Genomic DNA, 56,255 nt, shown 5'->3' with positions numbered 1-56,255 from the left:
GTCAGCTCGGAGCTGTGAATCTGCGCTCGAAAGCTGTTGCCGCGCCGTCGTGCCCGTCGTTCGATCGAGGGTCAGCCGCACCACGTCCAACAAATCGCTAGCCTCCTTTACAGCACCTCGGTCCATGACGGACTGCAGCTTCATCGCTATAAGCGGACCTGGTTGGGCAACCTGCACGGTGACCGGGGGTAGGCCGTGTATTTGAAGCGCCATCGGGGATGCTGTGGACGCAGCCCAGTTGTGAGCGAGTACGTGCAAGCGGGCCGTTGGGTCGTCGGGAAGCCGGTCGAGCGCCCCGTCCGTGACGTCAAAGATGTCGATCTGGACGCGCCCAGCCGGCGTTTCGACAACCGCTCCAGTTGGACCACTTGGCTCCGCACCAGCGCCCAACAGCAGTTCGAGCTGCGACGATTCATCGTTACGCCTGCGGTCGACGGTATCCACGTCACTCGTGGATCGATATGGGTTGCCGAGCCGACAGATAACGGCGAGTCCTCCGATGAGAACGATCGGCCGCGACGAGTGGGCGGCCACTACAGGGATCGCATGTACGAGTCGTTCCATCGCACTACCGACAAGTTCGACTGTCGGCGCGGACGCCGGACTACCAGACACGGGCCCACGGTTCCGGCGGGTTCCACTCCTCGAGGATTTCTTGGCCACGGGCTGGGTCCTGGGCCAAGTCCAACGCCACGAACAGCGGCCGTGCAAGCGGCCATGGATTGTTAGGGATGGTGGCGTCGCGAACGCGCTCGAGGCAAGCTGCGGCGACGGGCGCTACTCGCAATGTCGCTGCGCGAGCGCTCGGATCGGCGGCTGTCCCTAGAACCTGCGTTGCACGGCGGAGCGTCGGCATGTCCGGAACGTAGAAGTCCGGGGGATGGTCCTTGCGTGCCCCGATCGGCGCACCATAAATTGCGGCCGCTGTCGTATCAGTCAAGGCCCAACCCGCGGCGGCACCGTCCTGTCTTACACGCAGCGCCTCGAGTAGGGGCCGGTCCCCCATCGAAGGCAACGAACTTGCATCAACGGATGTCGCTCGCCAGGCTGACGCAACACTCCAGAACAGGTCCGGGATCACAGGACGATGAGCCGCGTCGGTGAGATTTGCGGCGCGCAGGCGAGCGAGTACCTCGGAAACCGTGCTTGGCGCCCTGCCGATTCGAGATGCGAGTGATCGCACGCCGACGGAGTCATTGGGATTTAGCAGGAGTTCGACGGAGACTTCTAGCCCCGCTCGGCCGCCGAAGGGATCCGTAGACCCGTCACGCCCACCCAGTGGCTGAATATCTGCGTGGACGTAGACCCCGGGTGCTGCGATGTGCAGGTGGCCCCGCAGGTCCAGCCATCCCCAGTCAGCCTTCTGCAAGATTGCCCGTGCGGCTTCGGTCACCCGATCGGCGATCAGAACTCCCACCACAGGCTCGCCTTCGAGGGTTTCAAGGCGACGCAGATCGTGCGCATACCGCTCAAGTTGGCGCGGCAGCCCATCCGGCGAAGCGAGCGTCCGATACTTGGCTTCGATCAAAAACTTCCGGCCGTCGGGTGTTTTCACCTCGACGTCGGCATGACGATCGGGCGTCCCCGCGAGCCGTGCGTCGAGACCCACCGTTTGCAGCGCGTTGACCAACGCGAGCTCGGCCTCGGCCCCTGACATCCCAAATATTCTGCTTGCTGTTCGGTGTTCGGTCAATACCGAACACCGAACAGCAAGGTCATCACGGTCTTTTGTCGTCCAGCCGACCTGGGTCATCTGAGATCGCCTCGACAAAATCCATGTCGTCGCTGAGCCGGTCGGCTTCGGCCAGCGCTGTTGCCTCGCGGCGCGCCTCTGCCGCAAAGCCGGCCGAGTGGACGTCGGGCACCCACATCTGGACTGGGCGGTATCCGCGTTCACGCATGCGCCGGCCATATTCGCCGGCTCGTCGCGTCGATTCTTTGCCCATAGGAGCAATGATGCATTGGTTGCAGTTGGGTGCCCAACAGCAAATTTCGTTGGACAACGATGGCACCATAGGTACGTGAGTACTCACCAGCTGCCCGCGCACGTCACCGGCCATCATCGGCAGCGGTCCTTCGCGCAGTCGTCCAAACTGCAGGACGTCCTGTACGAGATCCGCGGCCCGGTGCATCAGCACGCCGCGCGGCTGGAGGCCGAGGGACACCGCATCCTCAAGCTCAACATCGGCAACCCGGCGCCGTTCGGCTTCGAGGCGCCCGACGTGATCATGCGCGACATGATCCAGGCCCTGCCCTACGCGCAGGGCTACTCGGACTCGCAGGGCATCCTGCCCGCCCGGCGCGCGGTGGTCACCCGCTACGAGCTGGTCGAGGGCTTTCCCCGGTTCGACGTCGACGACGTCTACCTGGGCAATGGGTGCTCCGAGCTCATCACGATGACGCTGCAGGCCCTGCTCGACAACGGCGATCAGGTGTTGATCCCGGCGCCGGACTACCCGCTGTGGACCGCGTCGACCTCGCTGGCCGGCGGCACGCCCGTGCACTACCTGTGTGACGAGACCCAGGGCTGGCAGCCGGACATCGCCGACCTGGAATCCAAGATCACCGAGCGCACCAAGGCGCTGGTCGTGATCAACCCGAACAACCCCACCGGCGCCGTCTACAGCCGCGAGATCCTCACCCAGATGGTCGACCTGGCGCGCAAGCATCAGCTGCTGCTGCTGGCCGACGAGATCTACGACAAGATCCTGTACGACGACGCCAAGCACATCAACGTCGCGTCGCTGGCGCCCGACATGCTGTGCCTGACCTTCAACGGCCTGTCGAAGGCCTACCGGGTCGCCGGCTACCGGGCCGGCTGGCTGGCGATCACCGGGCCCAAGGAGCACGCCAGCAGCTTCATCGAGGGGATCAGCCTGCTGGCCAACATGCGGCTGTGCCCCAACGTCCCGGCGCAGCACGCGATTCAGGTCGCCCTCGGCGGCCACCAGAGCATCGAGGACCTGGTGCTTCCCGGGGGTCGGCTCCTCGAGCAGCGCGACGTCGCCTGGACCAAGCTCAACGAGATTCCCGGGGTGTCCTGCGTCAAACCCGAGGGCGCCCTGTACGCGTTTCCCCGGCTGGATCCCGAGGTCTACGACATCGAGGACGACGAGCAGCTCGTCCTCGAGCTGCTGTTGTCCGAGAAGATCCTGGTCACCCAGGGCACCGGATTCAACTGGCCGGCACCGGATCACCTGCGCATCGTGACGCTGCCGTGGTCGCGCGATCTCGCCGCCGCGATCGAGCGGCTGGGCAACTTCCTGGCCGGCTACCGGCAGTAACCGGCGCCGCGAAAAAACTCGGCGAAACTCCAGCGCCGCCGCCCCACGAGCGCGACGATGAGTTCATATCGATTAGTCGGTTATGACCGACTATCCCGGGTCGACATGACGCAGTGGTCATGACGAATTGGGAGGTGTCAGATGTCGTTTGTGATCGCGGCGCCGGAGGCGCTGACAGCGGCAGCATCGGATTTGGCCAATATCGAATCGGCGCTGGCCGCGGCCCATGCGGCCGCGCGGGCTCAGACCACGGCGGTGCTGGCGGCGGGCACCGATGAGGTGTCGACGGCCATCGCGGCGCTGTTTTCCGGGCACGCCCAGGGGTATCAGGCGCTCAGCGTGCAGGCGGCGGCATTCCAGGACGAGTTCGTCCGGACCTTGGCGGCGGGCGCCGGCTCCTATGCGAGCGCCGAGGCCGCCGCCGCCACTCCCCTGCAGGAACTGCTGAACCTGATCAATACCCCCTTCCTGACGCTGGCCGGGCGCCCACTGATCGGCAACGGCGCCAGCGGGGCCCCGGGGAGCGGGGCAAACGGCGGCGCCGGCGGCATCTTGATCGGCAGCGGCGGCAATGGCGGGTCTGGCGGGGTCGGCGTGAACGGCGGCGCCGGCGGGGCCGCGGGGTTGTTCGGTATGGGCGGCGCCGGCGGAGCTGGCGGGCCCGGCACCACCACCGGTGGGGCCGGTGGGGCCGGCGGGTTGCTGTTCGGGGCCGGCGGCAGCGGCGGCGCCGGTGGATTCAACGCCGCCGGAACCGGGGGGAACGGCGGGGCCGGCGGGGCCGGCGGACTGTTCAGCGCCGGCGGCACCGGCGGCGCCGGCGGCAGCGGTAACGGCGCCGGGGGTAATGGCGGCGCCGGCGGGGCCGGCGGCACTGCGGGGCTGTTCGGCGTCGGCGGCGCCGGCGGCATCGGCGGGTTCACCGGTAACGCCGTCGCGGGTCCCGGTGGGACCGGAGGCGCCGGCGGGCTGATCGGCACCGGCGGCCCCGGTGGCTTCGGCGGCGCCGGCGGGAGTGCCGGCGCGATCAGCGGGAATGGCGGCACTGGCGGCCAGGGTGGCATCCTCGGCGGCGATGGCGGGGCTGGCGGCACCGGCGGCGGCGGCGGCGCAATCAACGGCAAGGGCGGGGCCGGCGGCGCGGCGGGCATGTTATTCGGCGGTGGCGGCGACGGGGGCGCCGGCGGTGGTGGCGGCTCGATTGCCGGGGATGGCGGAGCCGGCGGCGCGGCGAGCTTATTCGCTGGCGCCGGCGGCGCTGGCGGGGCCGGCGGCACCGCCGGCGCCATTGGCGGGAAGGGCGGCGCCGGCGGCCGGGCCGGAATGCTCTTCGGCACCGGCGGCAGCGGCGGCGGCGGCGGTGCCGCCTCGGGCGCCGCGATAGGCGGGGACGGCGGAGCCGGCGGCAATGCAGGCATGCTCTTCGGCGACGGCGGTTCCGGTGGCGCCGGCGGTATCAGCGCCATCATCGGCGGGAATGGCGGGGCCGGAGGTATGGCCGGGTTAGTCGGCAACGGCGGGCATGGTGGTGACGGCGGGATCAACACCACCAACAACGCGAGCGGCGCGGGCGGCAACGGCGGTCAAGGTGGTAACGCCGTGCTGATCGGCGACGGTGGTAACGGCGGCAACGGCGGGTTCGCCGTGACCCCGGGCAAAGGCGGAAAAGCCGGAGCTGGCGGCATAGGCGGGCTGCTGCTCGGCCTGGACGGGATACCCGGGTTGCCGTAGCAGGCGGAGGCGCTGGCCTGACCGGCACCGGGTCGGCGCCCCTCTACCCTCAACCGGGTGACCCACTCCCACTCGCACAGCCTGTCGTCAGGCGCCTCCGGGCTGGATCCGCTGCCCGCCAAGATCGTCGTCGGGCTGCTGGTCGCCATCGGGGTGGCCGTGATCGCCGGCGCGGCGCTGCTCTGGCCGAGCCGCCAGCACGTCGACATCCCGACACCGTTCCAGAACGCGGCCGGCGGCGCCGTGAGCACGCAGAAGGGCCACGTGCTGTCCAGCGCGCTGGGTGACTGCGGCAGCCCGTCGGCGGGTCAGGTGCTCACCACTACGCCGCAATCGGCGGCCCCCGGCGCCGGGCGATGCGTCCAAACGCTGGTCGCCATCGACTCGGGCCCGAACGCCGGCGCCAAGACGCTGCTGGAGTCCTCCCCCGGCCCCGGCCAGCCCCACTTCGGGGCCGGCGACCGCATCCGGCTCGTCCGGCAGGTCGACGAGCAGGGCACCACCAGCTACGCGTTTTACGACTTCGAGCGCGGCTGGCCGCTGGTCGGCCTCGCGGTCGCGTTCGCGGTGGTGATTGTCGCCGTGGCCCGCTGGCGCGGGCTGCTCGCGCTGGTCGGCATCGGCGTCGCGTTCCTGGTGCTGGTCGTGTTCCTGCTGCCGGCGCTGCGCGACGGCGCCCCTGCCGTCCCCGTCGCGCTGGTGGCGTCCGCAGTGATCCTGTATGCGGTGATCTATCTGGCCCATGGGGTGAGCCTGCGGACCAGCGCCGCCCTGCTGGGTACCCTGTCGGCGTTGCTGCTGGCCGCCGGATTATCTTGGGCGGCAGTTGATTTGGCCCACCTGACCGGCCTGTCGGACGATCAGAACGGGCAGGTCTCGGCGTATCTGGGCAACGTGTCGATCAGCGGGCTGCTGCTCGCCGGATTCATCATCGGGTCGCTGGGTGTGCTCAACGACGTGACCGTGACGCAGGCGTCGACGGTCTTCGAGCTGGCCCACCTCGGCGGCTCCAGGCGGGCCATCTTTGTGGGCGCCATCCGGGTGGGCCGCGATCACATCGCCAGCACGGTCTACACGCTGGTGCTGGCCTACGCCGGTACGTCGCTCCCGTTGCTGCTGCTGTTCAGCGTGTCCAACCGCTCGCTCGGCGACGTGCTGATCAGTGAGAGCGTGGCCATCGAACTTGCCCGCTCCGCGGTCGGTGGCATCGCGCTGGCGCTGTCGGTGCCGTTGACGACGGCGATCGCGGCCGTGCTGGCGAAACCCGAACCGGCCCCGGTCAGCGCCGTTGTTCCAGCAGCCCCAGCAGGTAGTCGCCATAACCGGACTTGACCAGGGTGCGGGCGCGCTCGGCCAGCTCCTCGTCGCTGATCCATCCCCGCAGCCACGCGATTTCCTCGGGGACGCTGACCTTCAGCCCCTGCCGCCGTTCCAGCGTGCGGACGTAGTCGCTGGCGTCCAGCAGCGAGTCGAAGGTGCCGGTGTCCAGCCATGCCGTTCCGCGGGCCATCACCTCGACCGAGAGCCGGCCGCGGTTGAGGTAGATCTGGTTGACCTCGGTGATCTCGTACTCGCCGCGCGCCGATTTCTTCAGGTTCTTGGCGATCTCGATCACGTCGTTGTCGTAGAAGTACAGGCCCGGCACCGCGTACTGGGACTTCGGGGTGGCCGGCTTCTCCTCCAGCGACAGCGCCATGCCGTCGTCGCTGAACTCGACGACACCGTAGGCCGACGGGTTGGCCACCCAGTACGCGAAAATCGCTCCGCCGCTTATGTTTTGGAAGCGGCTAAGGCTGGTGCCTAGTCCGGGGCCGTAGAAGATGTTGTCGCCCAACACCAAAGCGGCCGAGTCGTTGCCGAGGTGGTCGGCGCCGAGCACGAAAGCCTGGGCCAGGCCCTCGGGTTCGTGCTGCTGGACATAGCTGAGGTTGATGCCGAATTGCGAACCGTCACCGAGCAGCCGCTCGAAGCCGGCCGCGTCGTGCGGGGTGGTGATAACCAGGATGTCGCGGATGCCGGCCATCATCAGCGTGGACAGCGGGTAGTACACCATCGGCTTGTCATACACCGGCAACAACTGCTTGCTGATGCCGATCGTGATCGGATGAAGACGGGTGCCCGACCCGCCAGCCAGGATGATGCCGCGCATAACTGCCTCTCTGTTTGGCCCCCCTAATTTACGAAGTCGTCCTCGGTGAGCTCCGTCGCCTCCAGCGCCGCCGCCAAGTCCTCGTGCCGGAACACCGACGTGACATGGTCGCGGACCACCCGGAACGCCGACGCGGCGTTGGTGACCTCCCCGCCGGGGGCGCTGACCTTCTCTTCGACGACGACGATGCCGTCGTGCACGTACATGCGGCCGGGCTCGGCCGTGCCCTCGCGGGAACCGGCCCACCTGCGCAGCGCCGCATGACCCTGTGCGGCCCCGTGGGCGTCGCCGATTTCGATGTCGTCGCTGGACAGGGTCACCAGGGTTTCCAGGTCCGCGGCGTTGAGGGCGTCGTGCCACGCCAGGACGGTGGCGATCTCCGATGTGCTCATGGTCAGCAAGCTACCGTGTCCGCCTGAGTTATAGAGGCGTACGGTCCAGCCAGTTCTGCCACACCGTGTCGTCGCCGAACAGCTCGATACCGGTGTCGGCCAGCGCGACCCGGCGCACGATCGCCAACAACAGGTCGGTGGCACCGCCGCGCAGCGCCGCGCTGCCCTTGCCGTGTTCGTGCGACCAGGTGATCGCGCCGCCGTCGACACCGATCGTCCATTCGCCGGCCTCGCCCAGCCCGGGGTCGGTGGCGTGCAGATGCAGGGTGCTGCCGGCCTCGAGCGGCAGCTGCGCCCCGTCGCTTCCGGCCTGAATCGCCACGCGCTCAAGCCATTCCGTTATCGCGTCGGCCGCGACGTTGGCGTCGAGGGTGAATTCGGCGCCGGTGGCGAGGGCGGCGTCGGCGCGGTGCACCGCCGTCTCGTGCAGCCGGCGCCGGACCCACCAGTTCGCCGGGCGGGTCCCGAGGAACGTCCACACCGGCGTTTCCACGCCCGCCAGCTCGACGGCGTCAACCAACCGCTGCGCGCCGCCGTGCAGCCAGGAGATCGCGTCGGCCGGATCCGGTGGCGGCTTGCCGCCCTCGACGGCGCGGGGATCCAGGAATTCCTGCAGCCGGTCGCGCACGATTTGCGCCGCCCACCGATCGCCGCGCCCGACATGGCGCAACAGCTGGGTGACGTTCCAGCCCGGGCACGTCGGTACCGGCGTGGACTCGTCGACACCGCGGAAAAGCTCCGCGAAGGCTCGGTTCTCGTTGAGGAACTCAGCGGCGTAGTCCACGCGGTCAGGCTACTCGCCGGCCCCGAGACGGTTGATCCGGTGCGGCACGCGGCCGATGGCGATAACGTCCGTCGTGGCATCGACTGATGGAAGGCGGGGGCATGTCGTTTGTGATCGCGGTACCGGAGGCGCTGGGGGCGGCGGCGTCGGATCTGGCTCGCATCGGTGCGACGGTGAGTACGGCTAACGCGGTCGCGGCGGCCTCGACGACGCGGGTGGTGGCCGCGGGCGCCGACGAGGTGTCGGCGGCGATCGCGTCGCTGTTTTCGGGTCAGGCGCAGGACTTTCACGCGCTGACCACCCGGGCGGCGGCGTTGCACGACCAGTTCGTGCAGGCCCTGGGCGGGGGCGCGGCCTCCTACGCCGGCGCCGAGGCCGCCAACGTCCAGCAGACCCTGACGAACGCCATCAATGCGCCCACCGAGGCGCTGTTCGGGCGCCCGCTCGTCGGCAACGGCGCCAACGGGGCCCCGGGAACCGGGCAGAACGGCGGCGACGCCGGAATCCTGATCGGCAACGGCGGGGCGGGCGGCTCGGGTGGAGCCAGCCACCCCAACGGCGGCAACGGCGGGGCGGCCGGGCTGCTGGGAGCGGCCGGCGCGGGCGGCGCGGGCTGGTCGGGCACCCTCGGCGGAAACGGCGGCAACGGCGGGGCCGGCGCGCTCTTCGGGGCCGGCGGCGCCGGCGGTGCCGGCGGGTTCTCCACCGGTCCCGGTGTCCACGGCGGGAACGGCGGCAACGGCGGGATGGGCGGGATCTTCGGCGCCGGCGGCGCCGGTGGCGCGGGCGGGCTCTCGGCCAGCGGCGCCGGCGGAAACGGCGGCGCCGGCGGGAACGGCGGGGTGTTCAGCCTGGCCAGCAATGGCGGGATCGGCGGGCCGACCCAGCCGACCGGCGGCGCGGGAGGGGCCGGCGGCACGGGCGTAACGAGCGGGGGTAACGGCGGGGCCGGTGGGAACGGTGGCCTGCTCGGTGCCGGCGGGGTCGGCGGGGCCGGCGGGACCGGCCTCGGGGGACACGGTGGTGACGGCGGCGACGGCGGGGCCGGGGTCGTATGGGGGAACGGCGGCGCTGGGGGTGCCGGCGGCACGGGCAGCACAGGCGATGGCGGTTCCGGCGGACACGGCGGAGCCGGCGGCATGTTCGAAGGCTCGGCCGGGGCTGGCGGCGCCGGCGGAAACGGACAAACCAACGGCGGCGCCGGCGGCGACGGCGGCCACACCCGCGGCATCTCCGGAAACGGCGGCGACGGCGGCGCCGGCGGCACGGGCCTCACCGGCAACGGGGGCGCCGGCGGTAATGGCGGCAACTCCGGCCCGGTGCAGGGCACCGCCGGACGCGGCGGGAACGGCGGGGTCGGGGGCGCCGGCGCCGGCGGGGCCGGGGGCAGCGGCGGCAGCGCGGCGGGGATCTCGGGCAGCGGCGGCGCGGGCGGGGCCGGCGGTGCCGGTGCGACCACCGGCGGGAACGGCGGCCACGGCGGCAACGCGGCACTGGTCGGCTACGGGGGTGACGGCGGCCCCGGCGGCCAGGGCGTCACGGGCCGCGGCGGTGACGGCGGTAACGGCGGGGGCGCCGTGCTCGTCGGCAACGGCGGTACCGGCGGCAACGCCGGGATCGGTGTGCCGGAAGGCAACGCCGGCACCGGCGGCGCGGGCGGCGTGTTCGGCTCGGCCGGGAACAACGGCCTGACGTAGATCGCCGCTAGGTCCGCGGCGCCCCGAGCCGGAACACCCGCCATCCCGCCTGCTGCCAGCGGGCGGCGTCGAGGCAGTTGCGGCCGTCGACGACGACGCGGGCCCGCACCCGGTCGGCCAGGTCGTTCGGGTCGAGGTCGACGAACTGCCGCCACTCGGTGAGCACCAACACAGCATCCGCGCGCTCGCAGGCCTCCTCGACCGACACCGCGTAGTTCAGCGTCGGGAAGAGCCGCTGCGCGTTGTCGAGCGCCTTTGGGTCGTACACGTTGACTGCGGCGCCGTTGAGCTGCAGTTGCCCGGCCACGTTGAGCGCGGGCGAGTCGCGGACGTCGTCGGATTCGGGCTTGAACGCCGCACCCAGTACGGCGACGTTGGCGCCCAGCAGGGAGCCGCCGCACGCGGTGGTGGCCAGCTCGACCATCCGGGTGCGCCGGCGCATGTTGATGCTGTCCACCTCGCGCAGGAACGTCAGCGCCTGGTCGGCGCCCAGCTCGCCGGCGCGGGCCATGAACGCGCGGATGTCCTTGGGTAGGCACCCGCCGCCGAAACCCAAACCGGCATTGAGGAATTGGCGCCCGATCCGCGGATCGTAGCCCAGCGCGTCGGCCAGCACGCTGACGTCGGCGCCCGCCGCCTCGCACACCTCGGAAATGGCGTTGATGAACGAAATCTTGGTCGCCAGAAAGGCATTGGCGGAAACCTTGACCAGCTCGGCGGTCTGCAGATCGGTCACCAGGAAGGGCACCCCGGTGTCCAGCAGCGCACCGTACAGCTCGCGGGCCGCCACCTCAGCGCGCGTGGAGCCCTGTTGGATCCCGAGCACGATGCGATCCGGGTGCAGGGTGTCGTGCACCGCGTAGCCCTCGCGCAAAAACTCCGGGTTCCAGGCGATTTCGACGTCGGCCCCGCGCCGCGCCAGCGCGGCCGCGCGTTGGTTGAGCTCGGCCGCCGTGCCCACCGGTACCGTCGACTTGCCGATGAGCACCGACGGCCGCGTCAGCCGGGGCACCAGCGTGTCGATGACCGCGTGGACGTGGGAGAGGTCGGCGCCGTATTCGCCCTTTTTCTGCGGCGTGCCCACCCCCAGGAAATGCACGTCGGCGAACTCGGCCGCCATCTCGTAGTCGGTGGTGAACTGCAGTCGTCCGGCAGCGAGGTTGTCGGTCAACAACTTTCGCAGGCCGGGCTCGTAGAACGGGATGTCGCCGCCGGCCAGCTTGGCCACCTTGCCGGCGTCGATGTCCACGCCGACGACGTCGTGTCCCAGTTCGGCCATCCCCGCTGCGTGCGTGGCACCGAGGTAACCGGTGCCAAAGACGGTGCATCGCATACCACCGTGTGTAGGTGGCCGCGATGAGCTAACTGCATCGCGCCGCTAATCGGGAGGCAAACGGCAGATGACAGGTGGCCGTGAAACGCCTAGTGGTGACCGCCGCCGAAGCCGCCGAAGCCGCCGTGGCCGCCGCCGAAGCCGCCGTGGCCGCCGCCGCCGGGGAAGCCGGGGAATCCGCCACCGCCGCGGGGCCCGTCCTCACCGCCGCCGCGAGGCCCGAACCCGCCGCCGGGCGGGCCGAACACGCCTCCCCGCGGGCCGCCGATGCCCGGGATGGGCAGCGGGATGGGCACCGGAATGGGCGCGACCACCGGGGGCGGCGCGGGGGCGGGCGCCGGGGCCTCCGGTATCGGGACCGGGGCCGGCGCGGGCGCCTCAGGGATCGGGGCGGGCGCCGGAGCGGCCGGAACCGGGGCGGGCCCCGGAGCGGGAGCCTCGGGAACCGGCGCGGGCGCCGGAGCAGGAGCCGCCTCGGGGGCCGGCGCCGGGGCCGGGGCCGCGGGTGCCGGAGCGGGCGCGGCCGGTGCGGGCGCCGCCTGGGTGGGAGCGACGACGTTGTGGCCGGGGGCGGGCTGCACGCCGGCGGTCGGTCGGATGGCGACGGCCAGCGAGACCACGAGTGCGGTCACCCCGACGACGAAGATCGCCGCCAGCGCGCTGCCCAGCAGCCGGAACGAGCCGCGCTCGCGGCCGCCCGCACCGACCAGCTGCGTCGCGTGCTCGCCGGTGTAGGCCTCGTCGAAGTCATCGGCAACGGCGCTGTAGGCCAGCGCGTTCGCGTCGGCGGTGGCCGGTGTGTCGAAGTAGCCGGGGGCCACCGCGAACGGGTCGATCGCGCCGGTGCCCGGGTCCTGTGCGTAGGCCAGCGCCGCCGTGGACGACGCGAATAGCGGGGCATGGGCCGACGCCAGCGCCGCTCCCCGGGCCAGCGCGGTGTCCGGCTCCTCGGGCGCCGCCAGCGGCAGCGTCGTCGCGGCCTCCAGCGCCGGCTTGATCATCGGGATGTCGATGCCGGAGCCGACGACGAACACGGCGTCGGGTCGCGCCTCCAGCGCCTCGGCCCCGGCGACCATCGAGGCCAGCTGGGTCACCGCCGCGTCGTCGTCCTTGGGCAGGGCCTGCCGGTAAACGTCGGTGACCGAGCCGTCCGCGCTGTCGACGACGGCCAGGGTCGCGGTGTCGGGCTCGATGTACAGCAGCGCCGTGCGCGCATAGTTCGTCTGGTTGCCGACCGTCTGGGCCAGCGCGGCCGCGGCCAGGAAGGCCGAGACCAACATCACGTTCTCGACCTTGTGGGCGGCCAGCGCATCACGCAGCGCGGCGGCCTCGATCGGGTCGGTGAACGTGACGCCCGTCGACGCCAGTTGGTAACCGCCTTCGGCGGCGCCCTCGCGGGTTCCCAGGATCGCCGAGACTACCTGGTCGGCCGCGGTAATGGTTGCCGCATCGTCGTCGGCGGCAACATCGAAATTGTCCTCGTCGACCGTCGCACCGTCGCCGTTCTCGCCTTCGACCAGCACCATACGGACGGCCGTCGGCGCCATCGACACGCCAAGTACGGTGTCCAAAGCTCCTCCATCGTCGTTTGCTAGCCAGCGCGGGCCGAGGACATGGTCGTCGCGAGCGTCAGCAACTGCGATACGCCCAGAGTCCCCACCCTGTATTCCCCTAGTTCCCCGATTTTACGCGGTTTCGCCCCCTTGGCGACCCGGGCTAGGGGCCCAGGATTCCATTCCCCAGGTGGTGGCGGAGCCACGCCCAATGGTCGTCGTGATCGTTGTCCCTGGGCAGCGGCGGCAGCCATTGGGGAAGGGGGTTGGAGGCTGGCCCCGGGTTCGGGGCGGCCGGCGCGGGAGCGGCCGGTGCGGGAGCCGGCGGAGCCGGCGGCGGGGCCTGGGGTGGCGGGGCCGCCTGGGTCGCCGGGGCGACGACGTTCTTGCCGACATCGGGTCGCTGGTCCACGTGGGGGCGAATGCCGACGGCGAGCGCCACCGTCAGCGCCACGGCGCCGACGACGAACATCGCGGCCGCACCGAGGATCGCCAGCATCTTTCGGCTGCGGCGCTCGCCGTGTTCCCCGTCGTCGTCGGGCGCGGGCTCCGCCTCCGCGCTGTATGCCAGCTCGCGCGCGGGTTCCTGGACGTATGGCATCTCGACCGTGCTCGGCGCTCCCAATTGCTCGTTCGCCGATGCCAGTGCGGCGCCTCGCGCCAAGGCCATCTCGGGTTCCTCGGGGACCGCCACCGACAGCGACGTCGCCGCGTCCAGCGCGGGCTTGATCATCGGGATGTCGACGCCGGCGCCGACGACGAATACACCGTCGGGGCGGGCACGCATCGATTCGGCGCCCGCGACCAGCGCGGCGAGCTCTGCCCGCGCCGCACCGTCGCGGTGGGGCAGGGGCTTGCGCTGCACGTCGGCGACCGACCCGTCCGACGTGTCGACGACGGCGAGAGTCGCCGTGGCCGGCTCGACGAACAGCAGCGCGGTGCGGGCACAGTTGGTCGCGCTCCCGACCGCCTGAGCCAGCGCCGCCGCGGCCATGAACGCCGAGACCAGCACGACGTTCTCGATCTTGCGCGCCGCCAACGCGTTTCGCAGCGCGGCGGCGGCCGACTGATCGGTCCACGTCACCCCGGTGGACCTCAACCGATAGCCGCTCTCGGCCGCACTTTCGCGGGTGCTCAGGATGGCCTCGATCAGCTGATCGATTGCGGCGGCACCCGGCATTGGAAAGTCGGCCTGATCGACGGTGACGCCGCCGGCACCTTCACCTTCGACGAGCACCATGCGGACCGTCTCAGGTGCCAGAGACACCCCAAGGACGACGTCCACCAATCCCCCCATTCTCCAAACTGGTTCGCTGACAATCCGATTGCCCGCCCCTAGTCCGCCACCCTAGCCGCGGAACCCGGCAAGGGGGCGGCGCCGAACCGTTACCGGCGCCCGAAGCCACCGAAGCCGTGGCCGCCGAACGGACCATGCCCACCGAACGGACTACGCCCACCGAACGGACCGTGCCCACCGAACGGACCGTGCCCGCCGAACAGGCCATGCCCGCCGAATGGGCCGCGGCCGCCACCGAAGGGCCCGCGGGGCGCCGGCCCGCCGCCGAACGGGCCGCGGCCACCCTCCAGCCGGGGCACGGGAGGCCCGAGCACCGGCACGCGGGGCACGGGAACGAACACGGGCGGGGGCAGCGCGGGAACCGGGACCGGCGGGGCCGCGGGCACCGGGGCGGCGGCGGGCGGGGCGATGGGATGGGGCGCGGCCACCGGCGCGGGCTCCGGGATTTTCGGCCGGGCCTGGGGCACCGGCGCGGGCGCCGGCGGCCGCGTGGGGGCGACGATGTTTTCGTTCGGGCTGGGCCGCAGCGCCACCGTCGGACGGATGCTGATCGCGAGCGCAATCTCAAGCACCACAACGGCGCTGATGAAGACCACCGCCAGCATGCTGCCGACCAGCGCAATGGATTTGCGCCGCTGCGTGATCTCCTCCAGGCCGATGACAGTGCGCGCATCGGCGTCGTCGTCCGACACAGCGCTGTAGGCGACGTTGGGCTTGCCGCTGGCGTCGGGAGGCTCGGGAACGGTCCGGTATTCGGGCTGGTATCCGGGCAGCAATCCGGGAAACTGGCCGGCCAGCGCCAACGGGTCGACCTCGCCGGTGCCGGGGTCCAGCGCGTAGGCCAGCGCCGCGGTCGACGACGCGAACAACGGCGCGTGCGCCGAGGCCAGCGCCGCACCGCGCGCGAGGGCCATCTCCGGTTCGTCGGGCACCGACAGCTGAAGGGAGGTCGCGGCCTGCAACGCCGGCTTGATCAACGGGATGTCGACGCCGGACCCGACGACGACCACGCCCTCCGGGCGCGTTTCCAGCGCCTCGGCACCCGAGACCAGTTCGACGAGCTCGGCCACCGCCTCGTCTTCGTCCTCGGCCAGAACCCTGCGGTGCACGTCGCAGATCGACCCGTCCGCGCTGTCGACCACCGCCAACGTCGCGGTGTACGGCTCGACGAAGAGCAGCGCGGTGCGCGCGTAGTCGGTCGCATCGCCCACAGCCTGGGTGAGCGCGGCGGCCGCCATGAACGCCGAGACGAGCATCACGTTCTCGACCTTGTGCGCGGCCAGCGCGTCGCGTAGCCGGGTGGCCTCGACATGATCGGTCCAGGTCACTCCCGTCGAGAGCAGCCGGTAGCCGCCCTCGGCCGCGCCCTCGCGGGTTCCGAGGATGGCGGAGACCACCTGGTTGGGCGCCGTGGCCGAATCTCTTAAGCCGGGAGCATCCAGGCCCACGTCGAACTTTTCCTCGTCGACGGTGGCCCCGTCGGCGCCTTCGCCTTCGACCAGCACCATGCGGACGTTCGTCGGCGCCATCGAGACGCCAAGCACGATGCCCACCACTGTTAGAAACTCCCTAGGCTTGTTTGCTGTGCCACGACGAAAATGCACCGACGCACAATTAATGCTTAACTAGCACGGATTTACGGCCACAGCAGGGCGCGGGCTCGAACATCCGGGATTAGCTGGGCATTATGAAGTTCTGATCCAGGGGCGGCGCGGTTTTTCGGCTTGTCCCAACATCTCGACCGTACCCGCACCACCGCGGGGTGTTAAGCACAAGTCGGCTTGCGTTGACCGTTTTGCAACGCAACGTAACGCCGGCCGCCGGCTAGTGGTGCCCGCCGCCGCTGTGGCCGCCGCCACCGAAGCCGCCGCCGTGGCCTCCGCCGAAGCCGCCGCCCCCGCCGAAGCCGCCACCACCGTGGCCGCCGCCACCGAAGGGACCACCGCCGCCGCCGAACGGCCCGCCGCCGCCACCGAACGGACCACCACCGATCGGACCGCCACCGCCGTGCCCGCCGCCGAAGGGACCGCCTCCACCAAACGGCCCGCCGCCGCCGCCGAATGGACCGCCGCCACCGAAGGGACCGCCACCGCCTGGCACACCGCCACCGGCGCCTCCGCCGGGGATGTGGATGGGGCCACCGCCACCAAATGGTCCACCACCGCCGCCGAACGGCCCGGGTCCGGCGGGCTCACCGCCACCGGGGCCTCCGCCGGGGATGTGGATGGGGCCACCGCCACCGCCAAACGGTCCGCGACCGCCAAACGGTCCACCGCCCCCGAACGGCCCGCCGCCGGGGCCCGTGCCCGGCTCCGGGATGTGCCCGGTGCCGGGGCCACCCGGGATGGGTAGCGGGTTTTCCCCGGGCAGCTGGTGCGGCGGCGAGTGTGGAACCGTGCCGCTGCCCGGCACCGGCCACTGCGGCTGCGGGACGTGCACCGGCGGTTGGGGCACAACGGGCTGGAGCACGGGCAGGCGCGGCGCCTGGATCACCGGCGGACTGATAACCGGGTTGGGAATCGGCACGCGGACCGGCGGCACCGGGATCGGCGCCACGGGCGGGACCACGACCGGAACCCGTATCACCGGGTCGATCGGAGGGGCCGCGGGAAGCGGAGGAGCAACCGGCGCCGGGGCCGCGGGCAATGGCGCGGGGGCGGGCGCGTTCAACGGCCTGGGCACCGACATTGGTTGCGGCAGGTTGATCTTCGGCATCGCGGGGGCCGCCTCGACCGGCGCGGGCGCCTGTTGCGTTGGGACGATGAGGTTTTGGCCCGGGGTGGGTCGCAACGCCACGGTCCCCGTCGTGCGGATGCCGACGGCCAGCGCGATCTCCAGCGCCAGCACCGCGCTGATGCCGACCACCGCCAAGCCGCTGCCGATCAGCAGGACCGGCCTGCGGCGCGGTTGCTCTGGTTCCTGGACGAACAGCTTCTCGATGAGGACGGTCGGCGCGTCGGCGTCGTCGTCGCGCACCGCGCTGTAGGCCAGCTCGTCGCCCAGTTCGCCTCCAACGCTGAGGTATTCGGGAAGGGCGTAGTGGTCGACGGCGCCGGTGCCCGGGTCTTGGGCGTAGGCAAGCGCCACGGTCGACGACGCGAACAACGGCGCGTTCGCCGACGCCAGGGCCGCACCGCGGGCCAGCGCGGTTTCGGGCTCCTCCGGCGCGCTCACGTCAAGCGACGTCGCCGCCTCCAGCGCCGGCTTGATCGGGGCGATGTCGACGCCCGAGCCGACCACGAACAGCCCGTCCGGCGCCAGCGCCGTCTTTTCCAGCCCGGCGATCATCCCGCTGAGTTGGGTGATGGCGTCGTCGTAGGACTCGGCATAGATCGGTTGCTTGTAGACGTCGGCGATGGAACCGTCGGAGGTCTCGACGACGGCCAGAGTTGCGGTGTCGGGCTCGATGTACAGCACCGCGGTGCGCTCGTAACCGACTGCTACGCCCACACTTTGGGCCAGCGCCGCCGCGGCCAGAAACGCCGACACCAGCATGACGTTCTCGATCTTGTGGGCGACCAGCGCGTCACGCAACGCGGCCGCCTCGAGTTGGTCGGTCCACGTCACACCGATCGCCGACAGCTCCAGGCCGGCGTCGGCCGCGCCTTCGCGGGTGCCGAGGATGGCGGCGACTACCTGGTCGGACGCGCTCGTGGTGGCCGCGTCGTTGGCAGCGGTGACGTCAAACTCGTCCTCTTCGACCGTTGCGCCGTCGCCGTTTTCGCCTTCCAGGACGACCATCTGGATCGACGCCGGTGCCATTGACACGCCGAGCACGATGTCCAATACAACCCCCTCCAAAGGTATTGCTGGCGAAGCCATGGCCGAGCGGGTGGTAACCACGGACCACTACATCCTCGCGTAAATACGCTGTGGCGGAGCGCTGTCTAAGCTATGTAGACCTTATGAAGTTCTGGTACGACCGCGACGGCGTCGGTCCCCGCTGACCCTGGTACTTCGACCCTACGTGGGAGCTGCCGTAGGGATGCTCCGCCGGACTGGTCAGCCGCAGAATGCACAGCTGACCGATCTTCATGCCGGGCCACAGGGTGATGGGCAGGTTCGCGACGTTGGACAGCTCGAGCGTGATGTGCCCGCTGAAGCCCGGATCGATGAAGCCGGCGGTCGAGTGCGTCAGCAGACCCAGGCGGCCCAGCGACGACTTGCCCTCCAGGCGCCCCGCGAGGTCGTCGGGCAGGGTGAACAGCTCCAGCGTCGAGCCGAGCACGAACTCGCCGGGATGCAGCACGAATGGTTCGCCATCGACGGGTTCCACCAGGCTGGTCAGCTCGTCCTGCTGTTTCGCCGGGTCGATGTGGGTGTAGCGGGTGTTGTTGAACACCCGGAACATGCAGTCGAGGCGGACGTCGATGCTGGACGGCTGCACCAACGTGTCGTCGTACGGGTCGATGCCCAAGCGGCCCGAGGTGATTTCGGCCCGAAGATCGCGATCGGAGAGCAGCACCCGCTGAGCCTATCCGCTGCTACCGGGCCGTCGTCCCGGCTTCAGTCCGCGAGGTAGGTTTCGCCGCCCTTGGGGTAGCCGCCCCCGGTGGTCGTGACGTGGACGTGGTCGTAGTGGCCGAGCCGGCTCGCCTGCGCCCCGCCGGGCGTGTAGTAGACGCCTCGCCAGATCGCGTCCTGGATGCCGAAGCGCGACGCGTTCCTCATCACGTACGCGACGATCGCGTTGCCCAGCGCGATGCCCTCGGAGCTGCCCGGGTCGGGAATCATCACGTCGATGGCCAACCCCATGGGGTGCCAGGGCAGCGGATCCGGTCGCACGCCGCCAATCTGGTGGATCTGCGGGAACGCCACGCTGATGGCCCGTTCGACCAGGATCGTCCGGACCTGCAGGCCCTGCTCCGGCGCGATCCCGACGGGCAGGAAGCGCGACCGCGTGTGGTACCTCGACGCCGCGGCTAGCCGGGTGTCGGGGGCTTTGCCCGACGTATTCGCTGCCGCGGTGACGATTTGCAGGCAGCACAGCTCGACATCGCTGATAACGGGCTTGGCCTCTTCGCGCGTCGGTAATGGACGGACGTCACCGGCGGCGGCGAAGAAGATGGTGGCGGGGGCGAGCAGCGCAGCCAGGACTACTGGCGACTTTCGCCGCTTCTTGGCTAACCGATGCCGACCCACGCCGAGCACATTACGGGTAGATCACGGAATAATAAACATCGAATGGCTATAGAGCAGGTCAGGGCCAATTGCGGCATTCGCCACATGCTTTGTGTGGCGCATCGGGGCGGCCGACCGGTCGGGTTTGCTGCGAGTGCTCGACCCGCCCACCTGGGACAACTCCGCCGAAACGAAAGATGAACGCTTGGTTGAACTTTGGAACTGGCGAGCAGAAAGCCCCCGGCAACGGGAACTACACCACCCAGGGAAGCTCGAAGCGTCATGTGGAGCCTTGGAGGTGGTGGGGAAATGACCAAGAAGATATGCGGATGCATGCTCGGCGCCGCGATGGTCCTATTGCTGGCGCCGGCAGCCGTCGCCAACGCCGACGATAAGGACGCAGAATTTACCAACTATCTGGCGTCGAACGGCATTCACCTGGGTAACGCGTCGCAGACCGGGAGTATGGGGCGCACGATGTGCCAGGATCTGTCGGCCGGGTACAGCCAAAACGATGAGGTCGACCAGCTGAAACTGCGGATGGACCAGAATCAAGCCAGGCTGTTCGTCCTCGCTGCCACCGCGGAATACTGCCCGGAAAAGCACAAGTCCTAACTCAGCGTCCGCGCGCCGTTGAGCCCGGTGCCACAGCCGAGCCAAAGCGCGTCACGCTCGTGAGCGTCCTGCGTTCGGCTACTCCAACTGGAAGTACGTCGTGGGGTCGGCGAACCGTACTGTTCGCAGGAGCAGCAGACGCACTCAAGGCTGCTTTCGAGCCGAGTTGTGCAGCGACTTGTCACTCAGCCGCTAGACTGTCACCGCTGTAAAGCTTTGCGCAGCTCACAGCTGCCACGCCGATGTAGTTCAATGGCAGAACATCAGCTTCCCAAGCTGAATACGCGGGTTCGATTCCCGTCATCGGCTCCACGCTGACCAGGACACTCCCGCCGCTACACCGCTATGCCTAGGGGACCTATACCCCGCCCGTGCCCCGAACGACTCCCGTCGGTCGTGCTGCCGCGAGTCCGGTACGCCTCCGACTGCGCCCATCAAGGTTGTGGCAGGACCTGCCAAGAAGCGCGGCGGCGGCGCGCGCCCGGACCGGGATCATCCGTCGCCTCATCGCCGACATCCGATCGGGCCGGATCAACGCGCGCGATCGGGGGAGCCCTCTGGCCGATCGACCGGATCGAGGAGGCGATCGCGGCCCTGAAGGCGGGCGAGGTCACGCGCGCGGTTCTCGACCACGGCCGATAGATGGGGTGCGCAAAGCGTCGGGCGCTTCGATGCGAACCTATGATTGCGCAGCACGACTTGAAATGGACGAGCAGCAGGAGATCATGAGCACGACACAGCTTGCCCTGGAGGGTATCCGGGTCATCGACATGACCCGCGTCTTCGCCGGCCCGCTCAGCGCGCAGATACTGGGCGACCTGGGGGCTGACGTCATCAAGGTGGAGCGGCCGGGCAGCGGTGACGAAGGGCGCGCTTACGGTCTTGCCTCGGTCGAGGGCAAGGATGGCAAGGACCTTCGCCAGTCCGGCTTCTTTACCGCGTCGAACCGCAACAAGCGGTCGATCACGGTCGACCACTCCAAGCCGGAGGGGCAGGACATCCTGCGTGCCCTGGTCAAGACCGCGGACATCCTGATCGAGAATTACAAGGTCGGCGACCTCAAGCGGTTCGGGCTGGATTATGAGAGCCTGCAGGCGATCAATCCCCGCCTCATCTACTGCTCGATCACCGGATTTGGCCAGACGGGGCCGATGGCGGCGCGCGCGGGCTACGACGGGTTGTTCCAGGCGAGCGGCGGCATGATGGCCGTGACCGGCATCCCCGAAGGCCAGCCCGGCGCGGGGCCGGTGAAGGCTGGTCCCAGCTTGGTCGATTTCGTGACCGGCCACAACAGCGCCATCGCGATCCTCGCCGCGCTGCACCATCGCAACAGCACGGGCGAGGGTCAATATATCGACATGGCGCTACTCGACAGTTCCGTGGCGATGATCTGCCACATCATGCAGGACTATCTCATCAACGGCGTCCAGCCGGAGCGTCTGGGCAATGGCGGCAACGGCGGCGGCCCCGCCGACCTCATCCATGCGCGCGACGGCATGACGTACATTACGGCCGGCAGCGACGCCCACTGGCGGCGCATGGCGGAGTTGATGGGCCAGCCCGAGCTCTACGCCGACCCGCGCTTCGACACCAACGCGAAGCGGGCCAAGACCAATCGCGCGGAGTTGATCGACATCATCAACGAGTGGAGCCGGCAGTTCACGACGGAGGAGCTTCAGGCGAAGTTCGATAGCGTGGGGATCCCGGCCGCGCGCTATAACGATCTGGCGGAGGTCTGGGACGATCCGCAGGTGCAGCACCGGGGCTTGCGCGCGACGACGCCGCACGTGTGGGCCGCTGCCGGATCGGTCGACCTCATCGGCAGCCCGCTCGCGGGCATGGGCGCGACGCCTGCGACGATCCGCCGCGCCCCGCCGCTGATCGGCGAGCACAACGCAGAGATACTGGGCGAACTGGGCTATGACGCGGCGCGGATCGCGGGCTTGCAGGAGCAGGCGATCATCTGATCCCGGTCACAGCCCAATGTCGCAGTCGATGGTTCGATCTTTTCGGCCCATGGATGACACCATGGTCGCCAACGGCGTGGTTGGGCAGTCCGAAGCCGCCGACGCGCAGCGGGCTTTCGCTGGCCATCGCGCTGACCCCGATGAGCGCGCTGGGCGTCTTGCAGGCGCCCGCGGACGAGCCGGGATCGCTGCCCGGAATCGCCAATGCCTCCTACGGCATCGGCGGCTCGCTCGGGTTCGCCTGGGCCGGAACGGTTGTCGGGGCGGGCACCGCGGCCAGCTACCACTCCGGGTTGTGGCTCCGCGCCGCCATCGGCGCCGTCGCCGTGGTGGCGAGCCTGATCCCGAAACCGCGGCCCAGCGTTACGACGGCCGGTAGCGGCCCCGCTCGGTGACGACCGCAGTGATCAAATCGGCCGGCGTCACATCGAACGCCGGATTGAAAACGCCCGCGTCCGGTGGGGCGATCGCGGTTCCGGCGAAGGTCCTCAGTTCGTCGGGCGCGCGTTCCTCGATGGCGATCTCGGCGCCGGTGGGCAGGGAAGCGTCGATGGTGGACGACGGCGCGACGACGACGAGTGGCACGACGTGATGGTGCGCCGCGATGGCCAGGCCGTAGGTGCCGATCTTGTTGGCGACGTCGCCGTTGGCCGCGATCCGATCGGCGCCGACGAGCACGCAGTCGACGAGGCCGCGCGCCATCGCCGCCGCGGCGGCGCCGTCCGGCTGCACCCGGTAGGGCACGCCCGCCTGCGCCAGCTCCCACGCCGTGAGCCGGGCACCCTGCAGCAGCGGGCGAGTCTCGTCGACCAGCACCGACTCGACGAGCCCGCGCTCGTGCAGGTGCCAGACGACCCCGAGCGCGCTGCCCCAGGCCACGGTCGCGAGGTGCCCGGCGTTGCAGTGACTGAGCAGGCGCAACGGCCGGCGATCGCATAGTTCCAGCACGATCTCGGCGGCTTGGGCGGACGCGGCGCGGTTGAGGCGTTCGTCCTCGTCGAGGATTTCCAGCGCCTCGGCGAGCACTGCGTCGGCTCCCGCGTCGAGCTTTTCGAGAGCGCGCGCGACTCCCCAGCTAAGGTTGACGGCGGTCGGTCGCGCCTTGGCGACCCGTTCGGCAGACGCCCGAACGTCGCCTCCCTCGCGGACCGCGAGCACGACGCCGAGCGCGCCCGCCGCGCCGAGCGCCGGGGCCCCGCGGACGGCCAGGCGGCGGATCGCGTCGATCAGCTCGTCGACGGTGCGCAGGGTGAGCTCGCGATAGTCGGCCGGCAGCGCGGTCTGGTCGATGATCGTGACCGCGTCGCCGTCCCAGTCGATGGTCCTGCGCACGAGCCGACCCTAGCCCGCCCGGCCTGGGGTTCTTAAGGCCTACACAGCTTCGCCACGATCCTGATACAGCTTCCCCGGCCACGATCGGTTAGGCGGTGACCGGCCGCCAACATGCTGGGAGGCGTGCATCGTGGAAATCGTGCTCGGAGTCTCGCTGGCGCCAGACTCGGTTCAGATGGTGCTGCTGCAGGGCGAAAATGCCGATGGTGCAACGGTAGACGAGAAAGAGTTCGCGGTCACAGCCGCCGACGATTCGCCCACCGTCAGTGCGTCCGATCGGGCGATCGCCGCCATTCTGGGCACCCGCGAGGACGCGGTCGGTGCCGGCATCGGACTGTCCGCCGTCGGGGTGGCCTGTACCGACCAGCTCGAAGCGAGGGCGCTACGCGATGCGCTGGCCGCCCACAAGCTCGAGAACGTGATGCTGGTATCGACGTTTCTGGCGGCGACATCGTTGACCCAATCCGTTGGTGGCGCAATGGGTTACGAGCGCACCGCGGTGCTTTTCGTGGAGCCCGACACCGCGACGTTGGCCGTGGTCGAGACCTCCGACGGTTCCGTCGCCGATGTCCGGAAAGAATCATTGGATGACGCGTCCGGGGAGTGCGCCACCGCGAAGCTGATGGAGATGGTCGCCGGGCTCGACGAGCTGCCAGACGGCCCGGACGGCCTATTCGTGATTGGCTCCGGTGTCGATGTCGCCCCGATCAAGCCCTGGCTGGAAGAGGCGACGCCGCTCAGTGTGAGCACGCCGGAAGAGCCGGAGACGGCATTGGCCCGTGGGGCGGCCCTGGCGTCCGCGAACGCGCCGTTGTTTGCCTCCTCGACCGCCGCGCTGGCCTACGCACAGGACCCGGGCACCGGCGTGCTCGACGCGACCACCCTGCCCGACTATCTGCGCATCGCCGACGCCGGGCTTGGCGACGACGAATTCGCTTATAGCGCAGTGGAAGACGACGAAGCCAGCGCCCCGACCGTCATCATTGACGCCGGCGATCAGGATGAAAGCGAGCCCCGTTCCAGGCCGGGCCTGCTGGTCGGCAGCGCGGTGGCGGTCGCCGCCATCAGCGCGGCGATGGCGTTGGAGATCGCCCTGTCGGTTGGCGTCCACACGACCGTCGGAATGCTGCCCGCGCCGCTGCAAAATCTCCTTGCCCCGGCGGAGCACGTATTCGCGCCTGCGCCTTGGCAAGTGGCGGCCACCAAGGCGGAGGCACCCAAGCCGTTGAGTCCGCCCGCGGGTGCGCCGCCCGCGGCGCCGGTCCCGGCCGCCGCGGTTCCGGCGGCTCCTCCTCCCGCGGCCCCGGTTCCGCCGGCTCCGATTCCAGTGGCACCCGTTCCGGAGGCGGCGGTTCCCGCCGCGCCAGCCGTGCCGTTTCCCGTCGTAGTGGTCCCGCCGATAGCGCCGCGCCCGCTTCCGCCGGTTTGGTTCCCCGACCCGCCAGCGAGCCCACCCGTTATCCAGGCGCCGCCGCATCCGACGCCTCCGGCCGAGCCGCCGCCGGCCCACGTGCCGCCGCCGCACTCGCCGCCGCCCCACCAGACTCCGCCGGGGCACGGGCCGGGCAGCAATCCCGGTGGCACGGAGGGCATGCCTCCGAGCAATCCCGCCGGCGCCGGGCCTGCCAATGGCCCGGGCCCCGGCCACGGGAGCCCCGGCGGCGCACCTCCGGAAGGCGCCGGACCCGGCACCGGCGCCGGCAACCCCGGCGACACGCCTCCCGAGAGCGGCGGACCCGTCACCGGCCCCATACCAAGCCACGGGACCCCGGGCGGCACGCCCCCCGAGAGCGGCGGACCGGTCGGCGGCGCCACACCCCCTGCCGGCGGCGGACCCGTCGGCGGTGGCACGTCCCCCGCCGGCGGCGGACCGATTGGCGGCGGCGCCAGCCCGGGCAGCAGTGGGCCGGTCGGCGGTGGCGGCTCCCTTGGCGGCGGCGGCTCCCTTGGCGGCGGCGGCTCCCTCGGCGGCGGTAGCTCCATCGGTGGCGGGAGCTCAGGCGGCAGCTCGATTGGCGGCGGGAGCTCAGGCGGCAGCTCGATTGGCGGCGGCAGCTCAGGTGGCGGCGGCCACCACTAGCCGTCCTAAAGCCTGCCGGCAGCGAAGCCGGCGGCCTGATCCACCAGTCCCGAGTCGATGTACGACGGCTGCAGATGCGACGGCCAATTCAGGCCTCGCCCGCAGATGGGGTCGCCCGGTGCGGACTGGTCAATCAGCTCGCGATCAGAAATCGAACGTCATCGTCCCGACGCCGCTGGGGCTGTAACTGATGTACACCGGCCCCTGCGTGAAGGGCATGTACCCGGTATTCATTTGGCCCGACATGACCTGTGGGCTGTTGGTCGCGGTCGTCGTGTACGAGTACAGCGGCGTCAGGGCGCCGTGGGTGTAGACCGAGATGGTCGTTCCCGCCGGCAAGGGTCCGGAGGTCTGCCCGGTCTCCAGGATGGACGACGGAATGGATCCGCGATCGCCGCCGGAATCGACCAGCGCGAGAACCTGATGGAGCGGCCCGTCATTGACTCGCACGTCAAACGCGGTAACCGGGGCCCCGGTCACGGTGATGCCGGGCAGCGGATTGGCACCGAACTGCAAGTAGCCCTCGGGCTCGTCTATCAGCACACCCTGGTTGAGCGGGCCCGGCAACGCCGTGATCACCGAGCTGGCCGGGCCCACCGCATTCGATCCGATACCCAAGATGCCATCTCCCCCGGCGAAAACATTGCCGGTGAGCATGAGCCCGAGGCCATTGAGAGATATTGGGAATTCGAACATTTCGACGCTGACGGGGGTCGGCGCGGTGAGCAGTCCGTTCCCGAAACTCACCGGCGCGTTGAACGTGAGGTAGATGAAAGCGACCCCTTCGCCGTAGGTAACGACACCGATTTGCGTGGGCAGGCCGAGCTGCCGCAGTCCGACGTCCCAGAACGGGATGAGTAGGCCATTGGATCCGGTGTCGACCGTCAGGGGGACAGTCGGCCCGCCGTTGACGGAAACGCCGACCGTCGCGAAGACACCGTTCATCTGCAGCGGCACGGTCCCACTCGCCAACGAGCCGATGCCGGCGGGCCCGTCGGTGCCCCACAGCCACCCCCCGCGACCGCCGGCCCCGCCAACCGCGTTGGCCCCGCCGGCACCCCCGACGCCCCCGTTGCCGATCAACCCCGCCGCACCGCCGGCCCCGCCGGCCACCCCGGGGGCCTTCTCCGAATAGCCGGTGCCGCCGTTGCCGAACAACAGCCCACCCGGCCTGCCGTTTGGACTGGCGGCCGTCCCATCGGCTCCCTTACCAATCAGCGGGCGCCCCAATAGCAGCTCCGTGGGCGCGTTGATCGCACCCCGCACTTCCCGCTCGATGATTTGCTCGGCGGCCGCGTACGCGTCGCCGGCACCACCGAGCGCCCGCACGAACTCGGCGTGAAACGCCGCCGCCTGCGCGCTCAGCGCCTGATATGCCGACGCGTGCTGGGAAAGAATTGCCGCAACGGCCGCCGACGTCTGGTCCGCGGCGGGCGCCAGCATTCCGGTCGTGGATGCTGCCGCCGCAGCGTTGGCGGCGCTGAGAGTGGAGCCGAGGCTCGCCAAATTTCTTGCCGCGTCGGTCACCATGTCCGGCGCGGCGAGCACAAACGACATCGATGGCCTCCCACCGGTATTCGTCTATCCCCCGGTGAGAAACAGGACGAAAGTACCACAAATCTGGCCGGTTTGAAAACCAACATTTTCGTGCCCGTGGCCCTGGGCGCATCATCTTGGGGATAGGCACGACCGGAGAGGATCCGCGATGACGACCATCTACTACGAGTCCGACGCCGACCTCTCGGTGCTGGACGGGCAACGGGTCGCCGTCGTCGGGTACGGCAACCAGGGCCGGTCGTGGGCCCTTAACCTGCGTGACTCCGGCCTCGCGGTGGACGTCTTCGCCCGGGCCGACGCCTCCCGCGACCAGGCCGAGGCGGACGGCTTCAACCCCCGCGAGATCGAGGCGGCGAGCGCGTGCGACGTGATTTGCACCCTCGTCCCCGACGACGTCATCCCCGAGCTGCCCATCGCCCCCAAGCCGGATGCGCTGTGGGTGCTTGCGTCGGGCTACGTGATGGCGTTCGACCGAATCAACCCCGATTGCGACCTCGGCATGGTCGCCCCCCGGATGCTCGGTCCCGAGGTGCGCGAGTGCTACTTGGAGGGCGTCGGGTTCATCACCGCGCTCGGCATCCAGCAGGACAACTCCGGGACGGCGCTGGCCCGCACGCTGGCCATCGGCCGGGGCATCGGCGGCCTGCGCCAGGGCGCCATCGAGATGACGCCACGCCAGGAGGCCGTCCTGGATCTCGCGGTGGAGCAGGTCCTCGCCCCCGCAATGGGCCGGGTCTCCAAGAGCTTCGTCGACCTGATGTCCCGGGCCGGCATCCCGCTCGAGGCGATCATCACTGAGCTCGTGCTCTCGGGCGAGGTCGAACGCAGCTACCGGCTGCTGCGGCTCGAGGGCTACGCCGGCCAGATGCGCTACCACTCACCGACCAGCCAGTACGGCCAGATGTCACGGGCGGATCGCTACGACGGCCTCGACGTCCCGCAAGTGATGCGCGAGGTGCTCAGTGACATCGAGTCGGGCAAATTCGCCGACGAGTGGGACGCCGAGCGCGACGCCGGCTACCCGAGTCTGCAGCGGATGCGGGCAGAGCGGCTCAATCCGGCGGTCGTCTCCTTCGAGGAAGACCTGCGCGCCCGCCTGGGCGAGCGTAACCACCATTTCGGCACCGGATAGCAGATAAGAGTGAAATTCGGCGCCGGTGATTTCTCGCCGCCTGGGTAACTAAGGAAGGTGACTTGTGAAAATCGCGGCTTTCGCGCGATACTTTTGCCATCTCGAAATGGCTCGATGAGGCGCTAGGAGGACGGGCATGTCGGGTCTGGTCGCGGCGCCAGGGCTCATCAGCACGGCCGCAACGGATTTGGCGAATATCGGCTCGACGCTGAGCGCCGCGAACAGCGCCGCCGCCGGCTCGACCGCCACGGTGCCCGCCGCCGCCGCTGACCAGGTATCGGCCGCAGTGGCGCAGTTACTTTCCGCGCACGGCCAGGAATACCAGGCGCTCGCCGCGCAGGTGGAGGCCTTTCACCGGCAGTTCACGCAGAACTTGCAGGCAGGCACGGCGGCCTACACCACCGCTGAGGCCACGAACGCCGCGGTTATGTAGCCCCTGGGCGCGGTCGCCGGCGCTGCCGCCAACCCGGTGGGCAAGAGGTTCAACCAGCTCTTGGTCGATCTGCAGAACCTAATAGGCCGTTTCCTGTTCTTTTTGTTCGCACCAATTCGACCCGATCATCGACTCATTAGCCCACGCCATTGCCACGGCAATTGTCCAAGGTCTCTTCGAGTAGATCGATCGCAAATCACCCCGGTAACCCGTTCGGCCCATTGGGGCCGAACAGGTAATACCCGCCGAAGCCGCCTTGGCCGCCGACGCCGGGGACGACCCCGGCGCCGCCGTTGCCGCCGGCGCCGCCGATGCCGAACAGCAGGCCGCCGTAGCCGCCCTGGCTGCCGTTGCCCCCGAACGCCAGGCCGGCCGCGCCGTAGCCGTTGCCGCCGTGGCCGCCGATGCCGAACAGCAGGCCGCCGAGGCCGCCGAGCCCGCCGGTGCCGCCGTGGCCGCCGGCCTGGGCGGCCCCGCCGTCGCCGCCGGCGCCGCCGATGCCGAAGAAGGAACCCCCGGCGTAGATGCTGCCGGCGCCGTCGCTGAACACGTAACCGTTATCGCCGCCGTATCCGCCGGGCCCGCCGGTGCCGCCCGGCGTCAGGGCGGTGCCGCCGTGGCCGCCGTGGCCGCCCAGGCCGAAGACGAGACCGCTGCCGCTGCCGCCCTGGCCGCCCTGGCCGCCGATGTTGCCGGCGCCGACGGCCGCCCCTCCGGCGCCGCCGTCGGCCCCGGTGCCGATGAGGTTGAACAGGGCGCCGCCGCTGCCGCCGTCGCCGCCCACGCCCGCGAGGCCGTTGCTGAAGTTGAGGCTGGAACCGCCCGCGCCGCCCGCGCCGCCCAGGCCGTAGATCAAGCTGCTGCCGTTGCCGCCGGCGGCGCCCCAGCCGGCAACGAAGCCGTTGCCGCCGGTCCCGCCGATGCCGCCGTTGCCGACCAGGAATCCGCCATTCCCGCCGAAGCCGCCGTCGCCGCCGACCCCGTTGATGCTGACACCGCCGGTCCCGCCGCCGCCACCGTTGCCCAACAGCCCGACGGCATTGCCGCCGTTGCCGCCGAAGCCGGCCACCCCGGCGCCAATGGCGTTCCCGCCGTTCCCGCCGCGGCCGCCGTCGCCGAACAAGAACCCGCCGCTGCCACCGCTGCCGCCGTTCTGGCCCGGCCCGCCGGAGCCGCCGGCCCCGCCGTTGCCCCACAGCAGCCCGCCGTTCTGGCCGTTGGCGCCGGTGCCGGGGGTGCCGTCGGCGCCGTTGCCGATCAGCGGCCGGCCCAGCAGCGCCTCGAAGGGCGCGTTGATGTCGTTGAGCAGCCCCTGCAGGGGATTGGCGTTGGCGGCCTCGGTGGCGGCGTAGGAGCCCGCCCCCGCATTCAGCAGCTCGACGAACCGCTGGTGAAACGCCGCCGCCTCGGCGCTGATCGCCTGGTAGGCCTGCGCGTGCGCGCCGAACAAGGTCGCGACCGCCGCCGACACCTCGTCGGCGCCCGCGGCCACCAGCGCCGTCGTCGGGGCCGCCGCCGCGGCGTTGGCCGCGCTGATCGTCGAACCGACGTTCGCCAAATCCGACGCCGCCGTCGTCACGTACTCAGGGACCGCAAACAAATAGGACATCCCGACCTCCGACCGACGCGGCGACCGCCCGGTGGTCGCCGAATAGGCAAAATCGTTATCGCGTGCCCGGCCTACCGATCCCAAGTTTCAGTGGTCATCGCGGCAACCCTCCGAGCAAACACCCGGTCGCTGAGGCGAAGCTAAGCGGGCCCTGTGTCGGGGCTGTTAAACGGTTGCCGGCGGCCGGAACACCGGCAGGATCCGGTATTTCGCGGCGAAGCTGGCGTGGTCGTAGCGCTCGCCGACCTCGCCGTCGTGCGCGACGACCGTCGGGCCGTCGACGGCGGAGAAGCTGAACTCCGGCACCTGCAGCTCGTGGTAGAGCTTGCTGCGCGGCAGGCGTCCCAACGCCAGCGCGGCCAGGATCCGGGTCCGCGCCCACGGGCGGCCGGCCTCCAGGATGCGCACGTCGATCAGGCCGTCGTCCATGCGGGTGCGACACGCCGGCGCGAATCCGCTCGGCAGATACACCGAGTTGCCCAGAAACAACAGCGACGTCTGCAGGGTCTTGTTGTCGTAGCGGATGGTGAGCGGCCGGTCGGTGCGCAGCGTGCGCAGCAGCGCGTAGAAGCTGGCCACCGGCTTGCCGACGCGCTTCTCCAGTTTTTCGCGCCGCTGCACGAACTTCGGATAGGCGCCGATGCTCGCCGTGTTGAGCACCATCCGGGTTTCGTTGAGGCACACCAGGTCAACGCGGACCACGCTGCCGCGCCGGATCGCGGCCACCGTCTTTGCCACCGTGTCGCAGCCGATGTCCTTGGCGAAATGGTTGAACGTTCCGGCAGGAAAGACGGCCAAGGGGAGCCCGGCGTCGACGGCGACGGACGCGGCCGCCGCCACGGTGCCGTCGCCGCCGCCGACCGCCAACACCTCGGCGCGTTCGGCCGCGCGGCGCAATGCCGGCTCGGGGTCCTCACCGGGCCCCAATTCGACGATCTCCGCCTTGGGCAGCTTGGCGCGGATCTCGTCGGCGACGCGCGCGCCCGTGCCGCTTCCCGATGCCGGGTTGATGACGAGGACGACGCCGGCGCCGTCGGGCCGTCGCGGCGTGTCGACGATCAGCGGTTCGCTCCGGGGCAGCGCCGTTTCGACGATCGGCGGCACCAGCCGACCGCCGAGCACCGCAACGCCGGCACCGATGCCGAACCCGGCGAGGACGTCACCGGGGTAGTGCGCGCCCGTCGCCACCCGCGACAGCCCGACCAGGCCGGCCAGCAGCGCCAGGACGAAGCCCAGCGGGGGATTCTCCAGCCCCACCCCGACGGCGAACGCGGCGGCGCTGGCCGAGTGCCCCGACGGCAGCGAGTTGGAGGTGGGACGGCGGCGCACCCGCCTGACCAGCGGCACCGACTCGTAGACGGGCCGCGGGCGCGGGCGGATTCGCTTGGCGACCTGGTTGGTGACCAGGCTGGTGGCCCCGAGCGTGACGACGCCGCGGGTAGCGCCGCGCTGCGCCGACCGTTTACCCGACGAGAGCAGCGCCGCGGCGATGGCCAGCCACAGCTTGGAGTGATCGGCCGCCCGGGTCAGCGGCGGCATGAGCGTGTCCAGCAGCGGGGTGGGCGTCTCGGCGATCGCCTCGAACAGCTCTCGATCGAGGGTGCCCAGCCCGCGGGTGATCTGCTTGACGCCGCTCGGGCGTTGCCAGGGCCGCTTGTTCATCGACTCCACCCTAAATTGGCAAGCGTGCGCGCAACCGGCTACTCCGAGGCGTGGCGGCAAAACGCCCGCCGTCGCGGGGTGCCCGCGGACGCCCTCGCCGAGATCGCCCGGCGGCACGCCGTCACGCCGGAGAGCTTTGCGATCCTCGGGCAGGCCGAGGAGATCACTGACCCGCACGGCAAGTCCTTCTTCCTGTTGCCGCCGGGGATCGGCGGGGAAGACGCGCGCCGGGCGACGCTGATGACCTACGTCCTCAACGCGGGAACCGACTACGACAAACCGGGCCGCCGGCCGCCGGACTTTCCCGAGGCGCCCTACTGCGCCGCGGAGGTCGCACGGATCATCAAGCGGCAGAAGGCAAATCGCTGGAGTTACTCGCGCGACGTCCGGTTCGTGCACCGCAACGGGGGCCGGCTGGTGACGACGCCGAACGGCATCCTCATGGGCGTGGGCGGCAATTGGCTGCAACGGCAGTTCAGCCGCCGCGGCGGCACCACCTGGGGCGACATCTTCATGCTCAACGGCGGCGAGCTCACCGATCCGGCCGAGCGGCTGCGCCGGATCGTTCGGTTCGGGCTTGCGCCGAACGGCCCCGACTTGGACCGGGTGCTGCACCACGAGGAACGGCACTGCCGGCAATGGGCGGCGAGGGGCTACCTGGGCATGCTCGGCGGCTACGGCTGGGAACTGGTCCGCGAGTTGGCCCTCGGCAAGACGAACCGGCTCGAGCAAGACGCCGGCCTGTCCGACGGGGGCTACAGGTGATACAGGGCGCGAATGCCGTGGGAGAGCACCATCAAGCCGATCACGACCAACAGCACCGCCAGCAGGGCGGCGTTGTTCTTGTCCATCCAGTCCTTGACCCGCGACAGCGTCGGGTCGAGGCGCTGACCGGCGGCCGCGTAGGCGAGGATCGGGATCGCGACGCTGGACGCGGCGACGACGACGAAGAACGCGGCCGCCAGCCAGTCCCCGCCGACGCCCAGCCCGGCGGTGCCGATGGCCAGCCCTGCCGGCACGCAGATGAGCGACACGTCGGGCCGCACCACCGCCAGCGCCGCCCCGGTAAGCCCGGCGCGGGCCGGGGTGATGGTGTCGAACGTTCGCATCCAGGCCGGCGACTCGGTGTGGCCGTGCCGGGTGAACCATTTGAAGATGCCGTAGACGATCAGCGCCGCCCCGAGCACCACCCGCAGCCAGGACGACCACCGCGGCGGCGACTTGTCCAGGCCGCCGAGCAGGCCGGAGGCGGCGACGGACAGCGCCGTCAGCGCGGCGATGCCCAGCACCCAACCGGCGAGGAACGTGAGGCTGCTCGGGCGGGCCCGCGGTGCCTGCAGGACCAGCACCGCGGGGATCACCGTGAGCGGCGACAGCGAGATGACCAACCCGAGCGGAATCAGCCCGGTCGCCACGGTAGCCCAGCTTCCTGCCATGGGCAGCAATCTAGCGTGCCGCGCCGCTACAGCGCGTGAATTCCGTTGTAAAGCACCAACAAACCGATCAGGACCAGGATGACCGCGAGCATGGCGGCGTGGTTCTGCTCCATCCACACCTTGAGCCGTTCCAGCGCGTCATCGAGGCGGCCGCCGGAGCCGACGTAGGCCAGTATCGGCGCGGCGACCGTCGACGAGGACACGGCGACGAAGAGGGCACCGGACACCCAGCCGGCCGCGGCACCGAGCCCGCCGGTGCCGATCGCCAGGCCGGCGACCGCGCACAGGATCAGCACCTCGAGGCGCACCACCGTCAGCACCACCCCGGTCACGCCGGCGCGCAGCGGGGTCAGCTTCGAGAACGAACGCATCCAGGCCGGGGTCTTGCCCTGACGATGCCGGCCCAGCCAGCGGAACACGCCGAACGCGATGAGCGCCAGGCCCAGCACCACGCGCAGCCACGAGGCCCACTTCGGCGGCGTCTGGTGCAGGCCGCCCAACAGGTCGGAGGCGCCGACGAACGCCGCCGTGAGGGCGGCCATGCCCACCAACCACCCGCCCAGGAACGCGAGGCTGGTCGGCCGGGGCCGCGGCGCGTGTAAGACCAGCACGGCCGGGATGACCGTGATCGGTGAGACCGCGATGACCACCCCGAGCGGAATGAGCTTGGTCAGAACGGAAGCCAGGTTGTCTGCCACGGGCAGCAATCATCGCATTGCTCAGCCTTTCCGGCGCAGCGTCCAGGCGGGCACCCAGTGCGTCACGGTCTTCCGCTTGGAGCCGTAGGCGATCGGATAGGTGACCAGCCCCCACCAGTCGCCCTGCTCGCAGATGCCCCAGCAACTCAACCGGCCCTCGACGACCTTGTGCAGCTGCAGGCCGTTGGGCTGATACCGCCCCGAGCGGTGGGGCTCGCGCGGGAAGAGCACCGTCAGGTCAACCAGCACGGCGATCGGCGGGCGCACCATGCGGAACGGGTCGCGGACCGGCTGCCCGTTGTATCCGATCGACGCCAGGTCGCCCATTTGTCGATCATACGTTCGAATCCGTGATTGATGAGCAATGCCATTTCCGGATGGTGCGCGCGGGACATGTCTATAGTCGCGTCACCGATATCGAGGGGAAGATCCAGATGAGGACGTTGATCGCTGCCGGCTTCCTGGCGCTGGGCGGGCTGCTGACCACGGCGGTGGGCGTGGCCAACGCCGACGAGGTTCAGGTCGAGGGCGTCTACTCGACCGAGGCCGCCTGCCTCGTCGACGGCCCGCACGTCGAGATCGAATACGACAACGGGCGCTACACCCACTACGCGTGCCGCGAGGGCGCCGACGGGCTGTGGTACCTGTACCTGAACAACGGCTGACGGCTCGGTCGGCGCGTCTGGCAACATAGCGGGCGGTGAGCGCCTCCGATACCCGCGAGTCACGACAAGCGTTCGACCCGCTGGTGGTCGGAGTCCTCGCGGCCGCAATAAGTTTGGCCGGCGCCGCCCGCCCGTCGTTCTGGTACGACGAGGCCGCGACCATCTCGGCCTCCTACAGCCGATCCCTGGATCAGCTGTGGCAGATGCTGGGCAACGTCGACGCGGTGCACGGCCTGTACTACCTGCTCATGCACGGCTGGTTCCAGATCCTTCCGCCCACCGAGTTCTGGTCCCGCGTGCCGAGCGGTCTGGCGGTGGGCGGCGCCGCGGCCGGCGTGGTGGTCCTGGGCAGGCAGTTCTCGTCGCGCACCGTCGCGGTGGCCGCCGGGGTGCTGTGCGGGGTCCTGCCGCGGACGACGTGGGCGGGTGTCGAGGCGCGGCCCTACGCCCTTTCGATGATGGCCGCCGTGTGGATAACCGTGCTGCTGGTCGTCGCGGCGCGCCGCAACGGCCCGTTGTGGTGGCTGTCGTACGGCCTCGCCCTGGCCGTGTCGATCCTGCTCGACGCGTACCTCGTGCTGCTGGTGTTGGCGCACCTGGTGTTCATCGCCGTCTTCGTCCCGGCCCGAAAAGTACTGCTGCGCTTCGCCATTACGGCGGCGCTGCCGGTGGGCGTCCTGGCGCCGTTCTTGGCGGCGGTCGCCCGGCAGTCCCCTCAGATCAAGTGGGTGCCGACGATCGGGCACCGGACGATCGAAGACGTGGTGGTCCAGCAGTATTTCGAGCGGAGCCCGCCGTTCGCGGTGCTCTCGGCGCTGGTGGTCGCCGCGGCAATTGTCTTGTGGCTCAGCCGGTCCGCGCGCCTGGCGCCGGGGGATCGGCAACTGTTGACCATCGCCGTCGCGTGGCTGACGATACCGACGGCCCTGATCGTGCTCTTCTCGGCGCTGGCCCACCCGATCTACACCCCGCGCTATCTGGCCTTCACCGCGCCGGCGATGGCGCTGATCCTGGGAGTCTGCACCGCCGCCGCGACCGCCAGGCCATGGGCGGCGGCGGCCCTGGTCACCCTATTCGCCGTCGCCGCGGCACCGAACTATGTTCGGGCACAACGCAACCCGTACGCCAAGTACGGGATGGACTACAGCCAGGTTGCCGACCTGATCACCGCCAAGGCGGCGCCGGGCGATTGCCTGCTGGTGAACGACACGGTGACGTTCATGCCCGCCCCGATGCGCCCGCTGCTGGCCGCGCGCCCGGATGCCTACCGGAAACTGGTCGACCTCACGCTGTGGCAACGGGCGACGGACCGCCGCGACGTCTTCGACACCAACCTCATCCCGGAGGTCGTCACCGGGCCGCTGAGCAAATGCGGCGTCGTATGGATCATCACCCAGGCCGACCCCGCCGTGCCCGGCCACGAACAGGGCCCGGCGCTTCCGCCCGGCCCGGTCTACGGGCCCACCCCCGCCTTCGCGGTCACCCACGACCTGGGCCTCCGGCTGGTCGAACGCTGGCAGTTCAACCTGGTTCAGGTCATCAAGGCCGAACGCTGAGGCTCACCAGATGCGGATGTAGTCGACGAGCATGTCCGCCGGGTAGGTCGCCGCGGCAGGATCGCCGGCGCCGACGCCGCCGACCGCCAGCGTGAACATGGGCGTCATCCAGTAGCCGGGGTTGTTGAACGGCCACCGGAAGTCGTCGGGGGCGCCGCCGTGGACGTGGATGGGCTTGTTCGGAACGGTGAAGTACTGCGACCCGTCGCGCGAAAACTGGAATCCGTTTTCGCCCCAATGCATTTGCCACGTGTGCCAACCGCCGTCGACCAACCCGGGGATCGATTTCCCCTCCCAGGTCTTCCCGTTGGACGCCGCGTGGACCGTGGTTCCCGGGGGCCACGAGCCGTTGCCGTACCACTCGAAAAGGTCAACCTCGCCGTCGGGCAGCGGGTCCTCGTTGACACCCCAGAACGCGGACCACAGGCCCGGGTCCAAACAGTTCAGCTTGATCTTCGCTTCCCAGGTCTGGTTGATCATGCTGCGGAAGTTGCCGCGCAGCTTGGCGCCGTAGTAGGTGTCGCCTTCCTGGGTGGCACGCAGCACAAGGTTGGAGTTGCCGTCCTGAAAGATGTTTCGGCGGTCGTCGCGGTAGATCCCCGCGACCGGCGGGAACACGTCGTCCTGCCAGGTCTGCACCGTCCACTTGGCCGGGTCTGGAGCCGAGCCCGCCGGGCCGTCGAAATCGTCGGAGAAAATGTAGCCGCCGGGCCCGGCCGACGGCGCCTTCGGCGGCGCCGGGAGCGACGGGTCGGCCAGTGCCTCCGGGATGGGGCTCGCCGCCACCGCCGCCAGCATGCCGAGTCCCGTGGTCAGCAACATGCTGCGACGATCCATTTGCACTACCACCAATCTCTACCGCCGCGGCCTCAAGCGGGCCACGATCCCCCTGGGCAACTCTCGCAAACGGTGTTATAAAACCACGCCGCAGGGGCGGCCCGCATCTCGCGAGCCGGTGCGTCGCCATCCAATTCCGCGGACTAACCGCTGCTAGCGGGGCAGATCCGGGTCCCAATCCGCCGCCGCGCGGGTCCCCGCCGCGTAAAGCAGTTGCTTGAGCTGACGCTGCTCGTCGGCGGTGAGCCGGCCCAGGATCCGTTGATCGGCCGTGCGGACCGCGGCGTCGGCCCGTTTGAGCAGCGCCTTGCCGCGGCGGGTGAGCTGGGCCGGCATGGCCCGGCCCCACGGTGTCGACGCCGGACGGCTCAGCGCGCCGCGCTCCTCGAGCGCGTGCAGCACCTGGTTGGCCGCCTGCGCCGAGACGTGGGTGCCGCGCGCCAGCTCGGCGCTGGTGAGCCCGGGGTGGTTGGACAGGATCCGCATGCACACGAACTCGGGCAGCGACAGGCCCAGCGGTTTGAGCTCCGCGGCGACCTGGGGCCGCAGCGCCGCCGTAACCCGGTACAGCAAAAACCCCAGCGGCGCCTCGTGGGATTGACTCATGCCCCTCATGCTGGCACGTGACCCGCGGCCCAAGGACCACAACCATCAATTTCCTTGACATCCTCGACCGCGGTGGTATCAAGGAGCTTGATAGTCCAATGTGGAAAGGAACGACAGCGATGTCTGGTGGATTTTTCGGTGGTTTCGGTGGTCCCGGTTTCGGCGGGCCCGGTTTCGGCGGGCCCGGTTTCGGTGGCCCCGGTTTCGGGGGCTGGGGCGAAAAGGATTGGGGACACGGCGGGTTCAAGGGCGGCTTCGGCCACGGCGGGCCCGGCCGGCGCCCCTTCCTCAAGCGTGCGGCGTTCGTCACCGCGGCGCTGCTGCTCGACGGGCCGGCCGACGCCGCGCAGATCGTGCAGCGGGTGTCCGACGCGACCGAGGGCGCGTTCACGCCGCCGCAGGACGTGGCGGAGCTCGCCATCGGCCTGCTGGCCGGCCGGGGTGTGGTGACGGTCGACAACGGCGTCGCGACGCTGACCGAGCTGGGCCGCAACCTGCTGGCCTGGCGGGGCGTCAGCAGCGAGACCGCACACGCCTTCCTGGGGCGGGCGGCCAAGTTCGGCGACGTGTTCAAGATCCGCAGAACACTCTTTGAGATCGCGGGTCTGGCCCGCACCATCGCCTGGTCGGGCACCGACGAGCAGAAGCAGCAGCTCGCCGAGACCCGAACCAAGGTGCTGGAGGCGCTCACCGACGCCAAGAAGACGCTGCACCGCGTCCTCGGTGAGGGCTAACCGGAAGCCGGTTCGCTCAGCTTGACCAACATCTTGCCGATGTTGGCCCCGGTGAACAGGCCGTTGAGGGCGTCGACGCAGGACTCGACGCCCTCAAACACGGTCTGGCGCGCCTTGATTCGGCCCTCCTGCTCCCACTGGCGAAGCGCGGCATGCGCCTCGTCGAAGCGGCCCCAGTCGTCGAGCGCGTTGAAGCCCTGCATCAGCGCGGTCTTGGACAGCAGGTTCACGTAGTTGGCCGGCCCGGGGTGCTGGCCGGTGAGATAGCTGGAGATGACGCCGCAGAGCACCACCCGCGCCTTGGTCGCCAACCGGCCCAGCACCGCGTCGAGGATCGGCCCACCGACGTTGTCGAAGTAGACGTTGACGCGGCGCGGGCAATGCCGTTTGAGCGCCGCGGCGACGTCTTCGTTCTTGTAGTCGATGCACGCGTCGAATCCGAAGTCCTCCACCACCGCCCGGCACTTCTCCGGGCCGCCCGCGATGCCCACCACGCGGGCGCCGGCGATCTTGGCGATCTGCCCGGCTATCGACCCGGTGGCACCCGCGGCGGCCGACACCACCACCGTCTCCCCGGGCTGCGGCCGGCCGATGTCCATCATTCCGATGTAGGCGGTGGCCCCGGTCGGGCCGTACACGGACATCACCGCCAGATGATCCACCGCCCCCCTTCCCGGAACGGGCGTGCTGAACACGTCGTCGCGGATGATCACGTACTCCTGGAAGCCGCTCAGGGTGGTGACGACGTCGCCGATCTTGAAGGCGTCGCAGCGCGTCGCCACCACCTCGCCGATCCCGGCCGCCCGGATCACCTCGCCCAGCTGTACCGGCGGAAGGTAGCCCGGTTGGTCGTTCAGCCAGGTGCGCACGGCGGCGTCGAGGCCGACGTAGGTGGTTCGCAGGAGCGCCTCGCCCTCCGCGGGTTCGGGCGCCGGCGTGGTGACCAGCTCGGTGTCCTCGGGCTGGACCAGCCCGGTCGGGCGGCGACGCAACAGGATCTGGCGGTTCGGCAAGTCGGGCACGGTGCTGAAACTACCCATTGGGGGCAATCGAATGGGAGCATCTTCGCATGAAGTCGCAGGACGACCCGGAAGAGCGTATCCGCGAACTCGAGCGCCCCCTGGCCGACACGGCACGCGCGTCCGAGTCCGGACAGGCGCCGCCGCTCGGTGGCTACCCGTATCCGCCCGCTCCACCCGGCCCGCCACCCCCACCGCCGCCGCAGAGCCCGTGGACCGACGGCGGCCCGCTCTCCGGGCCCCCGCCGCGCTCGTCCTCGGGCAACCGCACCTGGTGGATCCTGGGCACGGTGATCGTGGTCGGGTTCCTGGCCCTGGCCGGCGGCATCGCCGCCTTTGCCGCGCACCAGCTTTCGGGTGTCCGGTCGATGATCAGCTCGACGCCCACCATGCCCAGCGTCACCGCGACGTTCGGTCCGCCCTCGAGCACGTCCCGGAAACCCGCCCCCTCGAAGACCCGGACGACGACGCCGTCGACGTCACCCACCGCGCCGCCGGGCGGCAGCCTCAGCATCTCCGGGATCAACGAGAACCGCACCGTCGCCTGCAACGACAACATCGTCAGCGTCAGCGGGGTTTCCAACACGGTCGTGATCACCGGTCACTGCAAGAGCCTCACGGTGTCCGGCGTCCAGAACGCCATCACCGTCGACGCCGTCGACAGCATCGACGCCTCCGGCTTCGACAACAAGATCACTTACCACTCGGGCAACCCGAAGATCAGCAACGCCGGCGGTTCCAACGTGGTGCAGCAGGGCTGAGCGCGCAGCCGGGCTAGCTGGACTCCGCCGAATCCGAATCGTCGTCGAGGACGCTGACCGCGATGCCGTAGGGCAGGAAGCGCACCTTGCGCTTGGGGTCGACATTGTTCTTGTTGGCGCGCAGCGCGTCGAGTTCGCTCGCGTAAACCTGTTCGACGTGGGCGCCGCCGTCGGCGTCCACCGTGTAGATGGCCCATACCCCGTCGCCGGCCTCGCCGGCGGTCTCCGGCCCGCGGCGGGGCCGCCGGGACAGGTCCTCGAATAACGCGGACCAACTTGTCCCCGGCACCGGCGCGGTGACAAATCTGCCGAGTTTCTCGAACACGTCCCGCAGCCCCTCGCTGCCCTCTCTGATCACGCGGTCGAAATCGTCGGGATCGAATCCGAACGCACCGTACTCGCCCACGCAGGCCTCCTTGCACTCACAGCGTTACTGCTCAGTGTGCTCTCAGTCGCCGCCTCGTGCCACGGGCGGGCCGACGGGGCCGGGCGGCGGCGGGGCCGGCGGGGGTGGCGGGTTGATCGGAACTGGCACCGTGAAGAACGGGAAGTGCAGGTACAGGGTCAGAGGCGGCCGCTGGTACGGCGGCGGGGCGGGGGCCGCGACCGGCTCGGGCGGCGCGGCGGCCGGCGGCGGGGCCGGTGCCTGCTGCGCGGGGGGCGGCGCCGCTTCCGGCGCCCGCCGCACGGGTACGCGCCGCGGCGGCGGCGCGGGTGCCTGCTGGACCACCGGCGCCGGCTGCCTTGGAGGCGCCGGCGCGGCCGGGGCCGGCGGGGCGACCTCGGACGCCGCAGCGGGCGGGGCCGGTGCGGCGACCTCGGGGGCCGGCGCGGGCGGCGCCGCCACCGCGGGCGCCGCGGGGCCGGGCGGGCTGGGGACGGGCAGCTGCGCCTCCGGCGGCGGTACCCGATTCGCCGGCGCCACGGCCTGCGGGGTGGGCTGCGGGGCCGGGGCCGGATGCGTGTCCGACGCCAGCGAAACCACCATGACGCCCGCCGCGGCGGCCGAGATCGCGGCCAGCGCGCTGCCGGCGAGCACGAACGGCCCGCGCCCACGCGAGCTCACGCCGTCCTCCGCCTCGAATTCCAGGGCGCTGTAAGCCAGTGCGCCATCGCCCGGGTCGGCGTTGCCACAGACGTCCAGGTAGGTCGACGTGACCGCTTGGGAATCGATCTCACCGGTGCCCGGATCCAGGGAGTAGGCCAGCGCGGCCGTCGACGACGCGAACAGCGGCGCGTTCGCCGACGCCAGTGCGGCCCCGCGGGCCAGCGCCATGTCCGGCTCCTCGGGCACCGTCACGTCGAGCGCCGTCGCGGCATCGAGCGCGGCCTTGATCGCGAACACGTCGCCGCCCCACCCCGACCCGGAGCCGACGACAAACACGCCCTCCGCACGCCGGTCGAGCCCGACCACCATCGCGGGGAGTTCGTCGCCAATGTCGCCCAGAAGCTGTTGCCGGTGCAGATCGGCGATCGAACCGTCGGCCACCTCGACGACCGCCGACGTCGCGCTGTCGTGCTCGACGAACAACATCGCTATGTGCTCGTAACCGAGCGCTTCACCCACGGTCTGCGCCAACGCCGCCGCGGCGAGCAACGGGGAGACCAGCATGACCGCGCCGACGGCGTGCGAGGCGATCGCATCCCGCAGCGCACCGACGTCGTCGGGGTCGGTCCACGTCACCCCGGTCGAGGTCAGCCGGCAGTGACTCGCCGTCGCGCCTTCCCGGGTCCCGACAATTGCGGCGATCACTTGATCGGCCGCCGAGGAGCTTCCCGAGTCCTCACCGGCGGCAACTGCGAAGCGGTCCTCTTCGACCGTGACACCGTCGGCGTTCTGGCCCTCGATGAGGACCAACCGCACCATCGTGGGTGCCATCGACACCCCGAGCACAATTTCCACTTGCGCCTCCAAGGTCCTCGGAGACCCTCAACAGAGGGCACCACAAAACAGACCCCGCCCGACTGGGTGACACCACGCTACTCGCGTGCGGCCGGATGCGCTCGTTCGATTCAGCTGTGATTGACGCAGGTCACAGGGCTCGATCAATACCCCGGACTCAGGAACGGATTTTGCGAATTCCCCGGATACTGCGGGGCCGGAGGCGCCTGGGGAGCCTGGCTGGCCGGCACCGGAACCGGTATCGGCACCGGTAGCAGCGGCACGTGGATCCACTGCGTCGTCATCGGCACCGTCGTCGTGGGCGTCGTCGTCTGGGCCGCGGGGGGCGTCGTCGTCGGCGGCGGGGGCGGCGGAGGCGTCGTCATGGCCGTCGTGACCGGGGGCTGGGTGGTGACCGGCGGCTGGGTGGTGACCGGCGGCGCGGGATGCCGCGTGGGGACGACCGGCGGCGCCGTGGTGACGATCACCGGCGCCGGCGGGGCGGGCGGCGGCGACGGCGGGGGCGGCGGTGGCGGTGCCGGGCTGGGCACCGGTGCGGCGCTGGGCGGCGGCGGAACGGGCGTCGGCGGCGCGGGCACGGGCCGTTGCGGCAGCGAACTCACGGGCGGCGCGGGCAGGGGCGCGACGGTGGGCGCCGGCGGCGCCTGGTGGTTTTCGATGCCCGACAGGGTGTAGGCCACGCCGCCGATCGAGGTCATGGCGACGACGGCGCACATCCCGACGACCAACTGCGAGAACCGGAGCCGCCGCCACGAGCTCTCCTTCGGCGGCTCGATGACGTTGAGGCGCATCGACCAGCCGGACCCGCCTTCTTCGTCGAAGGCACTGGGGCTGTACGGCACCCGGATGTCGGGGCCGTATTCGGTTTGCGACCAGGCCAATTCGCGGTCCGTGAGCGCCTCGTCGTCGATCACCAACACGTCGCCGGCCGGCAGTTCCACGATCTCCCCGGCGGCCGCCGTGAGCAACCCGATGGAGGTGTGCGTGCGGAGATCCAGCCGCTCCCCGCGGGCGGCGATCTGCAGCGCGCCCACGGCCGCGGCGTGCGCCGGCTCCAACGGGCTGACGACGGGCCGGCGACCGTGCACCGAAAGGCGTTCCTTGACAAGGGGAATGCTGGCCCCACCGCCGACCATGACCACCGCCGACAGGTCGGACCAGCTCCTCTTGTGCCGGACCAGCATCTCGTCGAACGCGTAGATGAAGCCGGACAGCCGGTCCTGGATCAGGTCGCCCAGCTCGTCGCGGGTCAGCTTCATGGTGCACCGGCGACCACCGAGCTCGGCCGAGAATTCGACCACCGTTTGAGTGGACAGCTGCTCCTTGGCCACGCGGCAGTGCTCCCGGAGCAGGCCGAGCTGACCGACCGCCGCGGTGCTGGCCGGGTCCATCCCGCTGCCGTGCCCGAGTTCCTCGAAGACCTTGAGCAACAAGGCCTGGTCGATCTCGTCGCCGGAGAAGGCGGCGTAACGCATTGTGGGTGTGACGAGTTCGAAGTCGCCGGCCAGGTTGATCAAGGTGGCCGAGGTGCCGCCGCCACCGAAATCGAGCAGGCCGACCACGCCGGTGGCCGCGAGGCACAGCTCCGCGTTCGCCGCCGTCAGCGCCGCGATCGCGTCGGAAACCAGGCGGGGCGCCATGCCGCTTCGGACGAAGCCCAAATGCGTTCGTAGACCGTTGCGCAGCGCCTGCACCGTGCCGGGTTTCCAATACGCCGGGACGGCGATGGAGATCTCCGACGCGCCGGAGTCGGCCCCGGCGGCCGCCACCATCGCGTCCAGCGCCTCCACCATAAGGAGGTCCGGATCGTGGGCGGACCCGTCGGGTGACACCAGCGCAACCGAGTCACCGACACGCTCCACGAAGCCCCGCATGAGCACGCCGGGCTCGGACAGCGCCGGGTTCTCTTTGGGCAAGCCGATTTTCGGCGCGCAGTGCGGATAAAGCGTCAGCACCGCACGGCGTGCAACCGGCGAACTTCCGTCGCGCGCAGCGACGAGGTTCGCGGTCCCGATCGACAACCCCACTGGGTCGTACATAGAGCGAGAACTTTCGTCTATAGGGTCGGTGGCCAGCGTTAACCATAGCCGCGCGCCGGCTGTATTCAGCCCGGCCGCAAGCTCATTGGTATACGGTCGATGCCGTGTCGTCACCGAAACGGTATCGACGCCTCCCTTGACAGAACGCGGGTGCTCAGATCACAGTGAGCGGCAGCGAGCGCCTCGGCTCGAATTGGAACGTCGATCCGCGGCTGACCTTCGCGACCTGCACCTCTGGCAGTTCCTTTGCCGCGGTGTCGGTTTCAAACAGCTCGGCGGTCCAGTCGGTCTTGGTGCCGCTGACCCGCACCTCGACGCGCGGGTCGACCGCGGTGGCGATCGCCTGCAGCGGCTGCACGGATTCCGGCGAGCACAGCGATATCCACGCGGCGTCGTCGTGGGCGGGCGAACGGTGCACCATCAGCCGGTTCTGCGCCGTTTCCGCGATGACGTAGCCCGCGGGGTTGAGCAGCGGGTGCAGCTCGAGCACCTTGCGGGTTCCCTCGATCCCGCCGGGCAATTGCAGTGCGCGGTGGATCCGCTCGGCCCCAAGCCCGGCCAGGCCGGTCAGACCGCGGGTGCACACGTCGACGGCCTGGGCGTCGCTGGCCGCGCGCGCCCGGACCGCGACGGCGAACGACAGATACAGCAGGTGCATCTGCAGGCACACCTCGTCGGCCATGCGCACCAGCGCCGAGTGCGAGAACGCCTCGAAGTCGAAATCGGACAGCAACGGTCCGGAGTAATCGGCCTGGCCCTCGTCGGAGCGGTCGATCGGATCCAATTCCCAAGTGGCGGCGCGTTTTTGGCGAACGATGTCCAGCGCCGGGATGCTCTGCGCTTCGGGGTAGGACTCGTCGATGACGACGGTCCAGGCGCAGTGCGGCTGCCGGTCCGCCGGCACCCGTGGCGGCCGGTGGATAGGACGCATCTGCGCGCGCGGGTTGGTCGCCACCGCGGTGGCGTCGAACGTCGGATCCTCGATGGTGTGGCACATCCCGAAGACGTACTCGTCGCCCATCGGCTCCACGTCGAGCAGCGCGCCGCAGTGGTCGAGCTGGAACTCCCCGTGCCAACGGTCGTGAATGGTGTAGCGGAAGTCCATGAATTGCGGCGGCGCGCCGATGTCGAGCTGCAGGCCCTTGAAGATGGTGGGCACGTCGTCGCCCTCGTAGTTCAGCGCCCGCTGCATGCGCCTGGTGTAGATCGGGCTCGCGCCGGCCCACTCCTCGATGGCGATCTGCACCATCTCCTCGCGGCCGAACTCCGTGATGCACCACGCCATCCCGGAGCGGTCGATCATGTGCCCGATCAGCAGCAGTTCGGGAACCAGGACGGACAGCTCCGGGCGGGACAGCCGCGCGTATCGGGATCCGGTCACCGCCCAAAAATAGTCAGCTTTATGTTATAAAGTCAACAATGCCTCCGTCCAGGCCCATCGCGCCCACCCGCCGCACCAGCGCGCCGCGCAAGCGCGGCGATGACACGCGCGCGCGGATCATCGAGGAGACCGTGCGCTGCATCATGGAGGAAGGCTTCGCCGCCGCGACCGCCAAGCACGTGGCCGAGCGCGCCGGCGTGACGTGGGGGGTCATCCAGTATCACTTCGGGGACCGCAACGGCCTACTGATGGCCGTCGTCGACGACGGTGTGGCCAGGCTGGTCGACAGCCTGTCGTCGGCCGACGTCAGCGAGCTTCCGTTGCGCGAGCGCATCGAGGTCGTCGTCGACACCGCGTGGAGCTGTTACAGCAGCCCGACGTCGATGGCCGCCCTCGAGATCCTGCGCGCCACCCGGGGCGGGGCGGGCGCGTCGTCGCGGCGCCACCTTCTTGAAATGAACGCCGCGATCGGACAGCTCGGCCGGCTGATCACCGATGACCCCGCCAATGCCGGGGTGGCCGAGGTGATTTGGGCCGCGCTGCGTGGTGTGGTGCTGGCGCAGATGATCACCGGGAGCGCCATCGACTGGAGCCTGGAGCGACGCGCCTTGATCGAGATGGCCACCCGCGCGCTCCAATGACGACCGCGGGTACCGCTTGCCCGCGACACTTACACCACGCACACGACACGCCGCGGCGGACCGCGCACGTTTAAATCTCGGCGAAAGCCAACCGGGCCGTCCGACCGCGGCCGGCCGATCACCGTGTGCTGCAATGTCGGGATGACCCCTCAAGAGTTCGCCGACATCGAAGCCATCAAGCAGGTGAAATACCGCTACCTGCGCGCGCTGGACACCAAGCATTGGGACGACTTCGCCGAAACCCTGGCCGAGGACATCACCGCCGACTACGGCCCGTCGATCGGCAACGAGCTGCACTTCACCAACCGCGCCGACCTGGTCGAGTACATGCGTACATCACTCCCCGGCAACGTCATCACCGAGCACCGGGTGACCCACCCCGACATCACCGTGGACGGCGACACCGCAACGGGCAGCTGGTATCTGCAGGACCGGGTCATCGTCGCCGACCTCAACTTCATGCTGATCGGCGCGGCCTTCTACCGCGACACCTACCGGCGCACCGACGGCGGCTGGAAGATCAGCGGAACGGGTTACGACAGAACCTACGACGCGACAATGTCGTTGGAAGGCATGGACTTCAAGATCAAGCCCGGACGCGCGCTGGCTACTTCGTAATCGCGATCACCGCGCCGGGCTTCAGCCAGCGGATGATCTGCACCAGCGTGGCGTCGTCGATCGCCACGCACCCTTCGGTGGGCGCGCCGTCGGTGGTGTGAAAGAAGAACGCGGCGCCGCCGCCCGGCGTCTTGTTCTTGTTGACGCCCATCACGACGGCGTGCTTGTACTGCGGGATCTGCAGGTTCTCGCTGTCAGCCGTATTGAACGGGCACTGCGCCTTCTGGCAGACCTGCATGCTGTTGAAGGTGGGGCTGTGGTCGTCGCCGCTCCACCAATGGTTCGGCCCGACTTGCGTATATGGAAGTCCCCCACCGGGATTGGGCGCCGTGCCGAAGGCGGAGTCGAGGGTGTACACGCCCATCGGGGTGGCCGGGACCCCGCTGCGGGCCTGCGGCGCCATGCCCGCGGACCCGACGTGGGTGGGGATGCCGGTCACCAGCGCCTGCCAGCCGCCGGTGGTGCGTTGGTAGATATCCATTTTCGCGTTCGACCCGCCGGTGCTGACGACCGAAACCACCTGTGTGGCATTGCCGACGGAGTTCGCGAACCAGGGAGTGGCCGCACCGCTCACCGGTGCCACCACCAGCGCGGCGACCATCAGGCACGCCGCAGCGCACAGCGAAGCGAGCAGTCGGCGCATGGATTCAATCGTCCGGCCACGCGAACGCCGGGGTCAAGTAAAGGTTTAGACCCGGTTGAGTCACCGCGGCGTTATCGATAGCGCCGAAAAGTCATACTGGCGTCATGGCGGTCTTCGTCCGCAGGTTGTTCGGCATCGGCAAGCTACCCGCCGATCTGCACGCTCAGGTCGAGGCGGAGGGCCTCCTCTACCTCGCCGACTACGTCGCGGTGACCCGCCGGTTCAGCGGCATCATCCCCGGCGTGCGGCTGCCGCACAGCGTCGCCAGCTACGTCGGCTCGCTGGCCTTCACCTCGGAGCGGGTGCTGGCGACGGTGTCCATGCTGCCCAAGCTGGCCGGGCCGACCGTCGACGCGCGCTGGGACGCGCCGCAGACCGGCGCGGCCAGGGTCGAGATCTCGTCGACCGGGGTGCAGGTCGACGTCGACGTCAGCGAGGTCGACAAGAAGTTCAGCGGCCAGCTGTCGCTGCACTACAAGGCGGCCCTCACCCCCGACGTGCTCGCCGCCCTGCCGCGACGGTCGCTGGCCTTCGACATGCCGCCCGAGTACGTCTTCCGGGCGGTCGGCGTCACTTATAGTCCGTGAACGTCATCTTCGGCCAGGGCGGCTGCCGCAGCACCGCCAGGCTGGTGATCACCGCCGCCAGCAGGCCGGTGATCACGCCGATCAGCGCGATCCGGTTGCCGTCGACGGCGGGCACCCAGGACGCCTTGCCCCGGTGCACGACGAACACGCCGAGCGGTCTGGCCACGGGAATCACGGTGGCCCCGTCGGCGGTCTCGTAGGGCTCGCCATAGACGCGCGCGTCGGCGCCGTCGGCGGGCAACTGGTCCAGCAGGTCGGAAAACTTCATGGAGCACTACGCTAACGCGGATTTCCCTACGATGGCTGGCGTGACCGATCAGGCGTTCAGCCCGGAGGAGCGGCGCGCCGTGTATCGCGTGATCAGCGAGCGGCGCGACATGCGCCGGTTCTCCCCGGGCGGCGTGGTGAGCGAGGAGGTGCTGGGGCGATTGCTGCAGGCCGCGCACGCCGCGCCCAGCGTCGGGCTGATGCAGCCGTGGCGGTTCATCCGGATCACCGACGACGCGCTGCGGCGACGCATCCACGCACTCGTCGACGAGGAGCGGCCGCGCACCGCCGCGGCCCTCGGGGAGCGCGCCGAGGAGTTCCTGGCGCTGAAGGTCGAGGGCATCCTCGAGTGCGCCGAACTGTTCGTGGTGGCGCTGGGCGACGACCGCGACAAGCACGTGTTCGGCCGGCGGACACTGCCGCAGATGGACCTCGCGTCGGTGTCCTGCGCGATCCAGAACCTGTGGTTGGCCGCCCGCGCCGAAGGTCTCGGCGTGGGTTGGGTTTCCCTGTTCGATCCGCGGCGGCTGGCGGAGCTGCTGGCGATGCCCGACGACGCCGAACCGGTGGCCATCCTGTGTCTGGGCCCGGTGCCCGAGTTTCCGGACCGGCCGGCGCTGGAGCTCGACGGCTGGGCCTACGGGCGGCCGCTGCCGGAGTTCGTCTCCGAGAACGGGTGGGAATCGCGCCGAGCGTAACGCCAGGTGAACGCGAGCGCCCTGCGGTATCGTCGCCGGTCGAGGTGAGGCAATGACGGCTAAAGAGAACGTGCTGATCGTGCACTGGCACGACCTGGGGCGATATCTCGGCGTCTACGGTCACCCGGATGTGTCCAGCCCGCGCCTGGACCGGCTCGCCGCTGAGGGCATCCTGTTCACCCGGGCCCACGCCACGGCGCCGCTGTGCTCGCCGTCGCGCGGGTCGCTGTTCACCGGGCGCTACCCGCAAAGCAACGGCCTGGTCGGCCTGGCCCACCACGGCTGGGAATACCGCAGCGGCGTCCGGACCCTCCCGCAGATATTGTCCGAGTCCGGTTGGTACTCGGCACTTTTCGGCATGCAACACGAGACGTCCTACCCGAAGCGCCTCGGCTTCGACGAATTCGACGTGTCCAACTCCTACTGCGACTACGTGGCCGACCGGGCTCAGGAGTGGCTGCAAGACAGCGCCGAAAACCTCGGGGGCCAACCGTTCCTGCTGACGGCCGGGTTCTTCGAAACCCACCGGCCCTATCCGCGGGATCGCTACGAGCCGGCCGACGCCGCGGGCGTCGACACCCCCGACTACCTGCCCGACACCCCCGAGGTCCGCGGGGACCTCGCCGAGTTCTACGGCGCGATCGCCGCCGCCGACGCCGCCGTCGGCCGGCTGCTGGACACGCTGGCCGAAACGGGCCTGGACGCCAACACCTGGGTGGTGTTCTTCACCGATCACGGCGCCGCGTTCCCGCGCGCCAAGTCCACGCTCTACGACGCGGGAACCGGCATCGGAATGATCGTCCGTCCCCCCACCGGCCGGGCGGTGGCGCCGCGCGTTTACGACGAGCTGTTCAGCGGCGTCGATTTGGTGCCGACGCTGCTGGACCTGCTGGGCCTGCGCGTGCCGGCCGACGTCGAGGGCGTGTCACACGCCGGCGCGCTGCTCGCGCCGGAGCCGTCGGCCGAACCGGTCCGCGAGCACGTGTACTCCATGAAGACCTATCACGACTCGTTCGACCCCATCCGCGCGATCCGCACCAACGAATACCTCTACATAGAGAACTACGCCGCCCGTCCGCTGCTCGACCTCCCGTTGGACATCAAGGACAGCCCGTCCGGACACGCCGTCGAGCCGTTCATCGCCGGCCCGCGTCCGGAGCGCGAACTCTACGACCTGCGAACCGATCCCGCGGAAACGAACAACCTGCTGACCGGTGGCGACCCAGATGTCGACGCGGTCGCCGCGAATCTGGCTGTGCGCCTGGATGATTGGCGCCAGCGCACCGGCGACGTCATACCGTCGGAGTTCGCCGGCATGCGCATCGCGTTGCGCTACACCGAAACCTACCTGCAGATCCACCACATGAAGCCGAGCAGCCGATCGGCGATCGCCGTCGACCGCGGCATCGAGGAGTAGTTCGGGACTATGCGCCGCCGACCTCGGCGACGATGAACACCCGGCGGAACGGGAAGATCGTCGTGCCGTCGGCCCGGGGCGGGTACGCGTCGTCCAGCAGCGGGATGAGCTCCTGGCGGAACTGCTCCCAGGCCTCGTCGTCGAGCCGCTCGCGCACCGGGACCAGCGCTGTTCCGGTGATCCATTCCAGCACCGGATGCTCGCCGGTCAGCTGGTGCAGGTAGGTGCTCTCCCAGACGTCGACGCGGCATCCCGCGTCCAGCAGCAGGTTGGTGTAGGTCATCGGCGGCTGAACCACCGCCCCGACGCGAAACGGTATGTCGCGCATCAGTTTTGCGTAGGGCTCGCGGCGGGCCAGTGCCCGCACCGTCGCGTGGGAGGGGGTTTCGAAGTTGCCCGGGATCTGCACGCCGATCCACGAGCCGGGCGCCAGCTCGCCGGCCCACCGCACCAGCAGATCGGTGTGCTCGGGCACCCAATGCAACGCCGCGTTGCACACCACCACGTCGGTGTCGGGCTTGGGCTTCCAGTCCCGCAGGTCGCCGACGACGGCGTCGATCCCGCGTTCCTTGGCCGCGGCGACCATCTCCGGCGAGCTGTCCATCGCCTCGATCGCCGCTTCGGGCCAGCGCCGCGATAGGTACTTCGTCAGGTGACCGGGGCCGCAGCCCAGGTCGACCACCCGGCGCGCCTGCTTGGCGCCCACCCGCGACAGCAGGTCGTAGAACGGGCGGCTGCGATGGTCAGCAAAGGCCAGGTAGACGTCGGGATCCCACATGTCGGTCCTCCTGATCAACACCATCACGGCTCGAGCTGACAGATAAACCGTATTACCGCATGCCGGCCCGGCGCCGACCGAGTGGGCGATAGCATCGCGGTTGTGACACCGACCGAACCGGATCCCGTCACTCCACCGGTTCCCGTACCGGACGTTCCCGGCGCCGACGTGCCGGCCGGCGCCGCGGGGTTGCCGCCGCGCTCAGCGTTGTCGCCCCGCCAGCGAATGGTCGTCGAGGGGGCCGCGATCTCCGATCTGGCGCTGCGCACTGCGGTCGCGTCGGTGCTGACCACCACCGTCACCCCGGCGGTGCTCGCCAGCTCCGTGCGTTCCGGCAGCGAACGTGACAGCCTGCGCTTCTACGCCGAGCTCGGCGCTGAGCGTGACCCGGGGAAGTCGTTTCCGGCGCCCACCGAGCTGCCCCGGGTGTCGTCGCGACCGGCCAACCGGCTCGCGGAGTGGACCGCGCACGGGACGGTCGACAACATCTCGTTCCCCAGCAGCTTCCGGGCGATCAACCCGGATATGCGCACGCGGTGGAGCGCGTTAGCGTCGAACAACATCGTGCACGCGCAGCACTGGCGCCACGGCGACGGGCCGCACCCCACGCTGTGCGTCATACACGGCTTCATGGGGTCGTCGTACCTGGCCAACGGGCGGTTCTTCACGCTGCCGTGGTATTTCCGCTCGGGCTACGACGTCCTGATGTACACCCTGCCGTTCCACGGCCCGCGCGCCGAAAGGTGTTCGCCGTTCAGTGGTTTCGGCTATTTCGCCGGCGGGCTGTGCGGTTTCGCCGAGGCAATGGCCCAGGCCGTGCACGACTTTCGGTCCATCATCGACTACCTTCGCCATACCGGCGTCGAGCGGATCGCGCTGACCGGCATCTCGCTCGGCGGCTACACCTCCGCGCTGGTGGCTTCGGTGGACGATCGGCTCGAGGCGGTGATCCCCAACTGCCCGGTCGTGACGCCGGCGACGATGTTCGACGAATGGTTCCCGGCCAACAAGCTCATGGGCCTGGGGCTGCGGATGTCGAAGATCAGCCGCGACGAGCTGATCGCCGGGCTGTCATACCACTCGCCGCTGAACTACCGGCCGCTGATCGCCAAGGAGCGCCGGATGATCATCACCGGCCTCGGCGATCGGATGGCACCGCCGGATCAGTCGGTCAAGCTCTGGGAGCACTGGAATCACTGTGCGCTGCACTGGTTTCCCGGCAGCCACGTCCTGCACGTCAGTCAGCTGGACTACCTGCGCCGGATGACCCAATTCCTGCGCGGGGTCATGTTCTGACGGGTTCCGTCGCCGGCGCCCGGTGCGCGCCGGCCTCCGGGGTGGGGCAGACCAGTTCGTCCAGTAGTCCGGCCGGTTCCTCGGTGTGCCCGTCGAGTCGTCGCGTCGACAGCAGTTCCAACGCCGCCAGCGCCGGGAGATGGTCACCGCGTTGCGGGATCAGCCCGGCCAGCGGGGCCGCGGCCGCCGGGGGCGTATCGGTCACGAACGCACACGCGGCAGCGACGGTGTGGTGCGTCCCATCACCGGCGATCTCCAGCGCGGTCCAGGTCTCGCGCACCGGGTGCGTCCGGATCGCCTCCAGCGTTTCGGGCAATGCGCCATCGACGCGGACCTGGTATGCCGCAACGTAATCCGAGGCGCCGCGCTGGACACCCCGCCAGCTTTCGCGCGCGTTCGGTGCCAGCAGCCGCGGCGCGTCGTCGGGCGCGACGACGCCGGCTTCCCAGCCGATCTCGCGGAGGTGGTCGGCCAGGCGCCGGGCGGCCACCTCGGCCGTTTCGTGCAGCGGGATCCGCGGCGATCGCGCCTGCAGGGCCGCCAGGTTGTCGGCCGCCGAGATCGTGATCGCGATCCAGGCCTCGAGAGTGTCGGATGCGTTGCCGCGGTTGGTGATCCGGATCGTGTCGGCGCGGATGCCGTAGCGGTACAGGTACCGGGCGAGCAGCGGCAGCGGCAAGACGTCCGAGTCGCCGGCGGGCGGCCCGAGCCGAAGCAGCGCGGTCGCCTTTGTGGCAGAACCGGATTCGGATTGGGCGCCGCCGCCGCGGCGCATGATTGCCACGCGGCGGCGCAGGATCGTGGTGAAGTGCAACCCGCGCCACCAGCCGAACAGCAGGATCACCACGGCAGCGGCGATGCCGAGCACCCAGTAGTCGCGCGGCGAGCGCCACGGGTACGCCAGCACCGCGGGCACCACGGCCAGCAGCGCCAGCGTGAACCGGCCGGCGCCGGGGGTCGGTATCGAACGGCTCACGGGGTGCTCTCCTTCTTACGGACGATCGCGGCGATCGCGGCGACGGCCGCGACCACCAAAGCCAGCGCCGCGGTTCCGACGAACGCGACGGTCCGCGGGGTGGTGTCCTCGGGCGCGGGCGCCCGGGGCGCGGGGACCGGCCTCGCCGCTGCCACACCGGGTTGGCTGGCGGCGGGCAGTTCCCACGTCAGCGCGGCCACCGGGTCCACGCTGCCGGCGCCGACGACGTTGGAGGGCGCCCGGGCGCCGTTGTGCGCGGTCGCGGTGATGCGCCGCACCACCTGCGTGGCGTTGAGTTGGGGATACTTGCTGCGCACCAGCGCCGCGACGCCGGACACATAGCCCGCCGCGTAGCTGGTGCCGCTCAGCGGCACCAGCTGCTGATGGTCGTCGGGCAGGCCGTTGGCAAGACCGCCGCCGTCGCGGTTGCTCACCGACACGATGTTTTCGCCGGGCCCGGCGATGCCCACCCACGGGCCGGCCATGGTGAATTTCGACGGCTGCCCGTCCGGCGTCAGCGACGCGGCGGAAAGCACGTAGGGCTGCCACCACGACGGGATGGAAACCGACTTGACGCCCGCCCAGTTGCGGGGGTCGTCCGGGCGGCCGAGGTCGGTGAGCGGGTTGGATTCACAAGACATCCCGCCGGCGACCGATCCGGTCCCCCCGGTGTTGCCCGCGGCGGCCACGATCACCGCGTCCTTGTCCACCGCCGCGTACCGGATCGCCGCGCCCAACGCGGCCTGATCGACGGGGCGGTCGGCGGGAAGGCAGGTGATCGCGGAGATGTTGATCACCCGGGCGCCGAGGTCGGCCGCGTGCACGATGGCCCGCGCCAGGGTCGCCACGTCTAGCGACGCCCGCGCCAGCAGCGGATCGCCGCCCGGCGTGCGCGGCGAGAACTTCGCCGACGTCATCCTGATCGAAAGCACCCGGGCCGCGGGGGCCACCCCGGAGAAGCCGTCGTCACCGGGCTGGCCGGCGATGACCCCGGCGACCAGCGTGCCGTGCCCGTCGCAGTCGGTCAGGCCGTCGGTCGTCTCGACGAAGTCGCCGCCCGGATCGACGTTGGGCAGGCGCGGGCCCGGCCGCACCCCGGTGTCGATGACCGCCACCAGCTGGCCGTCGCCGCGCGAAAACCGCCATGCCGCGGGCAGGTTCAGCATCGCCTGGCTGGGCGTCGTCACCGCCGGGTCGCTGCCGGGAATCACACCGGAGGCGCTGCACGGGCCGCGTTGTTCCATCGGCTGCCCGGGCCCCGGGCTTCCGTTGGGCGGCGGCACGCCCGGGTCGACCGTCGGCTGATCGATCGCGAACGCCGGCGGGCAGGCCCACATCACGGCCGCCAAAGCGGCCGTGACGCAGGATAATCCAGAACGGATCATCGATTGAGGACCCACGCGAACAGTCCGACCAGATAGGCCAGGACGGGAATCAGCGACGCGTCGAGCCCGGCCGCGACGAAACCCAGCAGCCGGCGCAGCGGCAGCGAATAGCTCTCCGGCGAGGCGATCCGCGGGTTCAACGCCACCACCACCCAGGCCAGCGCCAGCGCGATCAGCACCACCGACGCACCCAGCGCGGCGGCGTAACGCCCCGTCGCGGCGTAGAGCACAAGCAACACGCCGGCCGCCAGGAAAGGCTGGGCGAGCAGCCAGGCCTTGCAGGCGGCCGAATCCCAGACCCGGGCGCGCAGCACCGACGTGGCCGCCGTCGCACCCACCGCATACCAACCGAAGCCCCCCAACGACTCAGGGCGCAGCGCGATGCCCACCGAACCCAGGACGCTGAGCAACACCGCGGCGGCGATGAATCCGCTTTGATGCGCGTCACCGATCCGCACCCGCCGCGGCAGGTCCTCGAGCACGCGCAACGACGGCGCCGACGGGGTGGGATCGCCGGGCGCCGGAATCACCGGCAGCGGGAAGCGCGCCCACAGGGCGGACAACTGGGCGGCCTCGATGGTGACCAGCAGCGCAGCCACGATCAGCCCGCAGCCGATGGCCAATATCGTTAGATGCCAGAGCGTTTCGGCCCCGGCGGCCAGCAGCACCGCGGCCCCCACCACCGCGGTCGCGGTGAAGAAACCGACGATCCGTTCGCGCTCCGGGCCGGGGACCACCAGGGCGATCAGCGACCACGCGGTGACGCCGGCCGCGGCCAGCATGAGTTGCGACGGCCCGAACCGGCCGGGCACCGCCAACGCCAGCGCGGCGCCGATGGGCGCCAGGGCGGCGATCGACAGCGCCATTCCGGTGCGCGCGGAACGCGCGGAAATCAGCAGGGCCGCCACCGCGGTGAGCGCCGCGACCACGCTGACCGCGACCAGCCCGGACAGCGCGCCGGTGGCCACGCGGTAGGTGACGCCCAGGCCGGCTGCCAGCAAGGCCACGGCGATCAGCGCGGCCAGTGCGCCACGCTGGATATGCGCTGCGCCCCAGGGCTTCAGCCGGGACGTCGAGAAGATCATCGCGGCGTCGGCGATGTCCTCGACGATGCCCGGCGCAGCGGGACCGGCCGGCACCGGCTGCAGCGCCAACAGATCACCGTCCACCACTCCGACGGTGTCCAGGCTGGCGTCGAGGCTGAACGGCGCCCCGCCGATCGGCGCCAGGCTCAGGTGGGCCGCCGCGCGGGCGTCCAGGCCGTCGTCCGCGTCGCCGTTCGACGCCGCCGGAACCGCCAAACGCTGGACCGCGGGCAGGATTTCGCGCAGCGGCAACTCGGTGGGCAGCGCCATCTCCGTCAGCCTGCTCTCCGCGAGGATGGCGACCCGGACGATCGGCATGACGGCGCCGGACGTCACTTGGCGGCCCTCGATGGGCGCTGCGGCCATTGGCACATGGTTCTCTCTTCTCTATCTCGTTGCTGTTTGGTGATGCTCGGAAAAATCTCGGGACAGCCGCCGGCCGGGGAACCACTGGCCCTCCGGCAACAGGGCGGTCAGGTGTTCGATCGCGACGGCGATCGC

General features: G+C 70.2%; 53 protein-coding genes, 1 tRNA gene and 2 pseudogenes (2 of these 56 cut by a window edge). 22 read left to right on the top strand and 34 right to left on the bottom strand.

Annotation, left to right across the window (positions count from 1 at the left end; all coding sequences use genetic code 11):
- From AC5Y5E_RS10780 to AC5Y5E_RS10770, 3 genes are all read right to left on the bottom strand, one after another.
- Window positions 1-444, bottom strand: partial view of a prevent-host-death protein gene (locus AC5Y5E_RS10780; protein ID WP_499902970.1) — the 5' portion only. It extends 144 nt beyond the left edge of the window; only the first 444 of its 588 coding nucleotides appear in the window; the start codon lies at window positions 442-444; its stop codon lies beyond the left edge, outside the window.
- Window positions 445-604: 160 nt separating this feature from the next.
- A complete protein-coding gene (locus AC5Y5E_RS10775; RefSeq protein ID WP_499902969.1) occupies window positions 605-1,753 on the bottom strand; it encodes a transcriptional regulator in 1,149 nt (382 codons plus the stop codon).
- On the bottom strand, window positions 1,719-1,946 hold the full coding sequence (locus AC5Y5E_RS10770; RefSeq protein WP_499902968.1) for an antitoxin MazE-like protein: 228 nt from the start codon (window positions 1,944-1,946) through the stop codon (window positions 1,719-1,721). The genes AC5Y5E_RS10775 and AC5Y5E_RS10770 overlap by 35 nt, the downstream gene beginning before the upstream one ends.
- A 49-nt stretch (window positions 1,947-1,995) precedes the next feature.
- On the opposite strand from AC5Y5E_RS10770, the pseudogene AC5Y5E_RS10765 reads away from it, so the two are divergent.
- The 3 genes and pseudogenes from AC5Y5E_RS10765 to AC5Y5E_RS10755 all read left to right on the top strand — a co-directional run bounded on the left by AC5Y5E_RS10765 (window position 1,996) and on the right by AC5Y5E_RS10755 (window position 6,347).
- Window positions 1,996-3,284: pseudogene (locus AC5Y5E_RS10765) on the top strand (pyridoxal phosphate-dependent aminotransferase).
- A gap of 141 nt (window positions 3,285-3,425) precedes the next feature.
- Window positions 3,426-5,015, top strand: coding sequence for a PE family protein (locus AC5Y5E_RS10760; RefSeq protein ID WP_499902967.1), 1,590 nt, complete (start codon window positions 3,426-3,428; stop codon window positions 5,013-5,015).
- A 57-nt stretch (window positions 5,016-5,072) separates the two neighbouring features.
- Window positions 5,073-6,347 (top strand): YibE/F family protein, encoded by a 1,275-nt coding sequence (locus tag AC5Y5E_RS10755; protein ID WP_499902966.1) that lies wholly within the window; start codon window positions 5,073-5,075, stop codon window positions 6,345-6,347.
- On the opposite strand, the gene rfbA is transcribed toward AC5Y5E_RS10755, so the two are convergent.
- From rfbA to AC5Y5E_RS10740, 3 genes are read right to left on the bottom strand one after another with little or no spacing between them, the layout of a single operon-like run.
- Window positions 6,295-7,164 carry a glucose-1-phosphate thymidylyltransferase RfbA gene (gene rfbA / locus AC5Y5E_RS10750; protein ID WP_499902965.1) on the bottom strand — a complete coding sequence of 290 codons (870 nt, stop codon included), beginning with the start codon at window positions 7,162-7,164 and terminating at the stop codon, window positions 6,295-6,297. The genes AC5Y5E_RS10755 and rfbA overlap by 53 nt on opposite strands.
- Before the next feature lie 23 nt (window positions 7,165-7,187).
- Window positions 7,188-7,556: a nuclear transport factor 2 family protein gene (locus tag AC5Y5E_RS10745; RefSeq protein WP_499902964.1), complete on the bottom strand. Its 369-nt coding sequence runs from the start codon at window positions 7,554-7,556 to the stop codon at window positions 7,188-7,190.
- Window positions 7,557-7,584: 28 nt separating this feature from the next.
- Window positions 7,585-8,340: a maleylpyruvate isomerase family mycothiol-dependent enzyme gene (locus tag AC5Y5E_RS10740; protein ID WP_499902963.1), complete on the bottom strand. Its 756-nt coding sequence runs from the start codon at window positions 8,338-8,340 to the stop codon at window positions 7,585-7,587.
- A gap of 101 nt (window positions 8,341-8,441) precedes the next feature.
- On the opposite strand from AC5Y5E_RS10740, the gene AC5Y5E_RS10735 reads away from it, so the two are divergent.
- Window positions 8,442-10,037, top strand: coding sequence for a PE family protein (locus tag AC5Y5E_RS10735; RefSeq protein ID WP_499902962.1), 1,596 nt, complete (start codon window positions 8,442-8,444; stop codon window positions 10,035-10,037).
- A gap of 7 nt (window positions 10,038-10,044) precedes the next feature.
- On the opposite strand, the gene AC5Y5E_RS10730 is transcribed toward AC5Y5E_RS10735, so the two are convergent.
- From AC5Y5E_RS10730 to AC5Y5E_RS10700, 7 genes are all read right to left on the bottom strand, one after another.
- A complete protein-coding gene (locus AC5Y5E_RS10730) occupies window positions 10,045-11,370 on the bottom strand; it encodes a UDP-glucose dehydrogenase family protein (RefSeq protein ID WP_499902961.1) in 1,326 nt (441 codons plus the stop codon).
- Window positions 11,371-11,459: 89 nt separating this feature from the next.
- Window positions 11,460-12,941, bottom strand: a complete 1,482-nt coding sequence (locus tag AC5Y5E_RS10725; protein ID WP_499902960.1) for a DUF7159 family protein — start codon at window positions 12,939-12,941, stop codon at window positions 11,460-11,462.
- A 145-nt stretch (window positions 12,942-13,086) separates the two neighbouring features.
- Window positions 13,087-14,208 carry a DUF7159 family protein gene (locus AC5Y5E_RS10720; protein WP_499902959.1) on the bottom strand — a complete coding sequence of 374 codons (1,122 nt, stop codon included), beginning with the start codon at window positions 14,206-14,208 and terminating at the stop codon, window positions 13,087-13,089.
- Window positions 14,209-14,309: 101 nt separating this feature from the next.
- A complete protein-coding gene (locus AC5Y5E_RS10715; RefSeq protein WP_499902958.1) occupies window positions 14,310-15,776 on the bottom strand; it encodes a DUF7159 family protein in 1,467 nt (488 codons plus the stop codon).
- A 268-nt stretch (window positions 15,777-16,044) separates the two neighbouring features.
- Window positions 16,045-17,982, bottom strand: a complete 1,938-nt coding sequence (locus tag AC5Y5E_RS10710) for a DUF7159 family protein (RefSeq protein WP_499903287.1) — start codon at window positions 17,980-17,982, stop codon at window positions 16,045-16,047.
- A 130-nt stretch (window positions 17,983-18,112) separates the two neighbouring features.
- Window positions 18,113-18,685 carry a dCTP deaminase gene (dcd, locus tag AC5Y5E_RS10705; protein ID WP_499902957.1) on the bottom strand — a complete coding sequence of 191 codons (573 nt, stop codon included), beginning with the start codon at window positions 18,683-18,685 and terminating at the stop codon, window positions 18,113-18,115.
- 41 nt (window positions 18,686-18,726) lie between these two features.
- Window positions 18,727-19,362, bottom strand: a complete 636-nt coding sequence (locus AC5Y5E_RS10700) for a VldE C-terminal domain-containing protein (RefSeq protein WP_499902956.1) — start codon at window positions 19,360-19,362, stop codon at window positions 18,727-18,729.
- Between the two features lie 288 nt (window positions 19,363-19,650).
- On the opposite strand from AC5Y5E_RS10700, the gene AC5Y5E_RS10695 reads away from it, so the two are divergent.
- The 4 genes from AC5Y5E_RS10695 (at window position 19,651) to AC5Y5E_RS10680 (ending at window position 22,318) form a co-directional block, all read left to right on the top strand.
- Window positions 19,651-19,956: a DUF732 domain-containing protein gene (locus AC5Y5E_RS10695; protein WP_499902955.1), complete on the top strand. Its 306-nt coding sequence runs from the start codon at window positions 19,651-19,653 to the stop codon at window positions 19,954-19,956.
- Between the two features lie 238 nt (window positions 19,957-20,194).
- A tRNA-Gly gene (locus AC5Y5E_RS10690) sits at window positions 20,195-20,268 on the top strand.
- A 392-nt stretch (window positions 20,269-20,660) separates the two neighbouring features.
- The gene (locus tag AC5Y5E_RS10685; RefSeq protein WP_499902954.1) at window positions 20,661-21,923 is read left to right on the top strand and encodes a CaiB/BaiF CoA transferase family protein; all 1,263 of its coding nucleotides are present in this window, start codon (window positions 20,661-20,663) and stop codon (window positions 21,921-21,923) included.
- Window positions 21,924-22,003: 80 nt separating this feature from the next.
- Window positions 22,004-22,318 carry a hypothetical protein gene (locus AC5Y5E_RS10680; protein ID WP_499902953.1) on the top strand — a complete coding sequence of 105 codons (315 nt, stop codon included), beginning with the start codon at window positions 22,004-22,006 and terminating at the stop codon, window positions 22,316-22,318.
- Here the strand turns inward: AC5Y5E_RS10680 and mtnA are convergent.
- Window positions 22,287-23,255: an S-methyl-5-thioribose-1-phosphate isomerase gene (gene mtnA, locus AC5Y5E_RS10675; protein WP_499902952.1), complete on the bottom strand. Its 969-nt coding sequence runs from the start codon at window positions 23,253-23,255 to the stop codon at window positions 22,287-22,289. The two genes, AC5Y5E_RS10680 and mtnA, sit on opposite strands and share 32 nt — an antisense overlap.
- 130 nt (window positions 23,256-23,385) lie before the next feature.
- On the opposite strand from mtnA, the gene AC5Y5E_RS10670 reads away from it, so the two are divergent.
- Entirely contained in the window at window positions 23,386-25,335 is a 1,950-nt protein-coding gene (locus AC5Y5E_RS10670; RefSeq protein WP_499902951.1) for a DUF7159 family protein, read from the top strand.
- A 144-nt stretch (window positions 25,336-25,479) separates the two neighbouring features.
- Here AC5Y5E_RS10670 and AC5Y5E_RS10665 read toward each other — a convergent pair whose 3' ends face one another.
- A complete protein-coding gene (locus AC5Y5E_RS10665) occupies window positions 25,480-26,892 on the bottom strand; it encodes a PecA family PE domain-processing aspartic protease (RefSeq protein WP_499902950.1) in 1,413 nt (470 codons plus the stop codon).
- Window positions 26,893-27,040: 148 nt separating this feature from the next.
- Here AC5Y5E_RS10665 and AC5Y5E_RS10660 point away from each other — a divergent pair, with 148 nt between their 5' ends.
- Both AC5Y5E_RS10660 and AC5Y5E_RS10655 read left to right on the top strand, forming a co-directional pair.
- The gene (locus AC5Y5E_RS10660; protein WP_499902949.1) at window positions 27,041-28,024 is read left to right on the top strand and encodes an NAD(P)-binding domain-containing protein; all 984 of its coding nucleotides are present in this window, start codon (window positions 27,041-27,043) and stop codon (window positions 28,022-28,024) included.
- Window positions 28,025-28,160: 136 nt separating this feature from the next.
- Window positions 28,161-28,457: a PE family protein gene (locus tag AC5Y5E_RS10655; RefSeq protein ID WP_499902948.1), complete on the top strand. Its 297-nt coding sequence runs from the start codon at window positions 28,161-28,163 to the stop codon at window positions 28,455-28,457.
- A 196-nt stretch (window positions 28,458-28,653) separates the two neighbouring features.
- Here AC5Y5E_RS10655 and AC5Y5E_RS10650 read toward each other — a convergent pair whose 3' ends face one another.
- Both AC5Y5E_RS10650 and AC5Y5E_RS10645 read right to left on the bottom strand, forming a co-directional pair.
- On the bottom strand, window positions 28,654-30,066 hold the full coding sequence (locus AC5Y5E_RS10650; protein WP_499902947.1) for a PE family protein: 1,413 nt from the start codon (window positions 30,064-30,066) through the stop codon (window positions 28,654-28,656).
- Between the two features lie 165 nt (window positions 30,067-30,231).
- Window positions 30,232-31,728 carry a bifunctional phosphatase PAP2/diacylglycerol kinase family protein gene (locus AC5Y5E_RS10645; protein ID WP_499902946.1) on the bottom strand — a complete coding sequence of 499 codons (1,497 nt, stop codon included), beginning with the start codon at window positions 31,726-31,728 and terminating at the stop codon, window positions 30,232-30,234.
- 24 nt (window positions 31,729-31,752) lie between these two features.
- Here AC5Y5E_RS10645 and AC5Y5E_RS10640 point away from each other — a divergent pair, with 24 nt between their 5' ends.
- Entirely contained in the window at window positions 31,753-32,493 is a 741-nt protein-coding gene (locus tag AC5Y5E_RS10640; RefSeq protein ID WP_499902945.1) for a hypothetical protein, read from the top strand.
- On the opposite strand, the gene AC5Y5E_RS10635 is transcribed toward AC5Y5E_RS10640, so the two are convergent.
- The 3 genes from AC5Y5E_RS10635 to AC5Y5E_RS10625 are packed head-to-tail and all read right to left on the bottom strand — an operon-like array spanning window position 32,484 to window position 34,189.
- A complete protein-coding gene (locus tag AC5Y5E_RS10635; protein ID WP_499902944.1) occupies window positions 32,484-33,164 on the bottom strand; it encodes a GAP family protein in 681 nt (226 codons plus the stop codon). The two genes, AC5Y5E_RS10640 and AC5Y5E_RS10635, sit on opposite strands and share 10 nt — an antisense overlap.
- A gap of 26 nt (window positions 33,165-33,190) precedes the next feature.
- Entirely contained in the window at window positions 33,191-33,862 is a 672-nt protein-coding gene (locus AC5Y5E_RS10630; RefSeq protein WP_499902943.1) for a GAP family protein, read from the bottom strand.
- A 21-nt stretch (window positions 33,863-33,883) separates the two neighbouring features.
- On the bottom strand, window positions 33,884-34,189 hold the full coding sequence (locus tag AC5Y5E_RS10625) for a hypothetical protein (RefSeq protein ID WP_499902942.1): 306 nt from the start codon (window positions 34,187-34,189) through the stop codon (window positions 33,884-33,886).
- 23 nt (window positions 34,190-34,212) lie between these two features.
- On the opposite strand from AC5Y5E_RS10625, the gene AC5Y5E_RS10620 reads away from it, so the two are divergent.
- The gene (locus AC5Y5E_RS10620) at window positions 34,213-34,527 is read left to right on the top strand and encodes a hypothetical protein (RefSeq protein ID WP_499902941.1); all 315 of its coding nucleotides are present in this window, start codon (window positions 34,213-34,215) and stop codon (window positions 34,525-34,527) included.
- A gap of 35 nt (window positions 34,528-34,562) precedes the next feature.
- Entirely contained in the window at window positions 34,563-36,083 is a 1,521-nt protein-coding gene (locus tag AC5Y5E_RS10615; protein ID WP_499902940.1) for a glycosyltransferase family 39 protein, read from the top strand.
- 3 nt (window positions 36,084-36,086) lie between these two features.
- Here AC5Y5E_RS10615 and AC5Y5E_RS10610 read toward each other — a convergent pair whose 3' ends face one another.
- Together AC5Y5E_RS10610 and AC5Y5E_RS10605 are read right to left on the bottom strand one after the other, a co-directional pair.
- On the bottom strand, window positions 36,087-36,920 hold the full coding sequence (locus tag AC5Y5E_RS10610; protein WP_499902939.1) for a family 16 glycosylhydrolase: 834 nt from the start codon (window positions 36,918-36,920) through the stop codon (window positions 36,087-36,089).
- Between the two features lie 153 nt (window positions 36,921-37,073).
- Window positions 37,074-37,526: a MarR family winged helix-turn-helix transcriptional regulator gene (locus AC5Y5E_RS10605; protein ID WP_499902938.1), complete on the bottom strand. Its 453-nt coding sequence runs from the start codon at window positions 37,524-37,526 to the stop codon at window positions 37,074-37,076.
- A gap of 119 nt (window positions 37,527-37,645) precedes the next feature.
- Here AC5Y5E_RS10605 and AC5Y5E_RS10600 point away from each other — a divergent pair, with 119 nt between their 5' ends.
- A complete protein-coding gene (locus AC5Y5E_RS10600; RefSeq protein ID WP_499902937.1) occupies window positions 37,646-38,260 on the top strand; it encodes a hypothetical protein in 615 nt (204 codons plus the stop codon).
- On the opposite strand, the gene AC5Y5E_RS10595 is transcribed toward AC5Y5E_RS10600, so the two are convergent.
- Entirely contained in the window at window positions 38,257-39,282 is a 1,026-nt protein-coding gene (locus AC5Y5E_RS10595; protein WP_499902936.1) for an NADP-dependent oxidoreductase, read from the bottom strand. The two genes, AC5Y5E_RS10600 and AC5Y5E_RS10595, sit on opposite strands and share 4 nt — an antisense overlap.
- A 47-nt stretch (window positions 39,283-39,329) precedes the next feature.
- On the opposite strand from AC5Y5E_RS10595, the gene AC5Y5E_RS10590 reads away from it, so the two are divergent.
- Window positions 39,330-40,040: a DUF3060 domain-containing protein gene (locus tag AC5Y5E_RS10590; protein WP_499902935.1), complete on the top strand. Its 711-nt coding sequence runs from the start codon at window positions 39,330-39,332 to the stop codon at window positions 40,038-40,040.
- Between the two features lie 13 nt (window positions 40,041-40,053).
- Here AC5Y5E_RS10590 and AC5Y5E_RS10585 read toward each other — a convergent pair whose 3' ends face one another.
- From AC5Y5E_RS10585 to AC5Y5E_RS10570, 4 genes are all read right to left on the bottom strand, one after another.
- Entirely contained in the window at window positions 40,054-40,446 is a 393-nt protein-coding gene (locus tag AC5Y5E_RS10585; protein WP_499902934.1) for an Rv0313 family protein, read from the bottom strand.
- A 42-nt stretch (window positions 40,447-40,488) separates the two neighbouring features.
- The gene (locus AC5Y5E_RS10580; protein WP_499902933.1) at window positions 40,489-41,943 is read right to left on the bottom strand and encodes a DUF7159 family protein; all 1,455 of its coding nucleotides are present in this window, start codon (window positions 41,941-41,943) and stop codon (window positions 40,489-40,491) included.
- A 143-nt stretch (window positions 41,944-42,086) separates the two neighbouring features.
- Window positions 42,087-43,982, bottom strand: a complete 1,896-nt coding sequence (locus AC5Y5E_RS10575; RefSeq protein ID WP_499902932.1) for an Hsp70 family protein — start codon at window positions 43,980-43,982, stop codon at window positions 42,087-42,089.
- A 154-nt stretch (window positions 43,983-44,136) separates the two neighbouring features.
- Window positions 44,137-45,363, bottom strand: coding sequence for a hypothetical protein (locus AC5Y5E_RS10570; protein WP_499902931.1), 1,227 nt, complete (start codon window positions 45,361-45,363; stop codon window positions 44,137-44,139).
- Window positions 45,364-45,401: 38 nt separating this feature from the next.
- Between AC5Y5E_RS10570 and AC5Y5E_RS10565 the strand changes: the two genes are divergently transcribed.
- Entirely contained in the window at window positions 45,402-46,004 is a 603-nt protein-coding gene (locus AC5Y5E_RS10565; protein WP_499902930.1) for a TetR/AcrR family transcriptional regulator, read from the top strand.
- A 123-nt stretch (window positions 46,005-46,127) separates the two neighbouring features.
- Window positions 46,128-46,622 carry a nuclear transport factor 2 family protein gene (locus tag AC5Y5E_RS10560; RefSeq protein ID WP_499902929.1) on the top strand — a complete coding sequence of 165 codons (495 nt, stop codon included), beginning with the start codon at window positions 46,128-46,130 and terminating at the stop codon, window positions 46,620-46,622.
- Here the strand turns inward: AC5Y5E_RS10560 and AC5Y5E_RS10555 are convergent.
- Window positions 46,612-47,265 carry a L,D-transpeptidase family protein gene (locus tag AC5Y5E_RS10555; RefSeq protein WP_499902928.1) on the bottom strand — a complete coding sequence of 218 codons (654 nt, stop codon included), beginning with the start codon at window positions 47,263-47,265 and terminating at the stop codon, window positions 46,612-46,614. The two genes, AC5Y5E_RS10560 and AC5Y5E_RS10555, sit on opposite strands and share 11 nt — an antisense overlap.
- Window positions 47,266-47,369: 104 nt before the next feature.
- Between AC5Y5E_RS10555 and AC5Y5E_RS10550 the strand changes: the two genes are divergently transcribed.
- Window positions 47,370-47,852, top strand: a complete 483-nt coding sequence (locus tag AC5Y5E_RS10550; protein ID WP_499902927.1) for a hypothetical protein — start codon at window positions 47,370-47,372, stop codon at window positions 47,850-47,852.
- On the opposite strand, the gene AC5Y5E_RS10545 is transcribed toward AC5Y5E_RS10550, so the two are convergent.
- A complete protein-coding gene (locus tag AC5Y5E_RS10545) occupies window positions 47,836-48,120 on the bottom strand; it encodes a hypothetical protein (protein ID WP_499902926.1) in 285 nt (94 codons plus the stop codon). The genes AC5Y5E_RS10550 and AC5Y5E_RS10545 overlap by 17 nt on opposite strands.
- A 31-nt stretch (window positions 48,121-48,151) precedes the next feature.
- Here AC5Y5E_RS10545 and bluB point away from each other — a divergent pair, with 31 nt between their 5' ends.
- Window positions 48,152-48,817 carry a 5,6-dimethylbenzimidazole synthase gene (gene bluB / locus AC5Y5E_RS10540; RefSeq protein WP_499902925.1) on the top strand — a complete coding sequence of 222 codons (666 nt, stop codon included), beginning with the start codon at window positions 48,152-48,154 and terminating at the stop codon, window positions 48,815-48,817.
- Window positions 48,818-48,869: 52 nt separating this feature from the next.
- On the top strand, window positions 48,870-50,234 hold the full coding sequence (locus tag AC5Y5E_RS10535; RefSeq protein WP_499902924.1) for a sulfatase family protein: 1,365 nt from the start codon (window positions 48,870-48,872) through the stop codon (window positions 50,232-50,234).
- Window positions 50,235-50,241: 7 nt separating this feature from the next.
- Here AC5Y5E_RS10535 and AC5Y5E_RS10530 read toward each other — a convergent pair whose 3' ends face one another.
- A complete protein-coding gene (locus AC5Y5E_RS10530) occupies window positions 50,242-51,012 on the bottom strand; it encodes a trans-aconitate 2-methyltransferase (RefSeq protein ID WP_499902923.1) in 771 nt (256 codons plus the stop codon).
- Between the two features lie 102 nt (window positions 51,013-51,114).
- Between AC5Y5E_RS10530 and AC5Y5E_RS10525 the strand changes: the two genes are divergently transcribed.
- On the top strand, window positions 51,115-52,308 hold the full coding sequence (locus tag AC5Y5E_RS10525; RefSeq protein WP_499902922.1) for an alpha/beta hydrolase family protein: 1,194 nt from the start codon (window positions 51,115-51,117) through the stop codon (window positions 52,306-52,308).
- Here the strand turns inward: AC5Y5E_RS10525 and eccE are convergent.
- The 4 genes and pseudogenes from eccE to AC5Y5E_RS10505 all read right to left on the bottom strand — a co-directional run.
- Entirely contained in the window at window positions 52,298-53,284 is a 987-nt protein-coding gene (eccE, locus tag AC5Y5E_RS10520) for a type VII secretion protein EccE (protein ID WP_499902921.1), read from the bottom strand. The two genes, AC5Y5E_RS10525 and eccE, sit on opposite strands and share 11 nt — an antisense overlap.
- Window positions 53,280-54,669 (bottom strand): annotated as a pseudogene (gene mycP / locus AC5Y5E_RS10515) (type VII secretion-associated serine protease mycosin); the annotation flags it as partial. The pseudogene mycP and the gene eccE, both read right to left, overlap by 5 nt.
- Window positions 54,666-56,120, bottom strand: a complete 1,455-nt coding sequence (eccD, locus tag AC5Y5E_RS10510) for a type VII secretion integral membrane protein EccD (protein WP_499902920.1) — start codon at window positions 56,118-56,120, stop codon at window positions 54,666-54,668. The gene eccD and the pseudogene mycP, both read right to left, overlap by 4 nt.
- A gap of 21 nt (window positions 56,121-56,141) precedes the next feature.
- Window positions 56,142-56,255, bottom strand: the 3' end of a protein-coding gene (locus AC5Y5E_RS10505; RefSeq protein ID WP_499902919.1) for an ESX secretion-associated protein EspG. 768 nt of this gene lie beyond the right edge of the window; the window shows 114 of its 882 coding nt (coding positions 769-882); its start codon lies beyond the right edge, outside the window — the gene reads right to left on this strand; it ends in the stop codon at window positions 56,142-56,144.

The sequence above is a fragment of the Mycobacterium sp. NGS54 genome (assembly GCF_059812465.1).
The sequence above is the reverse complement of the archived record's forward strand: the minus strand, read 5'-3'. Positions and strand labels throughout refer to the sequence as shown.

Bases quoted from the DNA above. Each gene is read 5' to 3' on its own strand.
- AC5Y5E_RS10775 (WP_499902969.1), bottom strand. From the start codon at position 1,753: ATGACCCAGGTCGGCTGGACGACAAAAGACCGTGATGACCTTGCTGTT.
- AC5Y5E_RS10770 (WP_499902968.1), bottom strand. From the start codon at position 1,946: ATGGGCAAAGAATCGACGCGACGAGCCGGCGAATATGGCCGGCGCATG.
- AC5Y5E_RS10760 (WP_499902967.1), top strand. From the start codon at position 3,426: ATGTCGTTTGTGATCGCGGCGCCGGAGGCGCTGACAGCGGCAGCATCG.
- rfbA (WP_499902965.1), bottom strand. From the start codon at position 7,164: ATGCGCGGCATCATCCTGGCTGGCGGGTCGGGCACCCGTCTTCATCCG.
- AC5Y5E_RS10745 (WP_499902964.1), bottom strand. From the start codon at position 7,556: ATGAGCACATCGGAGATCGCCACCGTCCTGGCGTGGCACGACGCCCTC.
- AC5Y5E_RS10735 (WP_499902962.1), top strand. From the start codon at position 8,442: ATGTCGTTTGTGATCGCGGTACCGGAGGCGCTGGGGGCGGCGGCGTCG.
- AC5Y5E_RS10730 (WP_499902961.1), bottom strand. From the start codon at position 11,370: ATGCGATGCACCGTCTTTGGCACCGGTTACCTCGGTGCCACGCACGCA.
- AC5Y5E_RS10710 (WP_499903287.1), bottom strand. From the start codon at position 17,982: ATGGCACCGGCGTCGATCCAGATGGTCGTCCTGGAAGGCGAAAACGGC.
- AC5Y5E_RS10695 (WP_499902955.1), top strand. From the start codon at position 19,651: ATGACCAAGAAGATATGCGGATGCATGCTCGGCGCCGCGATGGTCCTA.
- AC5Y5E_RS10685 (WP_499902954.1), top strand. From the start codon at position 20,661: ATGGACGAGCAGCAGGAGATCATGAGCACGACACAGCTTGCCCTGGAG.
- AC5Y5E_RS10665 (WP_499902950.1), bottom strand. From the start codon at position 26,892: ATGTCGTTTGTGCTCGCCGCGCCGGACATGGTGACCGACGCGGCAAGA.
- AC5Y5E_RS10660 (WP_499902949.1), top strand. From the start codon at position 27,041: ATGACGACCATCTACTACGAGTCCGACGCCGACCTCTCGGTGCTGGAC.
- AC5Y5E_RS10655 (WP_499902948.1), top strand. From the start codon at position 28,161: ATGTCGGGTCTGGTCGCGGCGCCAGGGCTCATCAGCACGGCCGCAACG.
- AC5Y5E_RS10650 (WP_499902947.1), bottom strand. From the start codon at position 30,066: ATGTCCTATTTGTTTGCGGTCCCTGAGTACGTGACGACGGCGGCGTCG.
- AC5Y5E_RS10645 (WP_499902946.1), bottom strand. From the start codon at position 31,728: ATGAACAAGCGGCCCTGGCAACGCCCGAGCGGCGTCAAGCAGATCACC.
- AC5Y5E_RS10635 (WP_499902944.1), bottom strand. From the start codon at position 33,164: ATGGCAGGAAGCTGGGCTACCGTGGCGACCGGGCTGATTCCGCTCGGG.
- AC5Y5E_RS10625 (WP_499902942.1), bottom strand. From the start codon at position 34,189: ATGGGCGACCTGGCGTCGATCGGATACAACGGGCAGCCGGTCCGCGAC.
- AC5Y5E_RS10610 (WP_499902939.1), bottom strand. From the start codon at position 36,920: ATGGATCGTCGCAGCATGTTGCTGACCACGGGACTCGGCATGCTGGCG.
- AC5Y5E_RS10605 (WP_499902938.1), bottom strand. From the start codon at position 37,526: ATGAGTCAATCCCACGAGGCGCCGCTGGGGTTTTTGCTGTACCGGGTT.
- AC5Y5E_RS10600 (WP_499902937.1), top strand. From the start codon at position 37,646: ATGTCTGGTGGATTTTTCGGTGGTTTCGGTGGTCCCGGTTTCGGCGGG.
- AC5Y5E_RS10590 (WP_499902935.1), top strand. From the start codon at position 39,330: ATGAAGTCGCAGGACGACCCGGAAGAGCGTATCCGCGAACTCGAGCGC.
- AC5Y5E_RS10575 (WP_499902932.1), bottom strand. From the start codon at position 43,982: ATGTACGACCCAGTGGGGTTGTCGATCGGGACCGCGAACCTCGTCGCT.
- AC5Y5E_RS10565 (WP_499902930.1), top strand. From the start codon at position 45,402: ATGCCTCCGTCCAGGCCCATCGCGCCCACCCGCCGCACCAGCGCGCCG.
- AC5Y5E_RS10555 (WP_499902928.1), bottom strand. From the start codon at position 47,265: ATGCGCCGACTGCTCGCTTCGCTGTGCGCTGCGGCGTGCCTGATGGTC.
- AC5Y5E_RS10550 (WP_499902927.1), top strand. From the start codon at position 47,370: ATGGCGGTCTTCGTCCGCAGGTTGTTCGGCATCGGCAAGCTACCCGCC.
- AC5Y5E_RS10545 (WP_499902926.1), bottom strand. From the start codon at position 48,120: ATGAAGTTTTCCGACCTGCTGGACCAGTTGCCCGCCGACGGCGCCGAC.
- bluB (WP_499902925.1), top strand. From the start codon at position 48,152: ATGGCTGGCGTGACCGATCAGGCGTTCAGCCCGGAGGAGCGGCGCGCC.
- AC5Y5E_RS10535 (WP_499902924.1), top strand. From the start codon at position 48,870: ATGACGGCTAAAGAGAACGTGCTGATCGTGCACTGGCACGACCTGGGG.
- AC5Y5E_RS10530 (WP_499902923.1), bottom strand. From the start codon at position 51,012: ATGTGGGATCCCGACGTCTACCTGGCCTTTGCTGACCATCGCAGCCGC.
- eccD (WP_499902920.1), bottom strand. From the start codon at position 56,120: ATGGCCGCAGCGCCCATCGAGGGCCGCCAAGTGACGTCCGGCGCCGTC.